Origin of the sequence: Pelosinus propionicus DSM 13327, from assembly GCF_900114615.1 — a bacterium.
GTDB lineage: Bacteria > Bacillota > Negativicutes > DSM-13327 > DSM-13327 > Pelosinus > Pelosinus propionicus.
On the sequence record NZ_FOTS01000002.1, the window covers coordinates 57,672 to 115,342 of the forward strand.

The window sequence follows — 57,671 nt, forward strand, 5'->3', positions numbered from 1 at the left end:
CCTGCATCAGTTTTTTAAAAATAAGCTTTGCCTCAGGATGATTTGAATCTTCTTGCAGTCTTTTATAAAGTGCAACGCTCTCTTCTTCTTTTAGTAATGCAGCCCGGTAAACATCAGACTGTTCGTCTTTTAACTTTGCAATAAGGTCAGTTTCCAGAACAAATGTTTTCTCTTTGTTTCTAGAAAACACATTTGGCATATCATGTAAAGAAGAATCCGAAATAGGATTGAATATTTGACTTTGAGCTAACTGAATAATTTTATAATGGCGCTGCTCATCCTCTGCAAGACCTTCCAAGACTGTCTTAAGATCATTATCTCTTACTTTATCAGCCAAATCTCGATAATACTTTTCTCCATCTAATTCCATTTGCAATGCAAAATCAAAAATATCCATGCAGCTATACCCCTCTCCCATTTTCTGTTTATAATCATATTAGGTGATTTCACTTTCCAATGAATCCTGCTTTTAAATTTAGATGCCTTCCGTTTAAATCAAGCTATTATTACCTATATTTACCACAGAATATAAAATTCCTGCAAGCAATTTTTATGCTTTCTGCATAGGCTTATTTCTTCAATCCATTCTAGTTTCATAGATATGTTTACTCTTTATTCAAAAGCGATTATTTAAAATAAACTTATTAATAGCATTAGCTACTCCCTCGTTGTCATTGGAGCCGGTTATGTAATCCGCCCTTGCCTTTACAAGCTCCGAAGCATTTTCCATAGCAATCCCCAAACCGGCAAATTCAATCATGGATAGATCATTAGCGCTATCCCCTATGGTAATGATCTCTTCTCTCTTTAGTTGATAAAACTCTGCAAGTATTGCTACCGCTTTGCCTTTAGAAACTCCTTTACGAGTAATTTCAATATTATACCTTGAAGAATCGACGATTTCTAATTGCGGCACATTCATTAATTCATTCCTTAAGGCAGAAACTAACGCTGGATTTCTATAAATAACTTCACTTTTTACAATATTATCTTGCTCTTTATGTAATACTTTTTGCCACTGGTCCCAAGAAAATACATATTGCAGATCCAGTTTATTGTTTCTGACACCCCATAATTGACTTCCTAAATAAAAGATTTTAAACATAATATTACCATAATAAAATTTATGGGGTGTACAGAAATAAGGCTTTATTTGATGTTTGCGAAATATCTTCAGTATTTCGAGTGATACTTCTGAACCAAGAACATCCTTGTAAAGTACTTTATCATTATTTTTTTCTTTTATAAATGCTCCATTTGACGCTATTACCGGAGACTGTACACCAAGAAGATTGGAGTAGTATTCTGCATCCGTATACATTCTTCCAGTGCTAATGACAATATGAACACCTAGCTTATGTGCCTTCACTAGTATCTCTTTTGTTCTTTTGGTAAGCATATGCTTTTTATTGAGAAGTGTTCCATCAATATCAATACAGACTAATTTATATGCCACCTAACTCCCCTTCTTCTCTTATGTATTTTATTTTTACTTTTATCTATAGTATATACAAAAGGTACTCACATTACGATTTCATTCCCGCTTGCAGCTCAATTAAGAATCATTTGATTCGAGCCGCTAAGATTACAGGACGAAAAAGTGTCATTCTGACGTGTCAAAAGCATCTAGTCGATTACTTTTGGCTACATAATAATGGACCTTCTAAATCAACGTATGATGGTTCCCAATGGTGTGATATGACGCTCACATTCTAAAGGTCAACTGATATCATTTGAAGATAAGAAATAATGGGGAGCATAAAGCTCCCCATTATTTCTTATTCTTTGATAGAGAATATGTAACTTTTTCTATTACCATCGAACAGTTTTAGAATCACCATTCATTGTACGGAATGTTGCCTCAGCCTCTTCAATATAAAACAATTCAAAGATCGCATCATCAACACTATAGATTTGGCTGAGAAAAGGGGCAGAATTCAAAGCTGCCTGTTTGGATTGCTTATTAGTATTAAATACAGCTTTGCCTGACAGACGAAGCCATTCTCCGCTTTGAGACGTTGTAGATACTTCAAAATGTGGATTTGCTTTGAGCTGCTTGTACACATCTTTTTGGTTGCTGGTATCAAAATGCAGCTTACCTTCATAATTCATCACAAATCCAAAAGGCCTTACTTTGGGTATATTTCCATCAATAGACGCAAGATAGAACGTTGGGTTATCTTTCAGAAATTTTAGAACTTCATCCATCATAATTACTCCTTTTCATTTTGATATACTACTAACTATTATACAACTAAAAATTGACCTCTGTCATTTTTTATCCTTACATCGTCTTAATTAGTCTCTCCATCTTGTATGCCCATATGTATATACTAAATTAAAACAATGAAACCTGTCCGTTTTTTAAAGAGGTTACTACGCGATCCCTTATTTTGCAATCTGAATAGAGTTGATTAAGCAGCAAAGGCGACTGACGGTCATGCTGCCGCATATTCTGGTAAATCTTATTCTCATTCGATGTAGCATAACAATAAACACAGCCATGAGAACAACAATCGTAGGCACCAATATCGATACTTTCGATACAGCTGCAATGCGGTCTTTGATTCAAATCTCTTTTCCCATTAATAGTATACCCGATGATATTTTCAATTGTTTTTTGATTAATACAGGAAGAATGTCTAATACCATAGTTACTAAAATCTATTTTCTCCGAACAGGTTTCTAAAGAAAGTTTATGGTCCTTTGCAATTTCAGAGAAGGCACAAGCAATTTTATTCCGATTCTCAAAATCTACCTCTTGATCGATGATATCTTTTGTGCGCTTTTTTATTTTGGCATATAATTCTACAAAGCTGAAAATACACTTTGTTGTGTAGTCCTTAAGGGAACAGCACATGTTGTAAAATTGTTCAAGATGATAATCCACAGAAAAACTGTTACTTATAATAACAGGGTCATAGCGCCAGATTACCCTTTGCCTGCCAATTTTTTCACTCAATGCCTTAAATCCTTCCATAATTTTAGCTTTATCCGCCAAGTGATGTTCTATCCTATGATCATAGGGAGTGAGCGTAAATTGAAAATAATAAGAATACCCCATCGCATTGATGATATCCAGCTTATTTAACATTGGCTGGGCATTTTTTGTCCAAAAAACAATGCAATCTACAACATCAGCAGTCAGAGGGACTTTACTAACCTGCTTAGGATTCATGGGATTGACAGTATATACAAAGCCTTCTTTTAAGCGATTAACAATCCAATCAGAATAGAATGCCGGAATATCGGTGCGTCTGCTGGCACTTATAATCATTTTCTATCACCACCACCAATAGCAAAATTTTCGTATTTAATCTTTCTATATTTACGGTTAGCAACTTTCCCAAATGCGCTTGGGATAATTTCCTTATCTATAGTATTTACCAAATGCTAAGATTAACCTTCTGTTAACTATAAATTTTAACATATTAAAAAACCATCTAAACCTTAGTTCAGATGGTCTTTAAAAGTAATTAAGTATATCAATCACTTATTTTAAATATTGATATTTTTAAATGCTTCTGCCTGTTGTTTTATGCCGACTTCTGTGGCAAATCGTTCAATGCTGGATGCGCCAAAGAATCCTGCTACCCCTTTCGTTCTGGAAATTACATATTGAGCATCTTCTGGCTCAGCAATCGGACCTCCATGACAAATCACTAAAATATTAGGATTTATCGATTTTCCTGCGTCACATATGGCTTGAACTTTCTTTACACAATCATCCAATGTTAAGGCTGTTTTTGCTCCAATCGTTCCCTTGGTTGTTAGCCCCATATGAGCAACTAGAATATCGGCCCCAGCCTTTGCCATTTTGACGGCTTGCTCTTCATCAAAAACATAGGGTGTTGTAAGCAGGTCAAGCTCATGAGCCTGCTTAATCATATCTACTTCTAAGTCATATCCCATACCAGTTTCCTCTAGATTTGCTCTGAAAACGCCATCAATTAATCCGACTGTCGGGAAATTCTGAACTCCTACAAATCCTGAATTCTTTAGCTGCTTTAAGAACACATCCATTAAACGAAAAGGATCGGTTCCGCATACTCCTGCAAGCACAGGAGTATGTTTAACTACAGGCAATACTTCCGCCCCCATGTCCACAACAATTTGATTGGCATCCCCATAAGAAAGCAATCCGGCCAAAGAACCGCGACCAGCCATTCTGTATCGTCCGGAATTATAAATGATAATCAGATCCACTCCGCCTGCTTCACCGCTTTTTGCAGATATACCAGTTCCTGCGCCTGCTCCTAGAATAATTTTCCCTTTTGCTACTTCAGCTTTAAGTTTTGCTAATACTTCGCTGCGAGTTAATGCCATTTTCTTTTCCTCCTCGTTATGTCCGGTTATTTTTATCCGATGACCCAGTCGCTCTAAGACTCCATCTGAATCAAGCCTTCTTTATAAGCTCAATTAACTTCTTTGCTGCTGCAATGGCAAATTTCTGATCATTAATATCAGAATCTATTTCGATTAGCTCCACTACATCCCTATCAATCTTTTCTCTTAATGTGGAAAAGAGCATTTGATCTTCTTCGGGACCGTAAAAAGGCTGATCCTTGGCGTCAATCATGGAAACACCTTTAAGGGGCAGCATGAGTGCAGTAGGCGATTTTGCTTGATTGAGCTTCTCTGCTAAGATTACCCCTAATTGCCGATTTTCCTCTATCGTCGTTCGCATTAATGTTACTGTCGGATTATGTTTGTACAAATTTCTTCCCTGAAATTCTTTAGGAACAGTTTCGAATGGACCGAAATTAACCATGTCTAATGCTCCTGTTGAAACAACTTGAGGAATATTACAGCGTCCTGCAGCCTCCAGTCGATGTGGACCTGCATTTAAAACGCCCCCAACTAATTCATCACACCATTCCGTCGTTGTAAGATCCAGTACTCCATCAAAAAAACCGGACTCTATAAGATTTTCCATGCTTTTTCCTCCAATACCAGTTGCATGGAAGATAATGACTTCAAATCCCTCTTTTTCTAAGTATTCCCTAGCATAATTTATACATGGTGTCGTCACGCCAAACATCGTAGCAGCAATTAGCGGCTTTTTTTCAACCTCTTTACTTCCCTCAAAGGTAAGCATACCTGCTATAGCAAATGCTGCATTCGTAAAAATCTTCACTGAAATGGAGTTAATACCGGCTATATCTACAATAGAAGGATACATGATTACATCACTTGTTCCAACATATTGTGAAGTATTTCCAGAAGCTACAGTAGATACCATTATTTTTGGTATACCGACAGGTAATGCACGCATTGCCGGAGTGACAATTGCCGTACCGCTGCTTCCTCCAAAAGAAAGAATACCATCAAATTTGCCCTCAGCATACAATTGAGGGACTAGTTTTTCCATACCTTTAGCAAGTATTTCTGTTGCTAAAGACCGATCCTTCTTTGCTGCAATTTCATGAATCTCTGCCCCAGCAGCTTTTGCTACTTCTTCATTGGATACATCTGGGGCAAATGTGGGTTCAAAAACCCCGCTATGAATGGTAAAAGTCTTTAATCCTAATCCTTGGATAATGTCTCTCACATAAGCAAACTCCGTTCCTTTAGAATCAAAAGTACCTACGATGGCAACTGTTTTCATGTGATAACCTCCATTCCAGCTTTAAAAAAGAAAAATATTCAATATAAACAGTATTTCTTTTTCTCACTAAGAGAATACTGTTTATTTCGAATATTGTAAATGTATCTAAATATGGTGTTTATGTCCTTTTGTATCATTTAGATATTCTCGGGGAGAATAGTTTGTTTCTTTTTTAAATGCTTTGCTGAAATGGGCGTAGTCACTATAACCACAAGCGAAGGCAACTTCTGATAAGGGGATTTTTTTATTTGTAATAATTTCTATTGCCTTGTTAATTCTGTATCGGGTTATATATTCAGAAAAGGTACAACCTACTTCTTTTTTAAATAAGGCACTTAAATAGGTTCGAGATAAATGAGCTTCGATTGCCAAATCACTAAAGGATATTTTGTTCATATAATTTTGAGAAATATATTCTTTAACAAAGGCAATATAATCATGATGCTCTGTCATTCCCTCCAGTATTTTAGCAAGGGTATCATCTTGGATACCAGCTATTTTAAATTCACGCGTTATTTTTGTTATGGCGACTTCAGAAGGAATACGTTCGAAAGCAGATCCTCCCAGATACCCCATTACATTCGTATTGTCATACATATATTTTAGATCCAAAGGAGAATTAATTGGTCCGCCATAGATCATTTTGATAACTCCGGGCCGGATTTTATCACATACGTCAAAGATACTTTTTGCCACCTTGGCAGCTGCATCAAGAGAAAGGACTTTTTTAGCACCAAGGATACCTCCTTTGGTGATCCCTAGATGAGCGCAAATAACATCCGCACCAGCAGCAAGCATATCCTTTGCCTGTATTTCATCAAATACAAAAGCAATCGAAAATATATTTTTTTCATTCGCAATTTGAATGGCTTCTACTTCCTTACTATAGGATAGCCCATCTTCTTCTATTGCCTCTCTAAATTGGCCATCAATCATTCCAACAGATGGATAATTATTAATCCCTGAAAAACCTTTTTCATGTATATCTCCAATATAGTTTTCTAGATTGATAGTAGGATCAGTAGCACAAAGACCAAAAAAAACCGGGATATTTTTTATTGCTGGAATAATCTCTCTGGAACCAAATTCCATAACAAGCTGATTGCAGTTCGCAAAGGGCAGCATGCCTGCGATAGAGCCCAGTCCCATCTGTCTGAATCTTCCAGAATTTAATGCCAGCAGAAGATCGGCTCCTCCTTTGGCAGCGTACTTGGCGGAAAGCCCTGCACCAGTCGCAACACCAATAACATGACCTTTCGTTTTGATCTGAGCTTTCAATCTATCTACTATTTGTTTTCGTTCAAAAGCCATCTTAGGCACATCCTCTTGACCAAAGTAGGATCTATTTTTATATTTTTCTTAAGATATGATTTACATACAGTTCATCATTTTTTCTATTTCATCATACTGTAAAGGCAATAAAAGAGCAATATGAAGCGAAAAAGAGTACACAAGCAGCATTACGCTGTTGTATACTCCAGTACCTCATCTGCATTAAAAAACTCTGCTACTTTAGCAGTCTTTTTCCGTCCTGCTTCGTTGTCGTCTCCTTACAGATTCCCGATCTGCGCGGCTCCTCCGCCTTGCTGGTCGAAAAAATCCTCACTAAATGATCTATAGTTTTAACGCAGACGAGGTACTAATTGATTTCTATTCCAGTTCAATCGTTACCTGTACAGTTGCTCCCACAGTTACTTTTCCGGCTGGGATATTTGGTGCTGCTCCATCGCTGGAGGCTTTTAACATCCTGCTTTCCATCATAATAGGGTGATAAAATACACCTGATTCATTGACTAGTGTTACATTCGCAACTCTTTTATTCAATGCAGCTGCAATTACGTCTGCCTTTTTCAAAGCATCTCCAATTGCATCTTTTAAAGCTTCATTTTTACTGTCTGCTTCGTTTGCTGTTTCAAATCGGATGGAATTTATTTCGTTGGCACCTGCATTTGTAATTTCATTCACCAAAACTCCCACTTTATCAATTGAAGTACGAATTTCAAGAGTATTGGTTACACGATATCCTTCTAACTTGGGCAATTTTTCTTTTTCATAGTTATAAACGGGATCCACTTGGTATGTATTGGTTTTGATTTGCTCTTGGGTAACTCCCTGCTCTTTTAAATTAGCAAATACTTGACTTGCTATTTGAGTATTATCATTCTTTGCTTTCTCCAATTTAGCGTTTACGGAATTGATGGAAAAAGTAATCCGTGCAACGTCAGGAGTAACTTCTTTTTGGCTGTTTCCAGTTAGCTGTATCACTGTTTTGGGAGCTTCATTTGCGAAGACTGGGACGGCGATTAATACACTCATAGCAATTAATAAAATAAGCTTTTTTAACATTTTCATATACCTCCAATAAATTACTGTCTTTCTATAATGTAAAACGTCTAATTCTGAAATAAGTAACGGCTTTTTTCATTACTATTATTCTTTTTTTATTTTTAGCTTATCTTTTCCTATAATCGTACCATTCTGATCAACAAAAGTGATCTTCATCGTACCCTGCCCTTCAATAAGGCTGCGATCAATCGCAACGTAATCATCTGGATAGATGATATTCATCGTAATAAACTGGTCAGGATGCGGGCTTTTTGTATGAACATATACAGTCATATTCTTGCCGCTTATTGTTACTTTCTCAATGCCAATATCCGATTGTGCTGAAGACGCTCCCATATTTGCAAATAAAATAAGCTTGTTTGTAAACTTTGATCCTTTAAACTGGCTTATTAACTCCTTTGAAATATGATCGTTATAAGTCAACCGTCCATTATGATTGTCAATGGCAGTAACGAACATATCTTGCGGATACTCAGACCGATAGAATTTCCAATCCTTATACTTGCTCGTTTTAAACAATATCTTTGTTTTTACCGACTTATCAGAATAAACCAAGGTGCCGTCGACCTTATACGTTGTCCAAATTGTATCTCGCTGAGCAAATGGTTTTACCAAGGTCATGGTATGTATTTTGCCTTGGCGTATGATCTCTACTTCAATTTGCCCATAGCGGGAAATTGAGCTGCTGCGCAGGATCTTCACTATTGAAAATCCATCCTGCTCCGTAAATCCATATTTTTTACCTTCTACTCTTGCAACCTGCATAGGATCAATACGCCAAAGCTCTCTGCCTTCATCCACATTTTGCTGCCACTTGATCATTTTGTCATAGTCAAGACCTTCCACTCCCGCTCCTATATACGCTTTCCGATTGGTATGAAATTCTGGAGAGCTAGCTAATTCTATCTTGCTGGAATTACGATTTATGGATTCTGCACTGATAGAAACAGTAGGTTCCAAATCAGCTGCTCTCACAGCAGCATCAACATATCCGGGCATTAACACCTGAATTCCAATAGAAGTCGCGATAGCTGCCCCTGCAGCAAATTGCTTCAAGTTCCTATTCATCTTTCTTTCCTCCTTATGACCAATTAGTCATTCATAGATATAAACGCAATACAATCCAAAAGGTAACGGATCGTATTACGTTTATTTACATTATGGTTTTATTTCTTTTACCGTTAAAGAATCGGCAATCTTTTGCAGTTCTTCTGCTGATTTTTTACCTTCAATTGTAATATCATATTTGTCAACTTTCACTGTGATACTGTTCGTACTCTCGCTTGCCTTTTTCACAATAGGTTCCATTGCTGCACTTTGGGCAGTCTCCTGCGCTGCGGTTTGTTTCATCTTCGCTTTACTCTTTACCTGACTCTCATCTGGTATTTTTTGCGTAATGATAATTTCATCATTGCTACCCATATTATAAACTTGCTGCACGACTCTGTGGACATTATCTATTTTTATGGACTGCGCTTCCAGGTTCGGTATAACCACCATTGCGGCAATTTCAGACTGATTCTGATCTTCTGCTTTCGTAGAGCCAACTATCTTCTCATCCATGAATGTCCTTCTTTGCATGGCTATCTCTTTCGGTGCATCTTGCTGAAGAGCAGCAACTTGATTTGATTTGTTCTCTTTTGACGGCGATTCTGTCCCTTGGATAATTTCTGCAATTACCATCGGTAAAGAATCAGCAGCCTTTTTGTCCGCTGTGTTAGAATTGGAGGATTCCTCCTGCTGATCCGGTTTCACCGGTTTGGAAGTACTTTCCTTGCTCGGTTCTGCAATGCCCAAATTCGCAGATTGATCAGTAATCGCTGCAAGTTGCTGCTTTTCTATGCCATCGTCGGTTGTCTGCGCAATATTAGAATTAGGTGTCTGCGGCAGCAAGAATGGTACAAATGCGGCTATGACTACTGCGGCTATGGTACCGATAAAACCACCATATAGCCAATTTTTGCGGCGTTTTACCTTTTCTTCTCCTAACTCTGCCGCCAGCGTATCAGCCATTTCACCAATTAATCCTCTTGGCAGCTCCTCTTGCTGATAAGACTGTTTAACAGCGGCGGCTAGCTTTATCAATTCCTTCACTTCCTCATCCTGTAGAGCAGGCTGTTTACCGTCATGTAACTGATCTAAACCTTGTGAAAGTTCCTCTGTCTGATCATATTCTTTATCTTTTAGCATCCGCTCCACCTCCTCATTGTAGTATGCCGATACCTAAACACATTTTACGTAAATTTTTCAAAGCTCGCTGTTGAAGCATCTTAATTGCTGACTCTGTCTTATTCATTTGCATAGCAGCATCATGAATGGATAACCCTAAAATAATTCGTAATTTTATCGCCTGACGCTGCTCCTCTGGTAAACTTTCAACCAAATTGGCAATCTGCTCTTGTCCTTCCATACGCAAAATATATTCTTCGGGATTTTCTCTGGCATCTAAAATTGATTCCTGATATTCAGCAAGGTTGACAATCTGAGGTGTTCGCCCATTCTTACGCCAAAAATCAGTCACTGCATTTATGGCAATTCTCGCTAAATAGCTTTTAAACGATACATCAAGGATTTTATATCCAGGTAATGAGCGAAATGCCTTCATAAACGTTTCCTGGGTCAATTCCTTTGCATCATCCTCATTACCGAGTTTACTATATATGAGCCTATAGATCGGCTGCCAATAATGTAAAATCAATGTATTTAATGCTTCCCGATCTCCATCTTTTGCTTTTGTAATCAACATGTTTTCATCAGTCACGTAACAATCACCACCTCCTAGTAAAAAGCATTCCTTATCTCTTTTAACGTTATAAATGCTAAAAAGTAACGCCGTCTTATAAATACATTTCCCAAATCGTGTTTATCGTATAAAAAAACAGCTACATTTTAAGAAAGGACATTGCTCTACTACATATACTCCAATCTCTATCCAAATCCTGCACAACGGTTTTGCATTGCAAACGGAGTGAACAATCTCTTAAAAGCAGGGGATTGCTTCGCTATGCTCGCAATAAGAGATAAGAAAGACGACTGATACGCGAAGGCGCAAAGACGCTTACGCGTACACGAAGGAACCAAAGGGAAGAAATAGACACTCCTCTGTCCCCTCTGCGTTTAACGTTCACCTAGAGAGATTTAAATCATTAAGAAAGGTGCCTCCAGTGTTGAACTGAAGGCACCTTTACATACAATTCGGAAATGAGCTGCACAAAAGGCTCATTTAAAATCGATATTCTGAATTTTATATTTTGCTATGATTTTTTTTATGTGTTCAACCTGTTCTGCATCAGGTGTATTGAAGATTTCCAGTCCCTCACGGTCTAACGCATCCATTTTACTATGCCCAAGCGAATGATAAGGAAGAAGTTCCACACCAAGAATCCTGGTATTTTCTTGAAGAAATTGGCACATTTGTTCAATATTATTTCGATCATCGTTAACCCCACGAATTAAAGGTACACGAATAATAACATCATGATGATTCTGGGAGATTCTAAGAACATTCTCTAGGATTTTTCGATTACTAACGCCAGTCAACCTTTTATGAATCCTCTCATCCATATGTTTAATGTCTATAAATACGGTATCTAGTTCTTTAATAATATCTTCTGCCTCTTCCCACTCAAAATATCCGCTGGTTTCAATCGCAGTATCAATGGCAAAATTTTTACAAGCTAGAACCAGTTCTCTTAAAAACTCAGTTTGAGCAAATGGCTCTCCCCCAGAAAAGGTAACGCCCCCATTTGATTCCCGATAGAAGATGCTGTCTCGCTTAAGGATCTTGATAACTTCTTCTACTCTCATTAACGATCCGATTTTCTTTTTTGCACCATTGGGACAGGCTTCACAGCAATCACCACAACAGCAGCATTTTTCTCTATCAAAATAATGAGGAACTCCCTCATCCTTTGAAATTGCCTGATGATTGCAAACCAAAGAACATTGCGCACAGTCTGTACATCGATCACGAAAGTAGAAGATTTCAGGATGAGGCTTCCATGACTCAGGATTAGCACACCATTTGCATCGTAAAGGACATCCTTTTAGAAAAACCGTACTCCGAACCCCATCACCATCATGAACTGACCATCGCTGAATCTGAAATACATTGCCAACAATCCCATTACTGTCCTTCATAAGACATCACTATAAACTTTCATAGGTTGTTCTTTCGATAATAGCATCTTGTGCTTCCTTAGAAAGGTTAACAAATTGTGTGCTATAACCTGCCACCCTAACCAGCAAGTCTTTATAATCATTTGGCTGTTCTTGTGCTTTTCGCAGTATTTCCGTGGAAATAACGTTAAATTGGACATGAAATGCACCAAGTGAAAAGTAAGCGCGAATGATCGAAGCAAGGTTCTTTTTGTTCCTCTGTGTCTTTAAAAGATCTGGCGAAAATTTAACATTCAGCAAAGTGCCTCCGGAATGCACATCATGATTGATTTTAGCAGCAGACCGCATCGCAGCCGTTGGACTAGTGAGATCTGTGCCAGCATGAGGTGATACTCCTTCCGTTAAAGGAGTCATGGATTTCCTGCCGTCAGGAGTTGCACCAATAATGCTGCCTGCTGGAATATAATTGGAAATCCCCATGAATGCAGAATTAAATGACGAACCAAAATAATCTTTATAGGATTTAATTTCTTTATTATAAAAATCTGTAATTTCTACGGCAATACGATCAACTTCATCTTCATCATTACCATACTTAGGGCAAGCCAGCGCGTCTTTTCTCATGCCTTCATATCCCTTCCAGTTAACAGCTAGTGCTTTGCCCAACTCTTCCAAGATATATTTCTTTTCTTCAAAAATCAACTTTTTGATAACTACTAGAGAATTAGCAACATCAGCCACTCCAATTCCAGTAATGACAGGACCAACATTATATTTGGCTCCCCCTTTACTCAAATCAACGCCTTTATCCATACAACCATCTACGAGCATGGAGAGATAAGGACGAGGTACCATTTCCGCATGTATTTGCTGGGCAGTTACTGTTCCAATGACAGAATGCTTAATCAAATGAGAGAGCTGTCGCAAAAAAGCCTCTTTAACCTCATCATAACTCTTAAACGCAGTAATTTTTTTTTCCACAAGTCCCATCACTTTGCCGGAGATCCGGCTTTTTCCGCTGTTTAGGGCATATTCAAGAGCGGCAGCTAAATTCAGATTGACTGCGGAAGTCCATTCACCAACTTTTCTAAAATGGGGTACTACGCATCCGCAATTACTCCAGTCTCGTGCATCCTCCGGTGATAAACCTGCCGCTAATAGCATCTGAGAACCGACCCGATCATTATGAACTGCCGGGAATCCGGTTCCAACACTAATAAGATCACATACCGCCAGCAAAAATTCATCAGGACTGTCCGGATGAATGCGCACGCTAAGTCCAGGCTGATGTGTTTTCACATTCTCCGTTGCTTTTAAGCACATATAGGAAAGCTCATTGGTTGCATCTTTACCATCTCTCGTTCTTCCGCCAATGGTTAGATTCTGAAAAGAGTTATAACCTGCAAAAAATTGAGCCGTATTGCTTGAAATCGCCCAGACCCATTCCGAAAGCTTTAACCAAAGGGATTCGATTAGTTCTTGCGCCTGCGCTTCATTAATAATCCCTGCTTTTACGTCATGGGTAAAAAAAGGATACATGTATTGATCAAATCTGCCTAAATTGAGAGCTAATGAATTTTCTGACAGTATGGAACCTAGCTGCGTAAACCAAACCATTTGAATTGCTTCATGAAAGGTCTCAGGAGGATATTGCGGAACTTTTCTACAGATCCGTGCCACTTCCAAAAGTTCATTTTTCCGTTTAGAATCTCTCTCCTCTTTTGCCAATTCTAATGCCTTATCGGAATAGCGGTGAGCAAAAGTAATAATACCGTCACAAACTAAAACAGCTGCCTTGTAAAAATCAATTTTTTCCAGCGCCTCTTTTGTAGTAGGTTCTAACTCTTGTATACGGATCACTGCATGACTCTTTAGTTCTTCAAAACCTTTTTTGAAAATAATATCTTGATAGTCCGCAGTGATTTCACCGACTGCACTCCTCCATTTAGAGTCATTATCAATAATACCTGTGTCAATTAAAAGTTTGGCAGTTTCATCATTAATTCGTAATAAAAATGTTTCTTCCAATGATTTGCCCCGCCAGTAAGGAAAAACTTCGCTTCGAAGGATCTCTTTGTCTTCTTCATCAATCTGATATTGATCTTGGCTCCGAGTACTAAAAGAATCCATTTCCTGCTCAACCCATTTCCAAGAATACTCCGGACAGACAATACCTGATCTTAGAAATTCCCCAATCGATCCAATAATGAGTTCATCCTCAAAAATAGTAATTGGAATACGATTACATACAGCATGAAATGCTTTTGCTCTGCGAATAATCACCGATTCACCCTCTGTTTCTTGGTGGGATTGAGTAAAAGCAACTGCTCTGTGAATGCTTATCGAGGGCTTAGAATGAATATAGGATTCTTTAAACTTTTCAATTCTGTTACTAGACATTTTACTGCCTCCTATCAAAAGTAGTTAGGATAGAAACTCTGACAAACGATCACTGGCATCAGCCATGTGCTTCTTTAATATTTTCTTAGCTAATTTAGCATCCTTGTTCTTACAAGCATTGAGTAAATCCCAATGCTGTTTTTGAGATATAAGCTGATAGTTCATTGACACAAGGTACAATCGCATATAGCGTTCAACATTGTTATGCATGACTTGGATTAGTTTCAGTAACCGTGGTCGTCTTGCCTGCCGATATAAGATTTCATGAAACTGCTTATTCAACTCGCCCCATTGACTGCTATTGTTCTCACTCTCCAGCTGGTTTAAAACTGTCTCTGCTTCTTCTAAGTCACTTTTGGTCAATTGAGGAACCGACAACTCTAACGCACCAATTTCAAGGAATTGACGAATATCAAATATTTCTCTTGCTTCCTCTATACTCAGTTCACTCACAATAGCCCCTTTGTTAGGATAAAATTTTACTAAATCCTCCGCTTCCAAATTTTTCAATGCTTCTCGCAAGGCACTCATGCTTACATTAAACTGCAACGCTAATTCTTCTTGTTTTAACTGCATCCCTCCCTGAAGATCACCATTCAAAATCCTTTCACGAAGAGTATCTGTAATAGCAGTGGGTATAGTACGATGTGAAATTGTATTGGTTTTATAATTATTATTTTTCATAGTATCATTATATCATGCATCAAATTTAATTTCGATTTTCGAAAATCTTTTCTATATTATACGTTCCCTTATCGCTAACGTAAATAATATTATCGAATGTATACCGTATACATTCGATAATATTATGATTTATCATTGCGAGCATAGCAAGCGCAATCCTTTCTCTGCTAAAAAATTCCCCCACTATGCTGACAAAAAAGAGATATTCAGATTCTTTTCGATTCTGAATATCCCTCAATATTCTATTTTTTTATAAGTAATTTCTCTTATATAGAGAACTTCCTGACTTCTTGCTGCAGCTCTGCTGCCATATCGGCTAATGCATGACTGGAGGAAGCGATTTCCTGCATAGATGCTGACTGCTCTTCAGTTGCTGCAGAAATAGTTTGTGTTTCGCCAGAAGTATTTTTCATAATACACTCAATATCCTGTACTGCAGTTACAATTTTCTGACTGCCAGTCTTCATTTGTCCAATAGAATTCGTTATCTGCTGCACTTGATTAACTACCTGACCAATCAGTAATTCGATCTGTTTAAAGGCTGCGCCTGCAGCGCTGACTACTTCATTGCCGATTTCAACTTCTCTTGTACCATCATTCATTGCTGCTACAGCTTCTTTTGTATCTGCTTGAATTTCATTAATCATATCTGCTATTTGTTTAGCCGCCTGCTGGGATTGTTCTGCTAACTTTCGTACTTCTTCTGCTACAACAGCAAACCCGCGCCCCTGCTCACCAGCACGTGCCGCTTCAATAGCCGCATTTAAGGCCAATAAATTGGTCTGTCCTGCAATTCCTGAAATAGTATCTACAATTTGTCCAATTTCTTTTGATCGTTCACCTAATTTCGACACGACTCCCGCAGACCCTAAAATTGTCTTCTCAATAATATTCATTTGGCTTACAGCATTAAAAACAGCCTTATTTCCCTGTTCGGCAGCCACTGCTGCCTCTTGCGAGGTTACATTAACAGTTGCGGCATTTGTGACAACACACTGTATACTTTCTGACATATCCTCTACAGCTGCAGAAGTTTCATCGATTGCTTGCAGCTGCTGTTCTGCTCCTTGCGCTACCTCCGTAATCGAGGTAGCAACTTGAGTAGATACATGGGCAGATTGTTCTGCACTGGCTGTAAGTTCTTCTGAGGAAGCAGCTACATGTTCTGCCGTTTGAGCGATCGCCTTAATTAGATTACGTAGATTTCCTGTCATAGTAGAGAAGTCTTCAGCAAGTTTGCCAATCTCATCACTTGTATGAATCCTAAGGTCCCGTTCCATAAGATCTCCCTCTGCTAGGCGCTGTGCAGATTGCGATAAGATTGCAATATTCTTAGCTATTCCACTAGATAATTTCCAAGACGCAACAATTGATAATAAGATGCCAAGTAAAGCAGTAATCCCAAATTGATACCCTAGAGATGTGACTTGACCATACACATCTTTTGCGTCAACGGTGATTGCCATTATCCAGCCAGTAGCGGGAATCTTAGTATAAATCATTAATTTTTCTATTCCATTTACCTCATAGCTTTGCATCCCTTTATCCTGTGCCAGCATTTCTTTTGTAAATTTCTGCAATACAGGATCTTCATTAATGTTTTTTGAAACTTGCGCAGCATCCGGATGCGCTAAAACAATCCCCTGCTGATCGATAATGGTGCCGTAGCCTTTTCCATTTACTTTGACGTCTTTGATCTTTTCACTTAGTATATCTAAGGATATGTCAATGCCAACAACACCTCTAAAATTTCCTGCTTCGTTTTTTAGCGGTACTCCTGCAGACACAATATATTTCTTAGTAAATGCATCCACATACGCATCCGTAAAGCCTAGTTTGTTTTTTTCTTTTGTTTTCTGATACCATCCACGCTTACGTGGATCATACCCATCAGGCAAGGTAGCCCCTGACCCATCAATCATTCTACCATCTTCTAGACCAGCATATAAATCTAGTAAACTAGAGTCTGCTTTGTAGTTTTGTACAAATGAGACCGGGATTTCCTTATCACCTAGTACAGCTCTAATGTTCTCGCTTGTTGTCACTGCTGTTTGCGCCTTCGCTAATAACCAACCATCTAATTGATTGGAATAGGTATTGGCAACTGAGAACATTTCATTCTTAATATTTGCCTCTACCTGACTCTTCGCATAAAAATATCCCATCGCCGAAACTACTATTAAGACTAGACTCGTAATCGCCACCATCATTAAAAATTTCGCTTTTAATTTCATATCTCTGCGTTCTCTCCTCTCCTAATTTTTCAATGAATAAAGTTCTTGAGTAACTGAATAAATATAATAATTGCCAGATTACATCATAATTAATAAACGATGCAACCTGGCAATCATAGATGTAACATCCTTAGACCCATAGCTTTGCGTCCCTACCTTTAGGTTGGTTTGCCCATTATGGTATTTTCTTCTATATTTTTCGACATTTTTTTCAATTCTCCTTTCGCTAAAAAAAATAATATAAAAGATTGGCTTACTATGTACCATATTTTGAGCCCTTTCATACTATAAAGAACCTAGAATGCTTAAATATGAGGAAGTGTTATCTTGGTTTTAAAATCTGATTTTCAAGATACGTTAGAGTTTTTCATATTCTCAAATCTTCCCATCCTTATGAACCCAGGTAATGCTATAAATGTAGTCGTTTCCAACGAAATCATTTCTACAATTCCCACTACTCCTCTTACTCCCACCTCTGCAGTTCCAACAGTCTCTACAGCCCCTGTACTTGTTATCACACCAGAGACGTTACAGGCATTGCAATCGTATACGATAAACAATTTTCCCGATATAGGGCTGCCACAGGATATTGCCGAGATTGCCAAAGATTTTATTGCGAATCTTCCTCCACTCATTCCAATAAATCAAAATACAGCTGTCACCGCAACTGTGACTATATAATATATCATATATTAAACAAGCCTTGCAGCTCCAATTCCAATCCACGTAGCTACAAATCCAAGTACAAGATTAAGCCCTATATTATATAACGCCATTAACATACCAGAATCCTCCAGCACACGAAACGTTTCATAGCTAAACGATGAAAACGTAGTTAAACCACCAACGAAACCAGCAGTTATCAGCAGCCTCCAATAGGGACTTACAATGAAACGCTCTGTGGTCAATGTCATAAATATACCTATAATAAAGCACCCCACCACATTCACAATGAGTGTACCATAGGGAAAATCAGCTCCAAATCTTTCGGCAGCCCAGACAGAAACGATGTACCGAGCTGTCGATCCAATACTTCCTCCAATAGCTACTGCTAGTAATTTTAACATCCTTATCACCACCTCATCCTTTACACATTATACTCTTATCTGCGACCTCCAGCAAAACTACAAAAATATTGACTAGGTCTTTTTCACCACGAAGGTTCTTTCGCTTGTTATTTACAAAAAAATAGACTCCTACCAATATATTGGTAGGAGTCATTACTGCATCTGCAGATTTAATGGCGAACCCCATCGCCCTTAGTTTTATAGATTTTGCTTTTTTCATTATAGCAACACTTTTAAACCGACGTCAATAGGACTCTTTCATTATCCTTTGACATTGTTTAAATTAATGTCTTGTTTTGCTGCTTTATCCAAAGCTGGAATGGCAACATCAACATCAACTTTTACTCTTCTTTTCATGAAGTCATCCAATAGTGTATATACAACTGGTACAACCACTAATGTCAAAATAGTGGAAGTAACCAGACCTCCAATAATCGCATGAGCCATAGGAGCGCGTGCTTCAGCTCCCGGTCCAATTCCTAGTGCTAGTGGAAGCATCCCAAAGATCATAGCTGCTGTTGTCATTAGAATCGGGCGCATCCGAACTACAGCTGCTTCTACTAACGCCTGATTTCGTTCAATACCTTCACCCATTCGCTGCTTAGCAAAGTCAATGAGTAAAATCGCATTTTTAGTTACGAGCCCCATCAGCATAATAATCCCGATGAGAGACATCATACTGAGCATACTGCGAGCAATTAGAAGTCCTAATATTGCACCGATAATCGCCAGCGGCAATGCCAGCATAATTGCAAAAGGCTCAATATAGCTTTCAAATTGGGCAGCCAGCACAAAGAAGATAAATAGCACCGCAGCAGCGAGCGCCATCAAAATACCACTAAAGGCATCTGCCATCTGCTGTGATTGTCCGGTAGTCACAAACTTGTAGCCTTCCGGCAATTTAACTTCTGCTAATTTTTTGTTTAATGCGGTATTAAAATCCCCAAGAGAAACCCCGCTTAAGTTTGAAGATATAGTAATTTGTCCCTGACGGTCATATCTCTTAATTTGAGTTGGACTTGTGGCATATACCATCTTCGTTACTTGTGATAATGGAACCATAACAGTCTGCCCGCTTTTATCCCGATTCGAACTTGCTACATATAAATTATTTACATCGGCTAAGCTTCTACGGTCATCAGGTGATAAGATCAATCTCACGTCATAAGAATCATCTTCATCTCGATACTGCGTTACTACAGTTCCGTTAAACATAGTTTGAAGTGTCGTGGCGATATTGGAAGTTGACACGCCAAGATCGGAAGCCTTATCACGATCTATCACAATTTGAGCATCCGGTTTCCCCGCTTCATAACTTGACGAAACATCAATGGCACCAGGCGTACTTGCAACAATTTGCTCTACTTGTTCTGCAATCTCTGCAAGTGTATCCAAGGATGATCCTTGAATAACAAGAGAAACTGGTTTTCCGCTTGACATACCTGATTTTTTGGAAACACTTACTTGTACTCCAGCAATTCCACTTAATTTCTCACGAAGGTCTGTAACAATTTGATTGTCACTTACCTTACGTTCGCTTTTTGCCGTTAATTTTGTAAAAATATTAATATTGTTAATATCTGCAGAGCTGTAAGTCAACGTTACCTCGGGTACAGTGCGAATAATTTGCGACATATGATCCGCGATCTCGCCTACAGCCTGTGGACTCTTACCAGGGTCAACAGTTGCTGATACTGTAATTTCCCCAGCATCTGAGTCTGGCACAAATGTAGATCCAAGAAAAGGTAGCAGCATTAAACTTCCTAGAAATAATGCACCAGCCATGATCATTATTTTTTTCCGATGTCCTAATGCGTATTTTAGGAATTCACCATAACGCCCCGTCCAATACTCAAACGTTTCATTCCATTTGCTCCACATTTTTCTCAATTTACTCGTAGATTCCTTATGCTCTCCTGATAAATGTTTAGCCGCTAACATTGGAGTTAGTGTAAAAGCAACAAACAATGAAACTAAAACACTCACTGCTACTGTAATGCCAAACTGTTTGAAGAACTGTCCTACGATACCAGTCATCATACCTACTGGCAAGAATACGGCAACTAAAGTAAGGGTTGTTGCAGTAACAGCCAAACCAATCTCTGCCGTTCCTTCTGCAGCAGCTTTAAACTTGTCTTTGCCCATTTCAAGATGACGAACGATATTTTCAATAACAACAATCGCATCATCAATCAACAACCCGACTGCCAAAGATAAGGCTAACAAGGACATCGTATTTAACGTAAAGTTTAATATTTTCATCGCTAAAAAAGAGGTGATAATAGAAGTTGGAATGGCAATGGCTGCAATCATGGTACTGCGCCAATTACCTAAGAACAAGAATACAATGGCAACTGCCAGTAAGCTCCCCACAACCAAATTAAATAATACGTCGTGTATAGATTCATTAATATTCTTGGAATTATCCCGTACTAATACCATTTCAACACCTGGCGGTAAATCTTTTTTGATATTCTCCAGCTCTTTCTTAGCACTTTCAACAACTTGAACGGTATTGCTTCCAGACTGTTTCATAATATCTAAGCCAATAGAAGTTTTATCGTTCAGTTTTGTTACTGCAGTTGCATCTTTTGTTGAATCTTCTACTGTTGCTATATTTTTTACAAACAATTGTACCCCATTTCTCTGGGCAATCGGAAGATTTAATAACTGATTGGGAGAAGTCAGATTTCCTACAGATCGCAGGCTGGTTTCCCGTTTTCCGTCAGTCACTTTCCCCCCTGGAGTGTCCATGTTTTCACTGCGTATACTATTCATTATTTCGGAAACTGTCAAATTATAGGCAGCAATTTTATTACTGTCCATATTTATTTTTATTTCCCGTTCGATACCGCCCTGCACATTTACCGCTGCAACTCCATTGATAGCTTCTAATCGTTTTACAACAGTATCATCAGCAACAACCGTCAGCTCTCTTGGACTCAGGTTACCCGTAATTGCAATGGAAGCAACCGCTGTGTCAGAGGGGTCAAATCTTGTTACAATCGGAGTCTCTGCTTCATCTGGCAGTACCCCCTGCATTCTGCCAACTTTATCACGAACATCTTGGGCAGCAGTTGCTGCCGAAGTTTCGATAGTAAATTGAATAACAGTAGTGGATACCCCTTCTTTTACTGTCGATGTTATATGTTCAATCCCAGGCACAACACTGACTGTTTCTTCAACCTTTTGGGTAATCTTTGATTCAACCTGTTCTGGCGATGCACCAGGATAAGTGACAGTAACAGCTACAACAGGAATTTCAACATTTGGATATTCATCCACATTTAAAGAAATGTAGCTGAATAATCCTAAAACGACAAGCGCCAGAATGGTAACCGTTGCAAAAACTGGCCGTTTTAAGCTTATATCAGTCAGTATCATGGCAATCTCCTCTATTCTACTATTTGAACTACATCGCCGTCTTTAAGTTGGCTTACATTGCTTACAGCTAACTTATCTCCAGCCTGCAATCCAGATTTAATCTCAATACGTTCACCAGTTACATTGCCAACTTCGACTTGATGGCGAGTAGCTTTATCATTTTCTATGGTAAATACATAGTAGATACCTTGCTTTTGAATGATTGCGCCTTGGGGTACTGTTAAAATTTGTACAGCATCTCCGGTAGCAAGCTGCACTTTGCTAAACATACCGCCTTTTAAAGCGCCATCTGTATTATCAATCCTTACTTTCGTGCGAAACATTCGATTGGTTGAACCAGCTTCAGGATTAATCATATCAACGGTACCAGCAAATACTTTATCACTGTAGGTATCAACAATTACTTCTGCCGGCTGTCCTTGTTTTACCACGCCTAAATCTTTTTGTTCTACATTGACAACTGCATATACTTGATCAATATCTTCAACAACCATAAGCGCAGCACCAGGAGAAACAACCTGCCCTACAGTGGCGGTAACATTGGCAACCACCCCATCTACAGGTGCTGTAATCACACCATAAGCATGTTGCTGTTCAGCACTGCTTTGATTACTAATGGCGCTTGACAAGTCTGCTTGGGCAATTCTCTTTTTAGCCTCAGCAGCATCCAGCGTCTGTTGAGATACAGCTCCTTGTCCATGCAGTGTTTGATATCGATTGTAATCAGTCACTGCCAAATCATAGTTAATTTTTGCTTTGGTTACGGCGTCTTGTGCGGTACGCACAGAGTTTGCTAATTCAACAGTTTCTAATTTCGCTAAAGCATCTCCAGCATTAACATGCTGACCTTCTTGTACTATAACCTCTTCAATACGTCCTGCCAATTTAGCACTGATCGTCGCGGATGTTTTCCCTTCAATTGATCCATTTAACATTAATTTAGGTATCGATTCTATATATTGTGCTTCTGCAACTTTTACATTTACTCCAGCCGTATTGGTTTGCAATTGGGTCTTGCCGCTAGAAAGTGCGCCGCTGCGAAATACAGCAACTAATCCAATAAATATCACAATGGGTACTATCCAATATTTTAGTTTGAAGCCCTTCATCAAACAATCCTCCTAAGTCAATATCATTTTAAGTTTAAGTATCTGTTCTTACATTACACATACCGACTAGTCGGTATGTGTAATGTAAAGGAATTTATTCATTCCTTTACATTATTCGACCCAATAAGCTGCCAAAGACTGTCTATTATCTGCTGGTTCATATTTAGGCTAATTATGTTCTTGCCTAAAACATTCAGCCCGCTGGAAACAGAAAGCACAATGGTCGCTACAACCTTAGCATCTAAGTCCCTTCTGGTTTCGCCTGTTTCTTGAGACGCCTGCAATTTTTCTTTTATTATATTACGCAATCTCAGTTGCCCCTGATCGATTTGTTCTTGGATCTCAGGAAAATTGTGCATGATCTCTAATGCAAGACTTGCATTATTAGCACGATAATCTCCTGGTTTAATATTAAGCAATCCTTCCATGTAAGCTTCTTGTTTTCCGCTTAGCAAAATGCTCAAGATCCCTCGGAAAGTTGTTTCTTTGCTTAAAAATTCAGTATATCGTTCTCCGAAATATTCAAATAGATAGCCAATACTCGCGCGGAATAATTCTTCTTTACTTCCAAAGTAATGATAGATTCCACCTTTGGTAATGCCAATTTCATTTGCTACATCGATGAGAGACACATTCCTGTAACCACGTAATAAAAATAATCGTAAAGCAGCTAATATTATATTGTCCTTCGTCAAAATTTCTCCCCCTCAAAACGTACCTACCAGTCGGTATGTTTTTATTATCTATCAATCACGCCTTGCTGTCAATATATTTTTATCCCTGTGACTCACTTTGCAATATCTTCACAGGGATTATAGAAATTTTTAAAAAGCTAATCAATTGCTATTGATCTACAATTATTTCGACTGCCCATCTAGAATCGCAGTTAATCAATACACCGATTCATTCCATAGCTGATATGAGAAACACCTATAGGAAATTGACAATATCTGAGAAAAGAGTTATAATGAATGACAGTCAGTCATATAATGTAAGGAGAGTCGTGAAAGAATTGGATGATAAGAAAAGTCGTTTATTAGCTGCTGCTAAAGAAGTGCTTGCTGAAAAAGGTTTAGAGAAAGCCACTATATCTGATATTGTTAAACGGGCTGGCATGGCACAAGGAACATTTTATTTATATTTTTCCTCAAAGAATGCATTAATTCCAGCAATCGCCAATGATCTGCTGCAAACTATGCTGCATAAAATAGAACAAGAACAAGTACCTTCAGATGATATTTGGAATCTTTTTCATAAGATAATTTCAGTAACATTTCAGGTAACGAAGTCATATAAGGAAGTATTGTCACTTTGTTACTCAGGCTTAGCAATTGAAAATACGCTTAGTGAGTGGGATCGCATCTATAGTCCTTACTATTCCTGGTTGTCTGAGATGATTTCCAAGGGGATTCAACAAAAAGCACTTCGCCAGGATATTGATCCAACGGTCGCTGCTAGAATGGTTATTGGTTTAATTGAAAGTTCTGCTGAGCAGATCTATTTATTTAATAAGCTAGATAAGCCTCTCCAAGAACATCAGCAAGATTTATTTACTTTCATTCATCATGCTTTAGAGCATAGGTGATTTTTAGAGAAAAATGACTGACGGTCATTCATTCAATAAAGTTTGATTCAGTTGGTTGACCGCATTGATTGAATTACTTTTAGACTAAAACGATTAAGGATGTGTTACTATGGGCTGAATTCTTGTCTTCACGGCAGCAATATTGGAAATCCTCTGGGCATCAATGTTGAAAGATGCGAATTCTGTAATGATGTGGATACTGATTTTTATTTTAATCGTTGCAAGTTTTTTGCTGCTTATTAAAGCTTACAAATTGATTCCTGTTGGTATTGCTTATGCGGTTTTCGTTGGTATTGGCACTGTAGGAACCTATATCGTTAGCATTACATTTCTTGGAGAGACGACTTCCAAACAGCAAGTTGTATTCTTAATTCTCTTACTTATTGGAATCATTGGCTTAAAGTTGACCACTAAGGAGGAACGAGAATAATGGCTTGGATCTTTATTTTATTAGCTGGATTGGAAGAAGTCATCAGTGTCATTGCCATGAAATATGTTGATGGATTTAAGCATAAAAAACCGATTGCCGTGATGGGTGTTGGATTTATGGCAAGTTTTTATTTCTTGTCGCAAGCGATGCAGGAAATTGCAATTGGTATCGCATATGCCGCATGGGCTGGAATTGGCACTATCGGGATTGCAATTGTTGGTGTCATGCAATTTAAAGAAAAGATGACGATCCAACAGTTTCTATTCTTAAGTTTGATTCTAGTTGGCGTAGTTGGATTACAGCTTGCCTCATAGTCCAAATGCAATATACAATTTATGAAGTTACAAGCGGTAAGTTTACATTCCAGTGTTTATTCCGTATCTTCACAAAAACCATTTGTTTTTTCTTTCTTTTGGTACTATACTAGTTGTATTGAGACATAATAATATTATTACCTCAATGCAGAGGCTTCCCTGGGGGATGCCTCTATTTTTTTATAAGGAGGAATAAAAGATGAAAACCTTAAAAATAATCCTAACGTTACTTCCCTTCGTTTGGTCAATTGGTATGATCCCTTTTGCAAACAAGGTTCACCCTATCGTACTAGGATTACCTTTTTTAGCTTTTTGGTTTGTTGCTGGGATATTCCTTGCTTTTCTCTGCCTACAGGCAATTTACTTCATTGATTCAAAACATAGACAAAACTCTTAATTCTCACAAAAAGGATGGTGCATCATGAGTAATGAGACAGTTTCACTTTTAATTATATTTTTATTTATTATTGGCGCAACAATTGTAGGTCTAATTCCTGGCTTGAATAAGAAGATGAATCTTGAGGAATGGGCCGTTGGGGGCCGTAATTTTGGCAGATGGCTGAATTGGTTTATCTTAGCTGGTGAAATCTATACGGCTTTTGCTTTTCTAGGAGCCAGCGGATGGGCTTATTCTCGTGGAGGTCCAACCTTTTACATATTAGGCTATGGTGCTTTAGCATATGTAGTCGGTTACTATCTATTACCTACCATTTCCCCCATTGGACGCAAACACGGTCTAATGACTCAACCTGACTTGATTGAGCATTTATATGACAGTAAAATTTTAAGCTTATTGACCGCAATCATTGGCGTTGCTTTTTTGCTCCCCTACTTACAATTACAACTGACCGGTCTTGGACTCATCATCGAAGCTTGCTCATATGGGCAGCTCACTCGTGTTCCAGCTATGTTAATTGCTTTTATTTTAGTTGCCTCTTTTGTTTATTTAAGCGGTCTAAAAGGTGTTGCATCTACAGCTGTACTAAAAGATATACTGTTAATGATTGCTGTTGTCTTTTTTGGTCTTTATCTCCCTATCCATTACTTTGGTAGCCTAGGCGGCATGTTTGAAGCATTAGAAACGGCAAAGCCTGGATTTCTCGCTTTACCAGGAGGTACCAAAAACTTTGATGTGAGCTGGGTAATGTCCACTTTAGTAGTAACAAGTCTAGGATTTTATATGTGGCCGCATTTCACTACCAACAGCTTTAGCGCCCGTAATCCTGACGTACTTCGACATAACGCAGTTTACTTACCCTTATACCAGATTTGTTTACTCTTCCCAATGCTAGTGGGCTTTGCAGCACTTCTACTACTTGAAACACCTTTAAAAACACCTGATATGGCCTTTATGACCATAGTACAAAAACTTTTTCCAGGTTGGACTTTAGGGCTGGTTGGCGGCGCAGGTGCCTTGGCTTGTATGATTCCTGCTGCCGATTTACTTTTATCTACCTCAATGCTCTTTACACGTAATATTTATAGTAAAACCATTGGAAAGCGGGTTGATCCAAATAGCTTGATCAATGTTGCAAGGATTGCTGTGCTAGGACTTACTACGATTGCGCTTTGTCTAGCTATTTTTCTCCCCAATATGCTCGTTAACTTATTGCTAACTGGCTACTCAGGTGTTACACAATTCTTTCCTATGATCGTACTCGGACTTTATTGGAAAAAATCTACAAAATTAGGAGCATACGCAGGTTTGATCATTGGGGAGGTTCTAGTATTCACCTTAATTCTAGGAAAAATGGACCCTTTGCCCCTCGCTGGCATGAATTTAAACGCAGGTTTTGTGGCTTTGCTTACTAATTTAATTGTTTTTGTCCTTATAAGTTTATTTACCTATACTCCTGTAAAAGCAAAGAAAGAGGTATCTTTATAATACTATTTATCCTTAAATAATTTTTCCACTTAACGAAAGTCAGGTATCCTTACTAAAATTAGTAAGGATACCTGACTTGAGGTTTCTTAATTTCTTCTTGCCTTTAATCGACCCAATCCATAGCACGTTTAACGGCCTTTTGCCACCCCTTATATAATGCTGTACGCTGTGCAGTATCCATCTTAGGCTCAAAGCGAGTATCAAGCTGCCAAGTTTGTATAAGTTCTTCCTTTGTTTTCCATATTCCAACAGCCAAACCAGCAAGGTATGCTGCTCCAAGGGCTGTAGTCTCTGTTATTTTGGGGCGATCAACACAAACCCCCAAAACATCAGCTTGAAATTGCATTAACAAGTTATTCAGAGCAGCGCTGCCATCCACTTTCAGTGTATGCAGACGGATACCTGAATCAGCTTCCATAGCACTCAACACATCTTTGGTTTGATAAGAAATCGAATTTAATGTTGCGCGAACAACGTGGGATTTACTCGTTCCACGAGTCAATCCTAAAATTGCGCCGCGTGCTTTCATGTCCCAATATGGTGCACCAAGACCGACAAAAGCAGGTACTACATATACGCCAGCTGTATCTTTTACTTTTTGAGCGTAGTACTCAGAATCAGGAGCAGCTTCTAATATTTTCAAATCATCACGCAGCCATTCAATGGCAGACCCAGCAACAAAAACACTGCCTTCGAGAGCATAGCTTATTGTATCGTCAAGTCCCCAGGCAATGGTCGTCAATAAACCATTTTTAGATTCAACTAATTTTGTGCCTGTGTTCATCAATAAAAAGCAGCCTGTGCTATAGGTATTCTTCGCCATCCCAGGGTTAAAGCAAGTTTGACCAAATAACGCCGCCTGTTTATCTCCTGCAGCACCTGCAATCGGTACAGCATTTCCAAAGATGTTGGGATCTGTTTTTCCGTATACTTCGCTGGAAGATTTGACCTTGGGAAGCATACATACTGGTATGGTTAGGTATTCTAGCAGCTTTTCATCCCATTTTAATTCGCGAATATTATACATTAAGGTACGAGAAGCATTGGAGAAATCGGTAACATGCACCTTGCCATCCGTTAATTTCCAGATAAGCCAGGTATCAATCGTTCCAAATAATAATTCACCTTTTTCTGCTTTAGTACGAGCACCTTCCACATGATCTAGAATCCATTTTACCTTCGTTCCCGAAAAGTAAGCATCAATCACTAGGCCTGTCTTTTGTTGAAATTCGGGTTCTAGCCCTTTTGCTTTTAACTCATTACAAATGCCTACTGTTTGACGAGATTGCCAAACAATTGCATTATAGATCGGTCTGCCAGTATTTTTATCCCAAACGATTGCAGTTTCTCGCTGATTCGTAATACCAATCGCGGAAAGATCAGAAGCATTAAGACCTGCCCTTTCTAAGACTTGTTTTATTGCATCCATTTGAGTACTCCAAATTTCATCTCCATCATGCTCAACCCAGCCTATTTGAGGGAAAATCTGTGAAAACTCTTTTTGTGCCACAGCAACTATATTCGAACTTTGATCAAAAATAATAGCCCTGCTGCTGGTTGTCCCGGCATCAAGTGCCATTATGTATTTATCCGCCATAAAACCACTCCTTATCATTTAGGCATATTATCAGCCTCTAAAAGTACGCTTATTTCCTTTTCGACATACCGCTTTACATTATATGCTCTTTTGCCTAAAAACAAAAATAGCTACAAAGAGAGCCTAAAGGCTTATTTTAGAAGTATCCCGCTATTTTAGTTATATTGCTTCTATTCTTGCTCAAGTCCACTCTTCTTCTATAAGTACTTTCACCATGATTCCTTTTTCTTATTCTTGAATTGATATTTTCTCGTAAAAAATATATGATGGCAATAGAAAATTAAACAGCGCAATTAAAGTATGGAGGGATTTTGTGGATATTAAACAAGCAATCTTAGATAGAAGAAGTATTCGCTCGTATCAGGATCAATCAATTCCACGAGAAATCATCGAAGAATTACTAGAGCTAGCTGTAAAAGCTCCTTCAGGGAAAAATCGTCAACCGTGGAGGTTTGTTGTCTTAGAGAGCCAAAAGAAAGATAGGTTAGCCACGATTATGGCTGATAAAAGTCAGTCCCGAAAACAGCAAAACTTGGATATTGGCAGTTGTGAGACAAGTATAGCTGCGATTCAACAAGCGTCAATCGTGATTTTAGTCTTTAACGCTTTCTCTACTATTGAAAAGGATTACAATCATTATCGTTTATTAACAGATACCCAATCCATTGGAGCCGCCATTCAAACCATGATCTTAGCTGCACAGGATTTTGGGCTAGGAACGCTTTGGATCTGTGATATTTTTTATTCCGAACGTGAGATATGCTCATGGCTCGAACGAAATGATGAACTTGTAGGAGCGGTAGCCATCGGGTATCCTAATCAATCTCCCTATGCGCGCCCTCGAAAATCATGGTCAGAAGTCACCGAATGGCTGCGCTAAGACGAAGAACCGTGAAGAAACGCCAAGACTAGGTCTTGCATTCCTTCACGGTTCTTCTTTTTTCATAACGCTATACTACTACAAACTTTCACAAGTTTCGATTAGTCCTTACTTAGCTACTCCAATTTTGATTTCATGACGCACTTGATCATTAGGTAATTCCCAGTTACTAAGAAGTTTATATTTTTTAGTATAAGGCTGAAATAGCTCTAAGACCTTTGCTTTTCCCTCATCATTATGATTATAAATGTCGGGTAAAATTGTAAGATAAATGGACTTATTGCGTTCTTTTAGAAGGAAGGTTTGATACGTAATCGTTACTGGTGCTCCCACACCTACCAATTCATATAATTCTTCAACGTCAGTATTGTGCATGCGAATACATCCACCGGAAACAGGATACTGGATATCCCAATCTTTATTGGTACCATGAATTCCGTAACCAGGGCTAAATTCCATCCATCGGCTGCCTAGAGGATTATCTGGGCCTGGAGACACTGGGGTCTTATCGGAAAAACCAGAACCTGGAATCCATGTGGGGTTTTGTTCTTTGGAGGATATCTTATAATTACCCACAGGAGTCTTTTCATAAGAAGTCCCCAGGGCAACAGGATATTCTTTGACCAACTTACCATTATCGTATACCCTTAACACCAACTCAGGAATGTTAATGCGAATTTCAGGCGAAGCCCAAACAGCGGATTGGAAGTAACCAAGTAACAGCGCAACCATCATCAAGATTCTCATTTAATGTCTCCTTTCGGGCAGCACCGATACTATGTAATACCAACCAGATCTGATTTGGCATTACATTCTTACTGCAAGTGATAACGTCCAGTGTAAAAGACTATATAATACACTAGACTTAACATATTTATTCGTCATAAATAAATTCCTTTCCTTGTAGAAATGTTTAACAATTGCATTATTCCCATATATAACCAAACAATTAAAATTCTTTACTATACGATTCTTATTCTTAAAAATAAGAATCGTATAGTAATAACGACTCTTATTTTCTAACAAGATCATCTGAAATTAGTCATAAGACTTACTTTCTATCATCCTTGCCGCTTAAGCAACAATAATCACAGTGGTTCCATACTGAACCATTTTATACAGTTCCGTTAAATCATCATCCTGCAAGGCTACGCAACCTTCAGTCCAATTGATCTTCCTTTCTGTTAAATCATCTCGTCCCCCATGAATTCCAATCCATCCTCCAAGCGCAGTATCTTGAGGTGGCTGTACCTTTTGCTCATTCGCCAAAATAATCTCCTGATACTGGCTTACGCTAATCAACTTCTGCTCTATTCCTTTTTGAGCATGGACTGGGTCGGGATAGCTTAAACCGATCCATTTACGCCCCAGGTAAGGATCATCATGCAACAGTTCTTTATCGATAATAAAAAAGATTCCTTCCGGTGTGCGATTATCTCCCTGCCTCTGTTTATCACCTTGCGAATTTACACCAGAAACACATAAAAACCTTTTCACAGCCTTTCCTTGATAAAACACGGTCATTGTATTAATAGATTTCTCTACTACTACTACCATATCTTGCTGCTTTACAATTTCTTGCCATTGTGACATAGGAGCTGCCTCAGCAGCCGAATCCATCAGCAAGAAGCCACCAAATAGTATTATTGCACTAAAGACAAGTAATACTTGTTTATTCACTGTTCAATACACCAACTTTGCTATTATCGATTTTCTATTACAATCTTTCCTTCTGTATACTGAGGTACAATAGTAAACAAATCGGCACTAAGGCAATATTCTACATCATCCATACGACGCAAGTCGTATAATCGCCTGCCATTTCGACTTTGGACAGCAGTCTCAACTAACATATTCTTGGCTTGAGCATATAACAGAAAGGCTCCAAGAGCTGAATCAGTCAATGTAACTTCGCAGTCTGTTTTAAGCAATTGAACTAACAATCCTGCACAAAGGGTGTCTTCTAATGAAAAAAGCCCATCTGTTCCCGCACATACAATTACAAGATCTTTGCCATATTGTTTTGCCTGCATACAAACAGCCTTCGCATTAATAAATGATCCGATGAAAGTGCGATATGCTTTCTCTGCTGCTTTTATGGCAATCGTACCATTCGTCGTTGTCATGACAATTGCTTTACCTGCTACTTTTTCCTTGCTAAATTCAAAAGGCGAATTACCAAAATCGTAACCATCAATCTTTATTGATTGCCGCTCACCTGCAAATAATACAGATCCCATCTGACTAGCCAAAGTTTCTGCATCCTCAGTGGATAAGGCTGGAGTAATCGTTTTGCATCCATTCGCAAGGGCAGTAACAATAGTACTCGTTGCACGAAATATATCTAAGACGATACAAACGCTATGGGAAAGATCCAGAGCAGCAGTTTCTTTTGGCAAAAGTATAACGTCAATTTTCATTAATTTGTTCCTCTCCTTTAGCTAAAATCCTACAGATGCATAGCAAAACATAATATCTGTAAATCCTATTTTATCCTTTGTATCGTTATTTATCAACTTAACTTTGTATTCACATTATGTATCCAATGTATTCAGAATTAGAATAAAGGAATTACTGCAAAAATAAAAAATTCTTGCGAACGTTTTAATTACTTAACCCCATAGTGCTTTTTAGCAAATAGTATAAACTCACGAGCAGCAAAGGATAGATATCTTCCCTTTTTCCAAACTAAAGCCAATCGCAGCCACGGTTTAGGATCTAAAAATGGCCGACATGCAACCATTTTAGTATCAAGGCTTCTGCATATTTTACTCGGCAGTAATGCGATACCAAGATTGTCCATTACCATTTGTATCATCCACTCACGTTGTGAAGTTTCCAAAATAATCTTAGGCTGAAATCCCGCATGGTTGCATGCATTGATGATCATATCATGTAAATGATATTCGTTATTATACAAAATAAAGTGTTCATCAATTAATTTACGATAATCCATGACTTCATATTGGGTAAGCCGATTTGCCGGATGCATTACGACTTCAAGAGGATCTTCCTCAAACCAGATCTTTTCATAGATTTTATTATCTTCGGCTGGCGTAAATATACCTATATCTAAAAGGCCGTCCTGAATCGACGCCTCCACCTTCTTAGGGCCAAACTCGTACAACTGAATATAAATATTAGGATACTCTTTTCTAAAGGAATTGATCATATTCGAAAATGTTGTTATAGCAGTAATTTGAGGTAATCCAACATAGATTTTCCCTGATTGCATGCTCTTTAATTCTCCGAGCTGAGAAGTGATATTTTGAAAAGAGGATACAATCTGCTGTGCTTGCTGCAAAATGATTTCTCCTGCATCCGTCAGCTCTACAGACTTGGTATCACGATAGAATAAAGTAACTCCCAACTGGCTTTCCAATTCTTTTATCGCCCTGCTAATGGATGGCTGAGAAATATACATTATCTCTGCCGCTTTACTAAAACTTTTATGTCGGGCAACTTCCATAAAACATTCTAAAATTTTTATATCCAAAAGACTTCCTCCTATATACTTTTCAGCCACCTACTAAAAAAACTTTTTGATCAAACTATTTATATTTTTTATGTTTCGTTATCTGTAAAATAATACCTTCTATGTAGCATTATATTGCGCCCCAAATATGAAAAAGCTCTAATTATAAAACCTAAAAAATGTCAAGAAAGAAGGAAGTTTTATCTTTTTGTAGAAGACATCTTGTGTATGTCTTAAATAATATGATCATAGGAGTTATTATGGATTTTGCTCATTTATCGGCAATTGGTTCCTTAATTGGAACAATTTCCATTGTTTTTGTATACTTCTACTTATATGCATTGTATCGAGAACGTTATATAGGAGTTTGGGCAACTAGCTGGATTATCCTTCTCTCCCGATATGTATTATTTGATTCAGGTATACTCTTGTGGAAACAAACGTTCTTTGGTTTACTCATATACCAAATGCTAATTATAATCAGTACATTACTGTATGTTTCAGGCATTTACAATTTTATGAACAAGCCTATGAATAAATGGTGGTTATATGGAACTGCAGGCATTTCAATTTTAATTATCTTTTTTAATCTTCTATTTTCTTCCTTAGCTTATAAATTGCTCCTTCCTCTTTTTTATGGCAGTTTTACAGGAATTTGGATCGGTGTGATTTTTATACGTTATTTCAAGCATCAGGGCCTTGGTGGATTAATTACAGGCTATGCTTTCATATTATGGAGTTTACTTTCTCTAACTATGCCTTTTACTATTACCATTCCTTGGTTCGCTCCTTGGGGTTATGTTTTTGGTGGGATTTTGCGTTTAGCCATTGCAATTGGCACCTTAATGGTTTACTTCGTAAAAACCCGAACGGATTTAATCACTAAAGAAACTCAATATCGCTTATTAGCAGAAAATGCAATTGATATTATTTATTCTTATCAACTCTTTCCCGAAAGAAAAGTCGAATACATAAGTCCTTCTGTTTTAAGAGTCACTGGCTATAGCGCGGAAGATTATTATGAAAATGATGCATTAATACTAAAGTTGATACACCCTGATGACTTAACTTTACTTACCGATTTTGTCAAGAACCTTCCTTTCTCTATTGAGGTACCATTGACGTTACGCTTAATTCTAAAGAATAAAACAATTTTATGGGTCGAACAAAAATGTGTTCCTATCTATGAAGAGAATGGACGCCTCACTGCATTACAAGGTATTGTTCGAGATATCACTGTACGGAAAAAATTAGAACATATGTCTTCATTATTTGATCGTATGAATCTGGTCGGCAGCATGGCTGCAGCTGTAGCGCACGAGATTCGAAATCCTATGACTACGGTACGCGGTTATTTACAGGTAATGGCAAGAAAACACGAATATCAAGAAGATAACGATAAATTCAAATTAATGATTGAAGAAATTGATAGGGCTAATTCTATTATAAGAGAATATCTTTCTCTATCCCGCGAAAAACTGGTTGTTTTAAAACAATGTTCTTTAAACGGTATTATTGAAGCATTATTCCCTTTACTTCAAGCCGATGCTAATTCATCAAAGGTATCCATAAAGCTTAACCTTAATACAATTACAGAGTTGATGCTGGATGAAAATGAAATTCGTCAACTACTATTAAACCTGGTACGTAATAGCATTGAAGCTATGCCGTTAGGCGGCGCTCTAACAATTTCCACATCCCTAGAAAACAGTAAAGTTATTTTAGCAATTAGTGATCAGGGAGAAGGTATTCCTTCTCATGTACTCGATAAATTAGGCACTCCTTTTATTACGACGAAAGATACAGGTACAGGTCTGGGTCTTCCTATTTGTTATCAAATAGCTCATCGCCACAAAGCCACTATCAGAATCAGTACAAGCCAAGAAGGAACTACTTTTTTTATATATTTCACTCCTCAAATATCATAAGGCTAAAATTTATTATATATGTCCTTTTTTAGTGAGTAAATTTTACTCCTGAAAAAGGACTTTTTATTTCAAAAAGATATATAAATCTTTTTTTTACTTTCTATTTCTACATATATCTACAAGGATTAAAATCATTTCTCTCCGTATCCCCTAGTAAAAGGGGGTGATAGTTATGAGCCTATAATTTTTTATAGTCAAAATACTTACTAACTATTATGGAGGAGAGAAAAAATGACAACTACAATTTTAAAATCAATGACAACTACACCTGAAACTTCTGAAAGCACAATCAAACTTGGTATCGCCGTTACCCCAGAAGAAAAAAGGCAGATCTATCATTTTCGTTACCAAACCTACATAGAGGAAATGTCCAAAAATATAACTGGAGCCGACCATGTCAATGAACTATTGCATGATGAGCTAGATGAATGGGCCCTTCTATTATATGTAAAAAAAAATGAGGAAGTAATTGCCACGGCACGAGTTAACATCGGAGCTCTTACAGATTTTCCGGCAAAGCTAGTTGATATTCTATCTCTTAATTTATTTCAAAGATGCTATATTCAAAATGACAATCCTAAATTCTCTTATTGTGCAAAATTAATGGTCGCTCCCCCTCATAGAAGTTCTCCAGCACTGTATCTACTGATCGCAAAATGTTATGAACTTTCAGTAGATCATCAAGTTGAATTTGGTTATACTGCATGCAATTTTCATTTGTTGCGCTTATATGAACAAATGGGCTTCCACCGATATAAAGAGAACTTCTATGATTCTGGATATGGTTTGTTATCTCCAATTGTTTTAGCTGTAAATGACATTCAACATTTACGAACAGTGCATTCTCCACTTTTTCGTGCAGCGCGTAAAAGAAAAGAAGTTAATACGCAAGTTGTAGAAGCTTTTCATGAAAAGATTACGAAAGACTCTCCAATTGTAAATAGTCAGATTGTCACTGAAGAGGAACTATGGTTTATTGTCTGCAACTTTCTGCAGCATCCGCCAACGGAAGTAATTACCATACTTCATGGTTTATCAGAAACAGAAGCAAAAAAATTCATTCATTCATGCGGCAGTATAGTGCAGTGCAATACAGGGGATATCATCACCAATCAAGGCGAAATTAGCTATTCCTATGATATATTACTGACTGGAAAGTTAAAATCACTTACTTTTCATCACCCTATTAAAGAATATACTATATCTGGACAACACTTCGGCGCAAACGGTTTAACGGAACATAATAAACATACCGAAGATATTAAGGCAGTTGACGCTGTTGAAATATTAGTATTATCAGGTATGGCTTTTCCTCGCTTCTTTCACTCTCACCCTGATATCGCCCATAAAATCGTCCGAACCCTCTCTAACCTACGTTAGACGGAAGAGTAAAGCGACCTATATTTAAACATTGAAGACAATGGCTGTTAGTATTTTTCATACTAACAGCCATTGTTCCGCTAAAACAATATTTATCAAATCGAAAAATAATATAAAATCTATAGTAAAATCAACATAAATGGTAAAAAGATGCTATTATTGCTAAATTTAGTGAAAAAAAGTATTTGATTTCAAATACCAATCAAGGTATTATAGAGAAAGAGAGTTAGCACTCACTTAAAGAGAGTGCTAATAAAAGAAAATGTACATATAATTTTTCTAAAAGGAGACTTTTTATATGAGCCAAGAACCAACAAATAAGCAAACCAGGGAATTTCAAGCAGAAACCAAGCAATTATTAGACTTAATGATTCACTCTATTTATACAAATAAAGAAATATTTCTACGAGAACTGGTCTCTAACGCTTCCGATGCCATTGACAAGGTTCGTTTTGAATCCTTAACCAATCATGATCTATTGGAAGGACAATCCGACTTTGAAATTTTCATTGTCCCTGATGAATCAACTCATACCCTGACAATCTCAGATAACGGTATTGGTATGACTTATGACGAAGTAGTCGAAAACATTGGAACCATTGCTAAATCAGGTACTAAGTCTTTTCTTGAAAAATTAAAAGAAAAGGAAACAGCTACTGATAATGAATTAATTGGTCAGTTCGGTGTTGGCTTTTATTCTGCTTTCATGGTATCTGATAAAGTTACTCTGATCACACGTGCACCTGGACAAGCTAAAGGTGTTAAATGGCAGTCCAGCGGCGACGGAACCTACACCATTGAAGAAGTTGAAAAAGAAACACGCGGCACTACTATTATTATTACTCTCAATGATGAATTTACTGCTGCTGACGGCTCCAAAGAAAATTTCTTAGACCGCTACACTATTGAAAATCTGATCAAAAAATACTCTGACTATATCCGCTACCCTATTAAAATGAACTTCGTCAAGGAAGAAAAACCCAAAGATGAAGAAGGTAAAGTAATTGAAGATGCTCCTGCAACGCAGACCATAGAAGTTCGGACCTTAAACTCTATGACTCCATTATGGACTCGCAATAAAAATGAAATTTCAGAAGAAGAATATCATACTTTCTATAAGAACCTTTTCCACGACTGGGAAGATCCTTTAAAATTAATTCATTCTAAGGCAGAAGGTACCGTAGAATACACAAGCCTATTGTTCATTCCTTCCCGTGCTCCTTTTGATTTATATACTCAAAAATCTTCCTCTGGAATCCGACTTTACTCAAAACAGATTTTCATTATGGACAACTGCCAAGATCTTCTTCCTGAATATCTGCGATTTGTAAAGGGCTTAGTGGATTCTCCTGATTTTTCCCTCAATATATCCCGCGAGCTGTTGCAGCATAGCAAGCAATTAAAGTTGATTGGAAAAAACCTTGAAAAAAGTGTATTGAAAACATTAGAAACACTTCTTACTAATGAGCGATCTACCTATGAAAAATTTTGGAAGGAATTCGGCAAAGCACTTAAAGTGGGAGCCTACACAGATTTCCAAAGTCGTGATAAGTTAAAAGATTTATTATTGTTCTCTTCCTCCCACTCAACAGAAGAATTGACAACCTTGCATGACTACATTGAACGTATGTCAGAAAATCAAAAAGTCATCTATTATGCAACGGGTAAAGATCGTGCTTCCGTAGAGCGGTTACCGCAAATGGAGCTGCTGAAAGAGAAAGGTATTGAAGTTCTTTATCTGTATGATCAGGTTGATGAGTTTACCATTGATGCATTACAAGAATACAAAGAAAAGAAATTCCAATCCATCAGTCGCGGTGAACTCAATTTAGACGATATCGACTCTCCCGAGGCGAAAAAAGACACCGAAGCCATTTTAAAAGAAAATGAGTCCTTAATCAAAGCAATCAAAGAGCATTTGAAAGGAAAAATAGCTGATGTCAAGATTAGCAATCGTCTAAAATCCAGTGCCGTATGTCTTGTTAGTGATGATAATGGCATCAGTCTTTCTATGGAGCAGATTTTATCTGAAATGAACAACACCATGTACAAGGCTAGTCGAATTCTAGAATTAAATCCAAATCACGATGTCTTTACTGTTTTGAAGGATCTGCACGAAACAACGCCTGATTCTGAGGCCTTCAAAGATTATTGTGACTTATTATACGTACAAGCAATGCTTATTGAAGGTCTGCTCCCAGAAGATCCAATCAGCTTTGCTAATAAGGTATCCAACTTAATGGCACGTAAGAGCTAAGTGCAGCACTGCTGATAAAAAAGCTTGAACCACATGTAAAACGGTTCAAGCTTTTTTTCTTTCGTAGAAACGCGAAATATAGCCAGTACAATATCCAAATTCCTCTTTTTACTACCCAAATCTTCAAATAAGGGATTGCAATGCTGCGCTGGAAATAACCGTGCAATATTCCTTATCTAAATTTGCCAATGACATCGCATGTACTTCCTCAGCTGTTCGAACCTGTCCATTATAATCAGGTCTTGCAAAAGTAAAGGTTGCATCTTCTACTAAAAAAACAGTAAACCCTAGATTCCCTGCCATTCTTACAGTCGCTTCCACTGAGTTATTTGTTATCACACCGAAAATGACCAAATACGAAGTATTGGTTTGTCTAAGTATCTTCTCCAAATTGGTGCCAATAAAAGCACTATTTACATGTTTTGTGATGATTAACTCACCTTCGGTAGGCATAGCACACACTTTGAAATCAAAACCAGGCGCTCCAGAACGATAAGTAGAATTGGCTTCTCTTGACTCATGCCTAACATGGATCACTCTTCGGATTGACTGCCGCCATGCTGTGAGTAGGACTGACATATTTTCTTCGGCTGCGGCATTATTGCGTCTACCGTATTTGCACCACTGTGGGTCATCAATAGCATTTTGTACATCAATGATGAGCAGCACTGCTTCTTTAGGCAGTTTTTCATTCATAGTATCTATCTCCTTCTAGCTAGAATAGGCATGAGTTCAATGAACCAAACTATTCGTTGTAATCCAAAAAAATAATATTGGATACACCACCACTAAAAAGACTACCGTAGTTAATACAAAGGCCGCACCAGAGACATGTAAATTCAAACCATACAACCTAGCAGTCACAATTGCATTAATTCCTGTAGGTACGCTCGCTAAAATTAGAATCGTACCAAGCAAGGCTTGATCATTAAAGATCTCTCGGGCTAATAAGTATCCAATGATCGGCGTAATAACAAGCTTTATCGGTACTAAATCAAAGGTTGATCCATAATATTCTTTCATTCCTGAAAAATTAATACTGTACCCTGCTGGAATCAAAGCTGTCCACGCAGCGATGTGTACCAATGGATCAAAAACTGCACCAAAAAAAGCAGGACGAGGCACACCAATGGCGCAGAGGATTATCCCAATGATAAGTCCTACAACTGGTAACTGATTGCGATTCAAAAACATTGAGGCAAAGGTAAGCTTTGGTTTTTCCATTTCACAGCAACTTTGTTGTTGATAATACTGTGCCATAGGAAAACAAAATAAAAACAACACCAAATTTTGAGCTAAGCCAACGATTTGCGTGTAGGCAAATGCCGCTTCGCCAAATATAATATAGGCACAAAGTCCGCCTAATGTTCCGGAATTGGATAGTATCGCTGATGCTAAGTAGCTACCTTTCTCCAGACAATTCGTATACTTGTGTTTTGATGCAAAATAGGCCGCAGCTCCAGGAATGATACTTAGCAGGATTCCAAAAAAAGGAAGCCAAATTAACTCCCATTTCAACGGTAAAGCCCAAAAACTAAGAATGGATAAAGCCGTTGAGATTACCAGGATATTAACTACAATTAATTTATCACAATTTGTTTCGCTCAAGTATTTCCTGCGTCGAAAAAAGTACCCCAACATGAGAGGAAGCAAAAGATCCATAAAAACATATATCAATTTTAACTTTATATCCACAATAAACCTCTTCTTTATCACTTATTAGCCATTATTAATCATTTATGTTCTATTCTGCTATAAATTGTATATTCCTTCCACTCATTTTTCTGAATCTTTTATTCTCAAAAAAGCACCAGCTATTTGTCACTGCAGACACTGCGGAACAATGACAAATAGCTGGTGCGTTAAGCTTTGATACTACAAGGATCTGAATAGTTCTCTTCTGGGTTTACCCTCTGATTCATTATGACACCCCATTTCTGGCATTCTCCATAATAGGCTGATATATATCAAGTTCACAATAATTGTCTTTTGATATAGCGGTATCAATATATTCAAAGCGAAAGGTATCGGCGAATTTAAAACCAGATTTAAAAATCCATTTCGAATACATATGAACTAGTAATCGACCAACTTGCCTGCCATTAATATCATTGGGATGAAAAAAGCCAACAAAACGAAAGGCTACATATTTATGAGCCGGAATTGTAATCCCCTTCATACCTTCCGGTATATGAGATAAATCTTGTACTTGAAGAGAGGGGATATAATAAATATATCCCTCGTCATTCCTGCTCCAATCTGTATATCCAAAGTATACTTGAGGATTAACTGGATTTACAATTTTATGTTTATAATTATAATAAAAATCATTCCCATAGCTATTGGCAGTCTTATCTCCCGATTTGCTTACAATCTTATGTTGATTGCCAACCAAATAAATCTTTGGCTTATAAACGAAAAATGGTTTATAGATAATCGAATTATTAACGGACAAAATATCATGTATATTCAGTTTCTCCTTAATGATAAGTGATAAATTATCCGAACGCACTTTCAAGGGGGTATGCCCAAACTTTTTACGGAAAGCCCTGATATAGGACTGCTCATAATCAAAACCATATTCTAAAGCAATGTCAATCATTCTCATATTGGTATGAAGCAGTTCGTTAACACTTGCTGATAGCTTCCGCGACTGAACATATTCCATTAAGGATTCACCTGTTAAGGATTTAAACATTCGATGCAAGTGATATTTTGAAATCCCTGCATGTTGGACAATATCATCTAAGGTAATCTTCTCATTTAGATTGTTATCAATATAATTTACACATGCAGCTACAGTCTCTTTCATATCAATCATCTGTTTGACCAGCCCCCAAACATTAAAAAGCTTTTAGAACCAGTGTTGCATTGTGCCCGCCAAAACCAAAAGAATTTGTCAAAGCATAGGATAGCACTGCTTTTCTTCCTTCATTTGGAACATAATCAAGATCACATCCCTGATCAGGCGTTTTGTAATTAATCGTTGGCGGTAAAAATCCCTCTTTCAGAGCAGATGCCGTAATAATGGCTTCAATGCCTCCCGCCGCTCCTAATAAGTGACCCGTCATGGATTTTGTTGAACTAACTGCAAGCTCATATGCATGCTTCCCAAAAACGGTTTTTATAGCACTGGTTTCATTTTTATCCCCTAATGGCGTTGATGTGCCATGGGCATTGATATAGCCAATATCCTGAGGCTGCACATTTGCATCTTCGATTGCCAGCTTCATACATTCAGCAGCTCCTTCGCCACCTTCAGCAGGAGCAGTAATATGGTATGCATCATTGGTGCAGCTATAGCCTACAATCTCTGCAATAATTGCTGCACCTCGCTCTAAAGCATGATTTAATTCTTCAACTATTAAGATGCCTGCACCTTCACCCAGTACAAATCCGTCGCGATCTAAATCAAAAGGTCTAGAAGCAGAGGCAGCATCCTGATTTGTAGTCATTGCTTTCATGGCACAAAAGCCAGCCATTGCTAGTCTTGTAATGGATGCTTCCGTACCACCGGCAATCATCACATCAGCAGCGTTTCTTTGAATGATTTTATAAGCGTCACCAATAGCATTGGTAGAAGAGGCACAGGCTGAAACGGTACATTCAGCAAATCCCTTAAGACCGTAGCGAATCGCAACCAGTCCAGCAGCCATATTAGGCAGCATCATCGGCACCAAAAAAGGACTAATTCTGCTAGTTCCTTTTTCTAGAAGCAAATTGTGCTGGCTTTCAATGGTTTCGATACCACCAATCCCCGTTCCAATCATGACACCAATACGCTTTTTGTTTTCATTAGCAAAATCAATCTTTGCGTCTTCAACTGCCATTTGCGTAGCAGCTATAGCATATTGGGTAAACCGGTCCATCCGTTTCAATTCTTTCTTTTCCAGAAACGGAGTGGGGTCAAAATCTCTTATCTCAGCTCCTACCTGGGTAGGCAAATCAGATACATCAATTCTCTCAATTCTGCTAATACCGGATTTCCCTTCTTTAATGGACTGCCAGAAAGCATCTGCACCGCATCCTAAAGAAGTTACCGCTCCCATCCCTGTAATTACTACACGTCTATTCATTGTATATCCTCCTATACTCACTTTATACGTTTTTCACGTCACAAAATAACATCAGATATTCTTGTATTATACCTTACTAACTGTAGCATACTCATTTTAAAATAATGAACAATTCTTGCTACTATCCATAGACATGATCATGCAGGATTCTAAGTATAAATTCGAGAAGATAGGGAATCGATTCACTAATAACAAAGCTAAAATAGGAGAATATATACATGGCTACAATTAATGATTTTATGGAATTGGATATTCGCGTGGGGGAAATTATACAAGTAAAGACATTTATAAAAGGCAAGGATCGTGCTTCCCCTTCCGATACGAAAATCTCCTTTATCATAAATGATCTGAAATATTTGGACTATATAGTCCAAATATTTTTCTTTGTCATACTTTTGTCACACTTCCATGTTATTCTAAGTACATCAACTGATCGGCACAGCATCGGTTGATTTTAGAAATCATAATACCTCCCTTGCCCAATAATCCGATGCAAAGCCGATCATTTACATATATCAAATTAATTTTAGTCTTCTTAGTTAAGAAAGACATTACTTACGAATTTTTAGGGGGATTACTCATGAAAAAGAAAATATTTGCTCTTATGGCAGGTACTATGCTGGCTAGCAGCATTGGGTATGCTGCACCACTTACGGAGCTTGCTCCAGGAGAAACTGCAGTTGGATACAATCATTATAATCTGGATCAAAACGGACGCAGCATAGACGATGATAGTTTCTATATAGAAAATGCTCTTTCAGATAAATTTACTGCTGGCATTGAAAGAAATGGTTATTCATCCTACTATGGCGGCTCCCATACTACCGATATTTATGTCCATTACAAATTAGACAATAATGTACGCTTAATTGCCGGTGACAGAAATTATAGTGGAGAATCAGATAAATTCTTCTACGGTGTCGGCGTGAGTGCCGATTTAGCTCCTAGATTAGATGGATATGCCTCTGTAACAACAAACAATGTAGAAACTGAATGGCAAACAGGTTTGAACTATAAAATGGATGGTAAAACTTCTCTTAATCTTGGTTATAAATCTGACAAGCACGATAATTCTTCAACACGAGATGGTGTAGGCTTTGGTATTAACCACAAATTTTAAAACAGTATCCGATCAGACTGACAACACTCCTGTTGCCAGTCTAATCTTTTTATTTCGCCAAAACTACTTCTAAAAAAGCTTTCATATACTGCGGTAAATCAGGAGGGCGACGACTGGAAACCAAATTACCATCTACCACCGCAGCTTCATCCAGCCAAATTCCGCCTGCGTTCTCCATATCATCCCGAATACCAGGAGTACTTGTAACCTTTTTCCCTTTTAGAATGTTCGCCGAAATGAGTACCCATCCCGCGTGGCAAATTTGTCCGATTGGCTTTTGACTCTTGTCAAAAGCTTTTACTAATTGCAGTACTTCGCCAAATCGCCGTAATTTATCAGGAGCCCAACCTCCCGGCACCAATAAGGCATCATAATCATCTGCATGCACTTGTGTAAAACTATAATCCGATTCGATGGGAACGCCATATTTTCCTATATATTTTTCTTTTGCTTTTTCACCAACAATATCCACTTGTATTCCCGCTTCCCGTAAACGCAAGACGGGATACCACAATTCTAAATCTTCAAAATCATGATCTACGAGTTGAAGGGCTTTTAAAACTTTTTTCGTCATAGCTAGTCCCCCTTTTTTTCTTTTACACCATAGTTTCTGGAATTTCATGATAATTCCTGCTTTCTTTCTGTGTTTTGTTGAATAACAATTCTTCTACTCTGCATAGCTCTGCTCAATCTTGACGATAATAAGAAAAAGCATTATACTTAGTTTATCAAAGGGGAGTAATTAATATAGGTGCTGTCAACATAATGGTGTAACAACCTGGTAGTACCCGCTATTTGCGTAATGAGACTTTTGGTGCTTTTTAAGAGCACCAGGAGTCTTTTTTTATTTTCCCTTATACATAAAATTGGAGGTAGTAATATGCTTAGTCTTTATGTAACATTATTAGTAGCTATTATCGTAATCTATTACAGCTGTGAATTGTTTGTCAACGCCATCGAATGGGTTGGCAGAAAGTTTAACGTTGCACAATGTGCCGTTGGAACAATTTTGGCAGCCTTTGGAACGGCATTGCCGGAAAGTGTGGTCACCTTGATGGCAGTAGCCTTCAATTCCAGTGCTGAGCAAAAAGATATCGGGATTGGAGCTGCTTTGGGCGGTCCTCTTGTACTTGGAACCATCTCTTATGCTGTGGTGGGACTCTGTATTATCTTTTTCCGCAAAAAACGGGATTTAGGAGTCGAGATTGATATCGACAGCAAAAAATTGAGCCGCGATCAGCTATGGTTTGTATCCATTTTTATTTTTAAAGTATTAATGGGTTTGTTCATCTTTAGTCTCAAACCCTTGGCAGGCATTTTATTTTTAGCCGCCTACGCATTGTATTTCTATAAGGAGATGGGAGCAGAATGTGTAATCTCAGAAGAGGTTATGGAGCCTTTAACCTTCCAGCCCCAAAAGAAAAATCCAACTGTATTTTGGGTATTATCCCAGACATTCATTTCATTAATGCTTATTTTTATTAGCTCTCATCTTTTTGTTAAGAATTTAGAAGCTCTTAGTATCTCTTGGAACATGTCCCCATTGATTGTTTCGCTATTGATCAGTCCTATTGCTACGGAATTGCCTGAAATATTAAATGCGGTAATATGGGTAAGGCAAGGGAAGGAGACTCTTGCTTTAGGTAACATTAGTGGTGCAATGATGATACAGGCGACCATTCCAACTGCCTTAGGCTTATTTTTTACTCCTTGGTTATTCGATTTTCACCTTATCTGGGCGGGCTGTATGACGCTGCTCTCTATTTTTTACTTATTACTAACATTAAAACAGGACAAACTATCCCCCCGGCGGCTAGTTTATGCAGGCGGTTTTTATCTCCTATTTTCCTGTATTTTCTTTATAAAATAAGGTATGATATTTATAATTCATCAACGCTTATCAAGATTACATAGAATTTTAAGTAAATAGCTTTATATTCTAAGTAGAATTAAGACTTTTGATACAACTTCTTCCTATCCTATTAAAATAAATAAAAAGGGGTAATGGCAATTGCAAACTAAAACAATTCATGATTCCGCAGTGGATATATCCATGGTTATGCTTCCGCATCAAGCAAATGTTGCTGGAAATGTCCATGGGGGAGAAATAATGAAATTGATGGATAACGCAGCTTATGTAGTTGCTCACAGGCATGCCCGTTCCAATGTTGTAACAGCACGAGTCGATGAACTAACCTTCCATCAACCCATATACGTAGGAAACTTAGTAAATTGCCATGCATATTTAACTTTTGTCGGAAAATCTTCCATGGAAGTTTCCGTAATCGTTGAGGTGGAGGATCTCTTTAAAGATTCTCCGCGCAAATGTGCATTAACGGCACTTTTTACCATGGTAGCTTTAAATGCCGGAGGTCATACCTGTGCAGTTCCTCCTCTTGAACTTACCACAGATGCACAGCGAGCCAGATTCGAAGAAGGCGAGCAGCGCTATAAAGTAAATCGCGCCAAAGCAAAGACATGTCCTATACCAGAAAGATTATAACTGAAAGAGTACATAACAATCCGATTAAACTAACGTTTTAAATCTAGTATATAACGAAGAGGATAGCCGATTTTAATTAAAATCGCCTATCCTCTTTAACATCTAACCACTATATAAACTGTACTACTTTTAGAATTGAGTACCAAAGCTGAAATGGCACTTTCCGCCTTCTTTCCCATACCCATAATCAACACGAATTGGTCCTATAGGCGTGTTTACGCGTATCCCTGCTCCGATACTATACTTCAAATCATTTAAGTTATAACTGCCACTCCAGGCATTACCAGCATCGGCAAAAACAACACCTTGCAGCTTGTTTGCTATTGGATAGCGATATTCGGCCGTAGCAGTAAACATTTTATCGCCCTTGAATTCATTATCTTCATAACCACGCAGCGTATCGATACCACCTACAGAAAATTTGCTGGCATCTGGCAGATCTCCCGAACTAGTACCAGCTGTTACCTGTAATGCTAAAACTTGCTGACCACCAACTTTAAAATACTTACGTGCATCAAGGATATATTTGTTGAAATCAAATTCACCGCCAAGAGCTTTTCCCGCAAACTCACTGGTTAAGGAAATACGATGTCCTTCTGTTGGGCTAAAAACATTATCACGAGTATCATATACCCTTGCCAAGGTTACGCTATGTACCTCACCAAAATTCTTTTGGATATAGTCCGCGTAATTAGAATCGTAGCCATCCTCTCCGTACGCAGCTGAATAGTCTACAGTTCCCGACTCATGCTCAAGATAAATATCTTTTCGTTTGGTAAGAGTAATGTAATTTTTTACATACTCACCCTCAGGCCGTCCTAATGTAATGTTAAAGCCTCGGGATCTGCGATAATAGGTAGAGCGAAGTTTTGTATTGTCGCCATTCAGACCATAGTCACTCACTTCATTGACTGAATTAAATAAATCTACACTTAATGACGTTTCTTTCTTATCGATATAAGGATTCGTAAAATTGAGATTCCAGCCTGTACCGGCAATACTGGAGTAGCCATGTTGAAAGTTTACATTTACTTTATTGCCAGATCCGTTAAAATTACTATCACCCACTCCAATCGCCGCTGTCACACCATCGCTTTCACTATAGCCTCCGCCAATCGTAAAGGTTCCGGTTTTCTGTTCCTTAACATCTACCTGCGCGACTACTGCATTAGGCTCTCGGCCAGGATTTAATTTCATATTTACATCTTCAAAGAATCCAAGATTGTTCAGTCGTTGTAAGCTCCGCTTTGCATCTTTTGCATTAAAAGGCTCTTGTTCTTTCAATTTTATTTCACGAGTAATGACGTGTGTTTTGGTTTTCTCATTGCCTTTCACAACAATGCCTTCCACTATACCTTCATTGATGAAAATGGTAAATATTCCTTCTTGATCCATCGTAATATTACTTACCTTAGCTAATATATACCCTTGATCATGATAATACTGTTCAATGGCTTGCACTTTTTCATCGATAATTTTATTGTCGCTAAGATTGCCGATCATTCCCTTGGAAAGATTTTGCAAGGTTTCACTTGAAACTGCTTTATTTCCTACAAAATTAATATTTTTTACCATCATCTTCTCAGTAACAACATATACCACTTTAATGCCTTCTGGTACTTCAACAAAATTAGCTTGTACATCATAAAAGCTGCCAAGATCATAAATGGTTTTTAGATCCTGTTGAATAACTTCGGCATTGAATGTATCCCCTGGTTTTAGTTTTACTATAGAAAGATCGTGCAAGGTTTTGTTATCACTAATACTTACATCAACAATTTGCTTACCAGTAAAATCCGCAGCATAAGCCAAAGCACCAGGCAAACCTGTCATAATGGATATTGCTGCTATTACTACATACCGACTATACCATCTTTTTTTCATTTCTTTCTCCTCAATTACATTTAGACAAGCCGTCAACACTTTACCACCGTCTATCCCTTGGCCCCGGTCCATGCCGCCAAGGACTATAAGGAGGCTCCCATCCCCACCAAAACCCTCCATCAACAATTATAATTTGATTATCTTTATTTTCTTTTTTTCCATCCTGCTGAAGAGTAAATTTAGATTTGCCAGGATGCCATCCCTCGCTTCCAATATATATATTCTCAGGGTCAACCGTTTCTCCATCCATGAATAATTCAAATGTAATATCCGTTCCACCCTTAACATATAAATCAATTCCTGCTTCTCCTGACAAATTGGTGAGGTTAAAATCTATTTTGTCCCGATCGTTATTCATATCCGAAGAATCATCAGTTCCTGACATTTTTGCAAAGATATCACCAAATTTACCATTTGTACGAATGCTTCCAGAAAATTTGTGTTTTGTTCCTGCTGCACTAGTTCGCAAGTGAAAGCCATCTCTATCTTGCCATAAAAAATACCCGACGCTGTTACTTGGTTGAAACTCGCTCGGTTTACCTTCAATCTTTGGTGAATACGATGCAAAAGCATAACTATTGATACTGAATAGAACGATCAATATAAGGATGAATCCACCTTTTTTATTCATATCAGATCCCACCTTCTGTTTTTCACAAAAACATGTTCACTATACTAGTTCTTACTGCCGTACTGCAACGAATTGTCTACATTTTCTTCCTCCTATTCTTTTCCTACAGTAAAAGCTTACCAAGTAATAACTTTCCTTATTTTTCATATTATAAAAGAAATTTGTTACTGTTTTGTTACAATCTATCGACAATTATATATTGATTCTATTGGAATATTCTTTTTTATTTCGATTGTCACGTCAAAAAGGATGTACTAAATCGTACATCCTTTTTGTGTCTTTATTCTATTCAATATTTGTAATCTGTTCTTTCTTCACAATTAAGATTGATTCTTAAGCCAATCTAAAATAAACTCACTCAATTCTTTTTTCCATATCGCCGAACAGTAGCAATGATCTGCCCCTTTTATAATCTTCAACTCACTATGACCTTCGGTTCTCTGCTCTAATCTTTTTTGATATTGATATGCATTTTCTAAGGGTGTCTCCATATCTTCACTTCCATGGATCACTAATACATTTCCATGAAATTTATTAATTTCGGCTAGAGGTCTTTGTTCGGCTAATGACATAAATAACGTTTTTCCCAATTCAAAACCTTCAAAATTAACACTGCCTTTTTCTAAGCTTTCCAGGTAACGATGTTGTCCTATAATCTTCACAATATCGTCAAACGGATTTGCCACAGGTGATAATAAAATAAGTTGATGAACTTTTCTACTTGATGCTGCTACACTAGTAGCAATTGCTCCGCCTAAACTATGGCCGATTAATGTAATGCTGCTAAACTCAATCTCAGAGTGCTTTTCCAATGAGTCAATGGCTCTAGCAGCTTCCTCGATTTGTTGGGTAGTCGTAATATCCTGATACTCTCCTGAACTTTCTCCACAGCCACTAAAATCAAATCGCAAAACTGCATAACCAGCTTGGCAAAGGTTACGGGCCAGTGTTACGAAGAGTCTATGCTGTCCAACTTTACTGCTGACAAAGCCATGGCAAATGACTATGGCAGGTATTTTTTCATTTTTATTACAATCAGGTATATGCAGCACACCGCTTAATTGCTGAGAATCTGTATGAATACTAATTTGTTTTTCCATAGACAATCTCTTCTCCTTACAAAATCATCCCCTCTAAATTATCTAGTGCCTCATCTGCATTAAAAACGCTGCACTTTAGCAGTCTGCTTCCGTCCTGCAGTTCGGAAAAATCCTCACAAAATTATCTATAGTTTTAACACAGATGAGGTACTAGCGGGTCTTTTTTATAATAATTAATTTTGTACAATAAATAGTATACCTTGTTTTTCCCATTAAGGAAAAGGGCTAAGATCATATTTTTGCAATATGTCTTAGCCTTTGGTATTCCAATCAGCAATTCGTCATCTCTATATTTGGTATTCAATTTCTAGCGATTTGGTCGCAGTCAAATATCGAATTTGTCTAAATTTCATAAAATCAAGCCATTGATTGGCAAAAGCTGCCGTCCTGCTGCTCTCCGCCTGTTGCAGTTTTTCAAGATCTGCCGCAAACTTGTTAAAATCCTCTTCTGAATGAATTTTTACAAAGGCACCTTGTGAATCAATAAAAGGACTCTGTTCATAGGTTAAATGCTTCAGTAAGATGATATCCTGCAATTTCGATTTTCTTATGATCGCCGTAAGACCTGTTTTTATATCTACTACATTGAACTCTGCTGGATATTCATAGGTTACACCCGTGGAAGGGATAACATCCCCTATGTTAAAAGAATGAGGTACTCCTTCAATCTTTTTAATCCCGCCCTCCGTAACTACATAGTAATATTCATCAAAGCACTTAACTATAATTTCATCATCCTGCTTTACGAATTTGCTGACCGATTGTCTTTCTTGTGCTAAACCAGTAACAATTCCGCCGCCACAGACATCGTAACCATCCACAATGACAAATCTTCCTGTATTTTGATTATTTCTAAATTCATCAAAGCAGACTTCCCTTTTGGTCTTGATCGTTACCTCCGCAACATCATTGGTCTTTGCCTGGCTGGCATTTTCCAAATTTTCTAACGTAGTCGCATCAATTACTTTATTTATTGCATAAATTTCACACTCTACTTCTTGTGTGGCTAATTTGAGCTTGTATTCCTTATTTTTTACTAAATCATTTTTTCCCATCCAGAAAAGAGAAACTTTAAAGGTATCAGAAGTAATTGGGGCATCATAGGTATGAGAGATAAATTCACCCCGCTGGTTAAAAAACTCATCCTCTACGGTAATCCCCACAGACATTCCCGCAGAGATCTGATCTACTTTATCTTTTTCCACCCAATACTCTATACTTTTCACTTTCGTTACCTTATTACTCGGAGAGATTAAAATTTCATCTCCTGTTCGTAAGGTACCCGCTTCAATTCTTCCTGCAATAATTCTCCGGCTATCAAACTTATATACATCTTGTATGGGGAAACGCAAAGGTTTACCTTCCAGTCCCTTATCCTTTTCAAATAAATCAATGGCTTCTAAAACTGGCTCTCCCTTATACCATGGCATTTTATCCGATGAAGCGGTTATATTTTCTCCATGAAAAGCAGAAACGGGTATATATTTTAATGGATAGACATGGAGACTCGTTAAAAACTCATTCATTTCCTGCTTAATCGCATTAAACTTTTCTTCGGAATACTGTATTAAATCCATCTTATTCACTAATACATAGGCTTTTTGAATCCCTAACAGTGATAAGATATAACCATGCCGTTTGGATTGTTCCTGAATGCCTTCGTTCGCATCAATAATTAAGAGTGCAGCTTCGGCACTGGCAGCTCCAGATATCATATTTTTCAAGAATTCTTTATGACCAGGCGCATCAATGATCACATAGTCTCGTTTATCCGTACGAAATTGAAGCTGTGTCGTATCAATTGTAATCCCCTGTTTTTGTTCCTCTTCAAAAGCGTCCAATAAATATGCATACTCAAAAGGCTTTCCTTTTTCTTTTGCAATTCTCTTGACCCGATCAATAGCACCTTCTGGAAGGGATTTTGTATCATATAGTAAACGACCAATTACTGTGGATTTCCCATGGTCTACATGTCCGACAACAACAATATTTAACACTTCTCTAGCAATATCCATTGACTTTCCTCCTACACAATTCTTTCATTACTCCACAGGCTGCGTCTTACATGTATCCATCTTTACGGAGTTTTTGCATGGCATATGAATCTTCTTGATCTTGGGCCCTGCCTGCTCTTTCACCCACTTTCGTATTTTTCAATTCTTCAATAATCTGAGCAACGGTAACTGCATTGGAATCAATTTGCCCTGTACATGGAGCACATCCCAAGCTTCTGTATCGTTTGCCATTTTTAGCGAAATATAAATCTACTAATTCGATTTTTTCCCTTTCAATGTAAGCCCAAATGTCCATTTCATTCCAATGAAGAATGGGATGTACCCTAATATGGTTTCCTTTAGGAAAATCGGTCTTAAATTGATCCCATAATTCGGGTGCCTGATTTGTATAGTCCCATTCCGAATCTTTGTTTCGTTCACTAAAGACTCGCTCTTTGGAGCGTGATCCTTCTTCGTCCCGGCGAATCCCTAAAATTAGACCTTCAAATTCATACTTGGTAACAACCTGCTGCAGACCATCTGTTTTCAGTGCCTTACAACAGACTAATCGGCCTTTGTCCGGCCCCATGCCTGCATCTAAAGCCTCTTGATTGGTATGAACAATCAATTCAATATTATATTCTTTCGCCATTCGATCACGAAAGGCGATCATTTCAGGTATCTTATGAGTCGTATCCACATGAATAAAAGGAAACGGACAATGACCAAAGAACGCCTTTTTCGCCAGCCACAGCATTACCGTTGAATCCTTGCCGATTGACCATAACATTCCCAGCTTACCAAATTTCTTATAGGCTTCCCGCAATATAAAAATACTCTGCGCCTCGAGTCTATCTAAATGATCCATACTTTTCCTCCTAATAGGCATTAGCCTGTCTCTTATCGATGGTGAGTATTTGCCTACTGCCATCTGGTGCAACGATGATCCAATGTAAAAGTTGACCTTCTTGCTTTGTGTACAGAAAACTCCCCTTACCGCCCATATCCGCTCCCAGATAATACTGGATTGCATTAAAGTTGCATTCCTTTACACAGGAAGTACAGCCCCAACATTCTTTAGGATATTTGATCTGGGTCTTTCCTGCAGAATCTTCTGCTAGCAAACTGCCAGGGCAAACCTCCCGACATTTTCCACAGCCGGTGCATTTATGAATATCAATCTTTATGCTCATAGATGTCATCCTTCTTTACTAAGTCTCGCAGTATGATTTTGACTTCGCCCTCAGAAAAACGTGAATTTACATATTTCAGCCAATTGGCATCATCTCGTTCAGGATAATCAGCATTTTCTTGAAAGGTATGCCATCGCGTCTCTTTTCTTGCGCTTAAATGCTGAATTAATGTATCACAAACATACAATCGGTCAATCACTTCGTAAATCAGCATTAGTTCGTGTAAATCATGGGCTTTAAGTTTATAACTAAGTTCTAATAAGTCTTTAATCTGTCTTTTTGCCACTTGCAGTTTACTAAGGTTAAACACATAGCTGGACGAAATGCCACCTGCATATTCATCCATTACTTTCTGCATAGCCTCTTCGATTTCTTCTACAGTATAAAGACCTTGTTTATTCCTAAAAAAATCATTAACAGTTCTTGCCTTTATTTCAACAGCCTGTGGATCGGGCGATGTGATTACTTTACCTTGTATATACGCTACAGCAGCAACCGCTGCAATTTCACCTTCTGCAAAGCATCCTGTTACATATTTTTGAGGACTGCCTCCAGCCACATCACCAGCAGCATAAAGTCCCTGAATCGTTGTAGCTCTATTCGTATCTATCCAATAGCCACTTGCCGTATGACCACCAACAATATAAGGTTCCGTTCCTTCAATTTCAACATTTTCATTAGCAGGTCCATTGCCATTTTCCAGCCAAGACAAGGTTTGGGCTGGAGCCATGTTTAAATAGGCTTTATATAGGTCCAGCTCTTGTTCTTGGCTGATCCCTATGGTTTTTAAATAACAAGGACCATTGCCTTTTTGATTTTCCATTACGGTAGAGTACATCCGAATCGAAGTCTTTGGAATACCATATTTCTTCTCGTATTCTTCTCCCTTACTATTCGTCTGCTGCGCTCCAATACCTTGAGCAATGGTTCCAGTAGGGGCAATGGTATCTTTACAACGAAGCGCAATAAACCGCATTTCAAACGTTGTCATTTCAGCGCCTGCCCGAATACCCATGGCATATCCAGCCCCTGTATTAAAGGGAGAGTACCACATCTTGTGCTTTGAAAAACCAGGATTGTTGGGTTTATAAAGCCCTGCAGCCCCTCCCGTAGTACAGACAACAGCTTTTGCCGAAATTACGTATAAAACAGCGGTATCAAGAGAAAATCCATATGCCCCTATGATTTTTCCATCTTGCAGGATATAATCAATGATATTCATACGATTGATCACTGTAACATTAGAAAGCTTACTCACTGCATCCGCCAAAATGGGTTTTATATTTTCACCATTTATTTTGATATTGCGATTGCCGCGAGAAACATACTCCCCAGCATCATCTTTCAAAATAACAAGACCTAAATCTTCAACTTTTTGGGTCACTTGATTCAGCTTCTGAGCAATCGTATAAACAAGATCTTCTCTTACCACGCCTTCTGCATCGTTTTTGGCATAAGCAAGATAGTTCTCAGGAGTCTGCCCCTTTACAATGTAGGCATTTAATGCATTAACCCCTGCTGCTAAGCAGCCGCTGCGTTTTATATTTGCTTTTTCTGCGATCATTACTTTCGCATCTGAATTCTCAGCTATGGTGATTGCAGCAAAACAGCCTGCTGTTCCGCCCCCAACGATTAGAATATCAGTCTCAAGATTCTTGGTTTTCAAATTCATAGCTATGCCACCTACTTTCTCTTGACAGTACTTGCTTTTACACAGTTCTTCTTATTCCTAGACTTTATCTAAGCCCCATTTTTGTCTAATATTAATTTCCATTTTGCCAAAGATCAGCTTATCTACCGCTACTCCCAGAATAACAATCACAATCATAATCGCCATAACCTGACTAATATCAGCTAAATCCCGCCCGACCATAAGAACCTGCCCTAGACCTTTTGTCGCAGAAATCATTTCTCCTGCCATTAAAGCTCTCCAGGCAAAAGACCAGCCTTGCTTTAGACCTGAAATAATACTAGGAAGACTCGCTGGAATAATTACATTCCAATAAAGACTAAAACCCTTGGCTCCCATGGTTCTTGCAGCCCTCACAAACAAAGGATTTATATTCTTCATACCTGATTCAATGGCGATGGATACCGCAAAGGTTGACCCAATAGTGATAACAAAGATAATAGCGCTTTCATTTAACCCATACCAAAGGATCGAAAAAGGCAGCCAGCAAATACTCGGCAAAGTTTGTAATCCTAGTATTAAGGGACTTACATTTTCATCTAAATATTTAAACCGAACAATCGCCAGACCAACAAAAATCCCTATGATAATGGATAACATATAGCCTAGAAAAATTCGTTTTGCACTTGCCAATACGGCAATACTCATCGTTCCATCTATGATTAAGCTCCATAAGGTGGTAAAGACAGCGATGGGAGAAGGAAATATATACGGCTTCCATAGCCTGAGCCAATCTACTCCAATCTTATATGCCAGTTCCCATATCGCTATCAGAATCAGGTAAAACAAGATCTTTTTTACTAGTCCAATTAGTGTCGAATTCAGCTTTGGCAACCTTCTCCACCTCCTCTTTTAATTCTTTCATAATATCTGCTGCAAGATAAGCTAAATCAATATTGTCTGGCTGCCTTGGACGAGCAAGCTGAATATGGAACTCTTTTTTTATCGCTCCTGGATTGGCTGACATGACAATCACCCGATCGGCTAAGAGAACCGCCTCTTCCACATTATGAGTAACAAAGATAATGTTTTTTTTGGTTTCTAGCCAAATCTGCTGCAGTTCTAGCTGTAGGATATTCTTCGTCTGACTATCCAGTGCTGCAAAGGGTTCATCCATCAGCAGAATTTCTGAATCAAGGGTTAGTGCTCTAGCCAAGGCTACCCGCTGTCTCATACCGCCTGATAATTCGTGTATATAACAGTTTTGAAAGCGAGTAAGATGCACCATCTTTAAGTACTTCATAGCTTTTTCTCTTCTTTCATCCTTGGGAATGCCAGCTAGTTTCATGCCAAATTCAACATTATCAATTACTTTTAACCAAGGAAATAGGGCCGGTTCCTGAAACATAACGACTCGATCAGGGCCGGCTCCTTTGACTTCTTTCCCATTGCAAACCACTCTGCCTGAAGTCTCCTTTTCTAATCCAGCGATAATATTGAGCAAAGTTGACTTTCCACATCCGGAGGGACCGAGAATACAAACAAATTCTCCTTTATGAAACTCAACATTAATGTTACTAAGAGTATTTATTGTATCATTTTTAGTAATAAAGCTTTTACTGATATTTTCTACTACTACACTCATCAATAACACCTCAGTCCCCTATTTCTTGTAGTCCTTTTTCTTTTAAAACTTTATTTAAAAGTTTAAGATTAAACAAATCTTTTAAATCCGGTGCCGTCTTGATAAAACCTGCGTCTACCGACAATTTTACAAAATCAATCACGGACTCTTTTTCTGGATCATTTGTAACGGTCAATCTTGTAAAGGAAGCATCTAAAATCTCTTTCGCCAGCGGTTTACCAGTTAATTCTTTGATTTGGTTATTGATTGTGTCCTTAGCCTTATCGGGATTTTTATTAATGTAATCAGTCAATTCCACGTGAGTCCTCAGAAATTTTTCTACTAGATCCGGATGTTCTTTGATGAATTTTGAACTTGCTACTACAACGGCTGTAGTATAATTTCCATCTCTCCAAACTTGTTTATGATCTAGCAGGATATTCGCCTTTACTTCACTTACAAGGCGAGCACCCCATGGTTCCGGAACAAGAGCAGCATCAATTTCGCCTTTATCTAACAACGTTTTAATATCAGGATTATCAGCTTGTCGTACTTCTACAGTACCGCCTTTTGTAGTATCTTTTAGACCATTTTCTTGTAAAATATGCCGTAAAGATAAGTCCTGGGTATTGCCAAACTGAGGAATTGCAACCCTTTTACCGCTAAGTTCTCCTACGTTCTTTAACACTAAATCTTTTCTTGTTACTAAAATAGCTCCTGCATCAGTTGCTCCAGCAATAATTTGCAGATCACCTTTTGATTTTGTATAACCATTAATAGCAGGGCCTGGTCCAATATAGCCGATATCAACTTCTCCTGCAAATAAGGCCTCAATTTCAGCTGGACCTGCATTGAAAGTTTTCCATTCGATAGGATTTGCATCCCCCAACGCTTTTTGAAACTGACCATCAGCCTTACCAACAAGAGCCTGAGAATGAGTAATATTGGGGAAATGAGCAATTCTAACTTTTGTACCTTTGTTTTCTGCAGTATTCGTAGTACTAGAACATCCACTCAAACCCCCTGCAACTGCAAGAACTAACGCCATAACCACACCAAACTTTACTAACTTCATAGTGACCCTCCTTAAATTCTTATGCTGTATTATAAAATAAAAAAGACTAAGAATGCCTCTGCTAGAGAGGGACATTCTTAGCCTTTGGTTTTCCAATCGGCTGTTCATTTAATTTTTTCTAAGTATATCATTGGGATTTCTTCGTGTCAATAAGATTAT

The 57,671-nt window shown here is 38.1% G+C and carries 54 protein-coding genes and 2 riboswitches (2 of these 56 cut by a window edge); of the genes, 14 read left to right on the plus strand and 40 right to left on the minus strand.

Features of this window, described 5'->3' with window-relative positions; translation table 11 throughout:
• The 15 genes from BMZ99_RS01305 to BMZ99_RS01375 all read right to left on the minus strand — a co-directional run.
• Positions 1-397, minus strand: partial view of a ferritin-like domain-containing protein gene (locus BMZ99_RS01305; protein ID WP_090932177.1) — the 5' portion only. The gene continues 107 nt to the left of window position 1, outside the view; the window shows 397 of its 504 coding nt (coding positions 1-397); the start codon lies at positions 395-397; its stop codon lies beyond the left edge, outside the window.
• Between the two features lie 219 nt (positions 398-616).
• Complete coding sequence (locus BMZ99_RS01310) at positions 617-1,456, minus strand: Cof-type HAD-IIB family hydrolase (RefSeq protein ID WP_090932180.1); 840 nt, start codon at positions 1,454-1,456, stop codon at positions 617-619.
• A 356-nt stretch (positions 1,457-1,812) separates the two neighbouring features.
• Positions 1,813-2,211 carry a pyridoxamine 5'-phosphate oxidase family protein gene (locus tag BMZ99_RS01315; protein WP_245754759.1) on the minus strand — a complete coding sequence of 133 codons (399 nt, stop codon included), beginning with the start codon at positions 2,209-2,211 and terminating at the stop codon, positions 1,813-1,815.
• A 127-nt stretch (positions 2,212-2,338) separates the two neighbouring features.
• Positions 2,339-3,277 carry a DUF1848 domain-containing protein gene (locus BMZ99_RS01320; RefSeq protein ID WP_090932183.1) on the minus strand — a complete coding sequence of 313 codons (939 nt, stop codon included), beginning with the start codon at positions 3,275-3,277 and terminating at the stop codon, positions 2,339-2,341.
• Positions 3,278-3,498: 221 nt separating this feature from the next.
• Entirely contained in the window at positions 3,499-4,326 is an 828-nt protein-coding gene (locus BMZ99_RS01325; protein WP_090932185.1) for a phosphoenolpyruvate hydrolase family protein, read from the minus strand.
• A gap of 70 nt (positions 4,327-4,396) precedes the next feature.
• Positions 4,397-5,608, minus strand: coding sequence for a Tm-1-like ATP-binding domain-containing protein (locus BMZ99_RS01330; RefSeq protein ID WP_090932187.1), 1,212 nt, complete (start codon positions 5,606-5,608; stop codon positions 4,397-4,399).
• A 105-nt stretch (positions 5,609-5,713) separates the two neighbouring features.
• A complete protein-coding gene (locus BMZ99_RS01335; protein ID WP_090932189.1) occupies positions 5,714-6,919 on the minus strand; it encodes a phosphoenolpyruvate hydrolase family protein in 1,206 nt (401 codons plus the stop codon).
• A 339-nt stretch (positions 6,920-7,258) separates the two neighbouring features.
• The gene (locus BMZ99_RS01340) at positions 7,259-7,954 is read right to left on the minus strand and encodes an SIMPL domain-containing protein (RefSeq protein WP_090932191.1); all 696 of its coding nucleotides are present in this window, start codon (positions 7,952-7,954) and stop codon (positions 7,259-7,261) included.
• A gap of 84 nt (positions 7,955-8,038) precedes the next feature.
• A complete protein-coding gene (locus tag BMZ99_RS26860) occupies positions 8,039-9,022 on the minus strand; it encodes a hypothetical protein (RefSeq protein WP_245754760.1) in 984 nt (327 codons plus the stop codon).
• 90 nt (positions 9,023-9,112) lie between these two features.
• On the minus strand, positions 9,113-10,144 hold the full coding sequence (locus BMZ99_RS01350) for a hypothetical protein (protein WP_090932193.1): 1,032 nt from the start codon (positions 10,142-10,144) through the stop codon (positions 9,113-9,115).
• 13 nt (positions 10,145-10,157) lie between these two features.
• Positions 10,158-10,715 (minus strand): RNA polymerase sigma factor, encoded by a 558-nt coding sequence (locus tag BMZ99_RS01355; protein WP_090932195.1) that lies wholly within the window; start codon positions 10,713-10,715, stop codon positions 10,158-10,160.
• Between the two features lie 458 nt (positions 10,716-11,173).
• Positions 11,174-12,094: a glycyl-radical enzyme activating protein gene (locus BMZ99_RS01360; RefSeq protein ID WP_090932197.1), complete on the minus strand. Its 921-nt coding sequence runs from the start codon at positions 12,092-12,094 to the stop codon at positions 11,174-11,176.
• A gap of 9 nt (positions 12,095-12,103) precedes the next feature.
• Entirely contained in the window at positions 12,104-14,473 is a 2,370-nt protein-coding gene (locus BMZ99_RS01365) for a glycyl radical protein (protein WP_090932199.1), read from the minus strand.
• A gap of 24 nt (positions 14,474-14,497) precedes the next feature.
• Positions 14,498-15,157, minus strand: a complete 660-nt coding sequence (locus BMZ99_RS01370) for a GntR family transcriptional regulator (protein WP_090932201.1) — start codon at positions 15,155-15,157, stop codon at positions 14,498-14,500.
• A gap of 266 nt (positions 15,158-15,423) precedes the next feature.
• Positions 15,424-17,391: a methyl-accepting chemotaxis protein gene (locus tag BMZ99_RS01375; RefSeq protein ID WP_090932203.1), complete on the minus strand. Its 1,968-nt coding sequence runs from the start codon at positions 17,389-17,391 to the stop codon at positions 15,424-15,426.
• A 97-nt stretch (positions 17,392-17,488) separates the two neighbouring features.
• Positions 17,489-17,574, minus strand: a riboswitch (cyclic di-GMP riboswitch).
• 144 nt (positions 17,575-17,718) lie between these two features.
• Here BMZ99_RS01375 and BMZ99_RS01380 point away from each other — a divergent pair.
• Positions 17,719-18,072: a hypothetical protein gene (locus BMZ99_RS01380; protein ID WP_090932205.1), complete on the plus strand. Its 354-nt coding sequence runs from the start codon at positions 17,719-17,721 to the stop codon at positions 18,070-18,072.
• A gap of 11 nt (positions 18,073-18,083) precedes the next feature.
• On the opposite strand, the gene crcB is transcribed toward BMZ99_RS01380, so the two are convergent.
• From crcB to BMZ99_RS01405, 4 genes are all read right to left on the minus strand, one after another.
• Positions 18,084-18,458, minus strand: a complete 375-nt coding sequence (gene crcB, locus BMZ99_RS01385) for a fluoride efflux transporter CrcB (protein ID WP_090932207.1) — start codon at positions 18,456-18,458, stop codon at positions 18,084-18,086.
• A 137-nt stretch (positions 18,459-18,595) separates the two neighbouring features.
• Positions 18,596-18,658, minus strand: a riboswitch (Fluoride riboswitch).
• Positions 18,659-18,719: 61 nt separating this feature from the next.
• Positions 18,720-21,842 carry an efflux RND transporter permease subunit gene (locus tag BMZ99_RS01395; protein WP_090932211.1) on the minus strand — a complete coding sequence of 1,041 codons (3,123 nt, stop codon included), beginning with the start codon at positions 21,840-21,842 and terminating at the stop codon, positions 18,720-18,722.
• Positions 21,843-21,853: 11 nt separating this feature from the next.
• A complete protein-coding gene (locus BMZ99_RS01400; protein ID WP_090932213.1) occupies positions 21,854-22,951 on the minus strand; it encodes an efflux RND transporter periplasmic adaptor subunit in 1,098 nt (365 codons plus the stop codon).
• 98 nt (positions 22,952-23,049) lie between these two features.
• Positions 23,050-23,646 (minus strand): TetR/AcrR family transcriptional regulator, encoded by a 597-nt coding sequence (locus tag BMZ99_RS01405; RefSeq protein ID WP_090932215.1) that lies wholly within the window; start codon positions 23,644-23,646, stop codon positions 23,050-23,052.
• Positions 23,647-23,918: 272 nt separating this feature from the next.
• Here BMZ99_RS01405 and BMZ99_RS01410 point away from each other — a divergent pair, with 272 nt between their 5' ends.
• The 5 genes from BMZ99_RS01410 (at position 23,919) to BMZ99_RS01430 (ending at position 27,165) form a co-directional block, all read left to right on the plus strand.
• Complete coding sequence (locus BMZ99_RS01410) at positions 23,919-24,536, plus strand: TetR family transcriptional regulator (RefSeq protein ID WP_245754761.1); 618 nt, start codon at positions 23,919-23,921, stop codon at positions 24,534-24,536.
• Between the two features lie 118 nt (positions 24,537-24,654).
• Positions 24,655-24,966: a DMT family transporter gene (locus tag BMZ99_RS01415; RefSeq protein ID WP_090932218.1), complete on the plus strand. Its 312-nt coding sequence runs from the start codon at positions 24,655-24,657 to the stop codon at positions 24,964-24,966.
• Positions 24,966-25,280, plus strand: coding sequence for a DMT family transporter (locus BMZ99_RS01420; RefSeq protein WP_090932220.1), 315 nt, complete (start codon positions 24,966-24,968; stop codon positions 25,278-25,280). Before BMZ99_RS01415 ends, BMZ99_RS01420 begins: the two co-directional genes overlap by 1 nt.
• Positions 25,281-25,479: 199 nt before the next feature.
• Complete coding sequence (locus BMZ99_RS01425) at positions 25,480-25,677, plus strand: DUF3311 domain-containing protein (protein WP_090932222.1); 198 nt, start codon at positions 25,480-25,482, stop codon at positions 25,675-25,677.
• A 24-nt stretch (positions 25,678-25,701) separates the two neighbouring features.
• Positions 25,702-27,165, plus strand: a complete 1,464-nt coding sequence (locus tag BMZ99_RS01430) for a sodium:solute symporter family protein (protein WP_090932224.1) — start codon at positions 25,702-25,704, stop codon at positions 27,163-27,165.
• A gap of 103 nt (positions 27,166-27,268) precedes the next feature.
• Here the strand turns inward: BMZ99_RS01430 and glpK are convergent, their stop codons facing one another.
• Complete coding sequence (gene glpK, locus BMZ99_RS01435; protein WP_090932226.1) at positions 27,269-28,762, minus strand: glycerol kinase GlpK; 1,494 nt, start codon at positions 28,760-28,762, stop codon at positions 27,269-27,271.
• A 313-nt stretch (positions 28,763-29,075) separates the two neighbouring features.
• Between glpK and BMZ99_RS01440 the strand changes: the two genes are divergently transcribed.
• The gene (locus BMZ99_RS01440; RefSeq protein ID WP_090932228.1) at positions 29,076-29,642 is read left to right on the plus strand and encodes a nitroreductase family protein; all 567 of its coding nucleotides are present in this window, start codon (positions 29,076-29,078) and stop codon (positions 29,640-29,642) included.
• Between the two features lie 108 nt (positions 29,643-29,750).
• Here BMZ99_RS01440 and BMZ99_RS01445 read toward each other — a convergent pair whose 3' ends face one another.
• From BMZ99_RS01445 to BMZ99_RS01460, 4 genes are all read right to left on the minus strand, one after another.
• Positions 29,751-30,389, minus strand: a complete 639-nt coding sequence (locus tag BMZ99_RS01445; RefSeq protein WP_090932230.1) for a L,D-transpeptidase — start codon at positions 30,387-30,389, stop codon at positions 29,751-29,753.
• Between the two features lie 327 nt (positions 30,390-30,716).
• On the minus strand, positions 30,717-31,322 hold the full coding sequence (locus BMZ99_RS01450) for a L,D-transpeptidase family protein (protein ID WP_090932234.1): 606 nt from the start codon (positions 31,320-31,322) through the stop codon (positions 30,717-30,719).
• Positions 31,323-31,345: 23 nt separating this feature from the next.
• The gene (locus BMZ99_RS01455) at positions 31,346-32,062 is read right to left on the minus strand and encodes a 2-phosphosulfolactate phosphatase (RefSeq protein ID WP_090932236.1); all 717 of its coding nucleotides are present in this window, start codon (positions 32,060-32,062) and stop codon (positions 31,346-31,348) included.
• 188 nt (positions 32,063-32,250) lie between these two features.
• Positions 32,251-33,138 carry a LysR family transcriptional regulator gene (locus BMZ99_RS01460; RefSeq protein WP_090932238.1) on the minus strand — a complete coding sequence of 296 codons (888 nt, stop codon included), beginning with the start codon at positions 33,136-33,138 and terminating at the stop codon, positions 32,251-32,253.
• Positions 33,139-33,377: 239 nt separating this feature from the next.
• Between BMZ99_RS01460 and BMZ99_RS01465 the strand changes: the two genes are divergently transcribed.
• The 3 genes from BMZ99_RS01465 (at position 33,378) to htpG (ending at position 38,682) form a co-directional block, all read left to right on the plus strand.
• Entirely contained in the window at positions 33,378-35,045 is a 1,668-nt protein-coding gene (locus BMZ99_RS01465) for a PAS domain-containing sensor histidine kinase (protein ID WP_090932240.1), read from the plus strand.
• Between the two features lie 231 nt (positions 35,046-35,276).
• A complete protein-coding gene (locus BMZ99_RS01470) occupies positions 35,277-36,425 on the plus strand; it encodes a GNAT family N-acyltransferase (protein WP_090932242.1) in 1,149 nt (382 codons plus the stop codon).
• A 298-nt stretch (positions 36,426-36,723) separates the two neighbouring features.
• Positions 36,724-38,682, plus strand: coding sequence for a molecular chaperone HtpG (htpG, locus tag BMZ99_RS01475; RefSeq protein ID WP_090932244.1), 1,959 nt, complete (start codon positions 36,724-36,726; stop codon positions 38,680-38,682).
• A gap of 123 nt (positions 38,683-38,805) precedes the next feature.
• On the opposite strand, the gene BMZ99_RS01480 is transcribed toward htpG, so the two are convergent.
• From BMZ99_RS01480 to fabF, 4 genes are all read right to left on the minus strand, one after another.
• A complete protein-coding gene (locus BMZ99_RS01480; protein WP_090932246.1) occupies positions 38,806-39,378 on the minus strand; it encodes a cysteine hydrolase family protein in 573 nt (190 codons plus the stop codon).
• Positions 39,379-39,414: 36 nt separating this feature from the next.
• On the minus strand, positions 39,415-40,344 hold the full coding sequence (locus BMZ99_RS01485) for an AEC family transporter (RefSeq protein ID WP_456107082.1): 930 nt from the start codon (positions 40,342-40,344) through the stop codon (positions 39,415-39,417).
• A 259-nt stretch (positions 40,345-40,603) separates the two neighbouring features.
• On the minus strand, positions 40,604-41,503 hold the full coding sequence (locus BMZ99_RS01490; RefSeq protein WP_090932250.1) for a helix-turn-helix domain-containing protein: 900 nt from the start codon (positions 41,501-41,503) through the stop codon (positions 40,604-40,606).
• Positions 41,504-41,525: 22 nt separating this feature from the next.
• The gene (fabF, locus tag BMZ99_RS01495; RefSeq protein ID WP_090932252.1) at positions 41,526-42,758 is read right to left on the minus strand and encodes a beta-ketoacyl-ACP synthase II; all 1,233 of its coding nucleotides are present in this window, start codon (positions 42,756-42,758) and stop codon (positions 41,526-41,528) included.
• A 218-nt stretch (positions 42,759-42,976) separates the two neighbouring features.
• Between fabF and BMZ99_RS26865 the strand changes: the two genes are divergently transcribed.
• Both BMZ99_RS26865 and BMZ99_RS01505 read left to right on the plus strand, forming a co-directional pair.
• A complete protein-coding gene (locus BMZ99_RS26865; protein ID WP_090932253.1) occupies positions 42,977-43,210 on the plus strand; it encodes a hypothetical protein in 234 nt (77 codons plus the stop codon).
• 128 nt (positions 43,211-43,338) lie between these two features.
• Positions 43,339-43,878 (plus strand): hypothetical protein, encoded by a 540-nt coding sequence (locus BMZ99_RS01505; RefSeq protein WP_090932255.1) that lies wholly within the window; start codon positions 43,339-43,341, stop codon positions 43,876-43,878.
• Between the two features lie 49 nt (positions 43,879-43,927).
• Here the strand turns inward: BMZ99_RS01505 and BMZ99_RS01510 are convergent, their stop codons facing one another.
• Positions 43,928-44,452 (minus strand): type 1 glutamine amidotransferase domain-containing protein, encoded by a 525-nt coding sequence (locus BMZ99_RS01510; protein WP_090932257.1) that lies wholly within the window; start codon positions 44,450-44,452, stop codon positions 43,928-43,930.
• 306 nt (positions 44,453-44,758) lie between these two features.
• Here BMZ99_RS01510 and BMZ99_RS01515 point away from each other — a divergent pair, with 306 nt between their 5' ends.
• A complete protein-coding gene (locus BMZ99_RS01515) occupies positions 44,759-45,748 on the plus strand; it encodes a sodium:calcium antiporter (protein WP_090932259.1) in 990 nt (329 codons plus the stop codon).
• 183 nt (positions 45,749-45,931) lie between these two features.
• A complete protein-coding gene (locus BMZ99_RS01520) occupies positions 45,932-46,381 on the plus strand; it encodes an acyl-CoA thioesterase (protein WP_090932382.1) in 450 nt (149 codons plus the stop codon).
• Positions 46,382-46,510: 129 nt separating this feature from the next.
• Here BMZ99_RS01520 and BMZ99_RS01525 read toward each other — a convergent pair whose 3' ends face one another.
• The 11 genes from BMZ99_RS01525 to BMZ99_RS01575 form a co-directional block, all read right to left on the minus strand.
• Positions 46,511-48,265: a BamA/OMP85 family outer membrane protein gene (locus BMZ99_RS01525; protein ID WP_090932261.1), complete on the minus strand. Its 1,755-nt coding sequence runs from the start codon at positions 48,263-48,265 to the stop codon at positions 46,511-46,513.
• A 40-nt stretch (positions 48,266-48,305) separates the two neighbouring features.
• Positions 48,306-48,896, minus strand: a complete 591-nt coding sequence (locus BMZ99_RS01530) for a hypothetical protein (protein ID WP_090932263.1) — start codon at positions 48,894-48,896, stop codon at positions 48,306-48,308.
• A gap of 320 nt (positions 48,897-49,216) precedes the next feature.
• Positions 49,217-49,996 carry an alpha/beta hydrolase family protein gene (locus tag BMZ99_RS01535; RefSeq protein WP_090932265.1) on the minus strand — a complete coding sequence of 260 codons (780 nt, stop codon included), beginning with the start codon at positions 49,994-49,996 and terminating at the stop codon, positions 49,217-49,219.
• Between the two features lie 287 nt (positions 49,997-50,283).
• On the minus strand, positions 50,284-52,011 hold the full coding sequence (locus tag BMZ99_RS01540; protein WP_090932267.1) for a sulfate adenylyltransferase subunit 1: 1,728 nt from the start codon (positions 52,009-52,011) through the stop codon (positions 50,284-50,286).
• 46 nt (positions 52,012-52,057) lie between these two features.
• Positions 52,058-52,858, minus strand: coding sequence for a sulfate adenylyltransferase subunit CysD (cysD, locus tag BMZ99_RS01545; RefSeq protein ID WP_007933471.1), 801 nt, complete (start codon positions 52,856-52,858; stop codon positions 52,058-52,060).
• Between the two features lie 10 nt (positions 52,859-52,868).
• The gene (locus BMZ99_RS01550) at positions 52,869-53,183 is read right to left on the minus strand and encodes a 4Fe-4S dicluster domain-containing protein (protein ID WP_090932269.1); all 315 of its coding nucleotides are present in this window, start codon (positions 53,181-53,183) and stop codon (positions 52,869-52,871) included.
• Positions 53,167-54,855, minus strand: coding sequence for an adenylyl-sulfate reductase subunit alpha (locus tag BMZ99_RS01555; RefSeq protein WP_090932271.1), 1,689 nt, complete (start codon positions 54,853-54,855; stop codon positions 53,167-53,169). Before BMZ99_RS01555 ends, BMZ99_RS01550 begins: the two co-directional genes overlap by 17 nt.
• A 57-nt stretch (positions 54,856-54,912) precedes the next feature.
• Complete coding sequence (locus tag BMZ99_RS01560; RefSeq protein ID WP_245754763.1) at positions 54,913-55,707, minus strand: ABC transporter permease; 795 nt, start codon at positions 55,705-55,707, stop codon at positions 54,913-54,915.
• The gene (locus BMZ99_RS01565; RefSeq protein WP_090932384.1) at positions 55,619-56,458 is read right to left on the minus strand and encodes an ABC transporter ATP-binding protein; all 840 of its coding nucleotides are present in this window, start codon (positions 56,456-56,458) and stop codon (positions 55,619-55,621) included. Before BMZ99_RS01565 ends, BMZ99_RS01560 begins: the two co-directional genes overlap by 89 nt.
• Positions 56,459-56,468: 10 nt before the next feature.
• Complete coding sequence (locus BMZ99_RS01570) at positions 56,469-57,512, minus strand: aliphatic sulfonate ABC transporter substrate-binding protein (protein ID WP_090932275.1); 1,044 nt, start codon at positions 57,510-57,512, stop codon at positions 56,469-56,471.
• Between the two features lie 155 nt (positions 57,513-57,667).
• On the minus strand, positions 57,668-57,671 hold the final stretch of the coding sequence (locus BMZ99_RS01575; RefSeq protein ID WP_090932276.1) for a serine hydroxymethyltransferase. 1,256 nt of this gene lie beyond the right edge of the window; the window shows 4 of its 1,260 coding nt (coding positions 1,257-1,260); the start codon falls outside the window, past its right edge; the stop codon is at positions 57,668-57,670.

Coding starts and splice junctions, on each gene's coding strand:
- BMZ99_RS01465 (WP_090932240.1), top strand. CDS start 33,378: ATGGATTTTGCTCATTTATCGGCAATTGGTTCCTTAATTGGAACAATT.
- BMZ99_RS01325 (WP_090932185.1), bottom strand. CDS start 4,326: ATGGCATTAACTCGCAGCGAAGTATTAGCAAAACTTAAAGCTGAAGTA.
- BMZ99_RS01315 (WP_245754759.1), bottom strand. CDS start 2,211: ATGATGGATGAAGTTCTAAAATTTCTGAAAGATAACCCAACGTTCTAT.
- BMZ99_RS01565 (WP_090932384.1), bottom strand. CDS start 56,458: ATGAGTGTAGTAGTAGAAAATATCAGTAAAAGCTTTATTACTAAAAAT.
- BMZ99_RS01430 (WP_090932224.1), top strand. CDS start 25,702: ATGAGTAATGAGACAGTTTCACTTTTAATTATATTTTTATTTATTATT.
- BMZ99_RS01365 (WP_090932199.1), bottom strand. CDS start 14,473: ATGTCTAGTAACAGAATTGAAAAGTTTAAAGAATCCTATATTCATTCT.
- cysD (WP_007933471.1), bottom strand. CDS start 52,858: ATGGATCATTTAGATAGACTCGAGGCGCAGAGTATTTTTATATTGCGG.
- BMZ99_RS01375 (WP_090932203.1), bottom strand. CDS start 17,391: ATGAAATTAAAAGCGAAATTTTTAATGATGGTGGCGATTACGAGTCTA.
- BMZ99_RS01340 (WP_090932191.1), bottom strand. CDS start 7,954: ATGTTAAAAAAGCTTATTTTATTAATTGCTATGAGTGTATTAATCGCC.
- BMZ99_RS01360 (WP_090932197.1), bottom strand. CDS start 12,094: ATGAAGGACAGTAATGGGATTGTTGGCAATGTATTTCAGATTCAGCGA.
- BMZ99_RS01350 (WP_090932193.1), bottom strand. CDS start 10,144: ATGCTAAAAGATAAAGAATATGATCAGACAGAGGAACTTTCACAAGGT.
- BMZ99_RS01445 (WP_090932230.1), bottom strand. CDS start 30,389: ATGAGAATCTTGATGATGGTTGCGCTGTTACTTGGTTACTTCCAATCC.
- BMZ99_RS01510 (WP_090932257.1), bottom strand. CDS start 44,452: ATGACGAAAAAAGTTTTAAAAGCCCTTCAACTCGTAGATCATGATTTT.
- BMZ99_RS01320 (WP_090932183.1), bottom strand. CDS start 3,277: ATGATTATAAGTGCCAGCAGACGCACCGATATTCCGGCATTCTATTCT.
- crcB (WP_090932207.1), bottom strand. CDS start 18,458: ATGTTAAAATTACTAGCAGTAGCTATTGGAGGAAGTATTGGATCGACA.
- BMZ99_RS01505 (WP_090932255.1), top strand. CDS start 43,339: ATGAAAAAGAAAATATTTGCTCTTATGGCAGGTACTATGCTGGCTAGC.
- BMZ99_RS01490 (WP_090932250.1), bottom strand. CDS start 41,503: ATGATTGATATGAAAGAGACTGTAGCTGCATGTGTAAATTATATTGAT.
- BMZ99_RS01525 (WP_090932261.1), bottom strand. CDS start 48,265: ATGAAAAAAAGATGGTATAGTCGGTATGTAGTAATAGCAGCAATATCC.
- glpK (WP_090932226.1), bottom strand. CDS start 28,762: ATGGCGGATAAATACATAATGGCACTTGATGCCGGGACAACCAGCAGC.
- BMZ99_RS01420 (WP_090932220.1), top strand. CDS start 24,966: ATGGCTTGGATCTTTATTTTATTAGCTGGATTGGAAGAAGTCATCAGT.
- BMZ99_RS26860 (WP_245754760.1), bottom strand. CDS start 9,022: ATGAATAGGAACTTGAAGCAATTTGCTGCAGGGGCAGCTATCGCGACT.
- BMZ99_RS01330 (WP_090932187.1), bottom strand. CDS start 5,608: ATGAAAACAGTTGCCATCGTAGGTACTTTTGATTCTAAAGGAACGGAG.
- BMZ99_RS26865 (WP_090932253.1), top strand. CDS start 42,977: ATGGCTACAATTAATGATTTTATGGAATTGGATATTCGCGTGGGGGAA.
- BMZ99_RS01480 (WP_090932246.1), bottom strand. CDS start 39,378: ATGAATGAAAAACTGCCTAAAGAAGCAGTGCTGCTCATCATTGATGTA.
- htpG (WP_090932244.1), top strand. CDS start 36,724: ATGAGCCAAGAACCAACAAATAAGCAAACCAGGGAATTTCAAGCAGAA.
- BMZ99_RS01470 (WP_090932242.1), top strand. CDS start 35,277: ATGACAACTACAATTTTAAAATCAATGACAACTACACCTGAAACTTCT.
- fabF (WP_090932252.1), bottom strand. CDS start 42,758: ATGAATAGACGTGTAGTAATTACAGGGATGGGAGCGGTAACTTCTTTA.
- BMZ99_RS01520 (WP_090932382.1), top strand. CDS start 45,932: ATGGTTATGCTTCCGCATCAAGCAAATGTTGCTGGAAATGTCCATGGG.
- BMZ99_RS01395 (WP_090932211.1), bottom strand. CDS start 21,842: ATGATACTGACTGATATAAGCTTAAAACGGCCAGTTTTTGCAACGGTT.
- BMZ99_RS01370 (WP_090932201.1), bottom strand. CDS start 15,157: ATGAAAAATAATAATTATAAAACCAATACAATTTCACATCGTACTATA.
- BMZ99_RS01400 (WP_090932213.1), bottom strand. CDS start 22,951: ATGAAGGGCTTCAAACTAAAATATTGGATAGTACCCATTGTGATATTT.
- BMZ99_RS01410 (WP_245754761.1), top strand. CDS start 23,919: ATGAATGACAGTCAGTCATATAATGTAAGGAGAGTCGTGAAAGAATTG.
- BMZ99_RS01425 (WP_090932222.1), top strand. CDS start 25,480: ATGAAAACCTTAAAAATAATCCTAACGTTACTTCCCTTCGTTTGGTCA.
- BMZ99_RS01540 (WP_090932267.1), bottom strand. CDS start 52,011: ATGGATATTGCTAGAGAAGTGTTAAATATTGTTGTTGTCGGACATGTA.
- BMZ99_RS01335 (WP_090932189.1), bottom strand. CDS start 6,919: ATGGCTTTTGAACGAAAACAAATAGTAGATAGATTGAAAGCTCAGATC.
- BMZ99_RS01455 (WP_090932236.1), bottom strand. CDS start 32,062: ATGAAAATTGACGTTATACTTTTGCCAAAAGAAACTGCTGCTCTGGAT.
- BMZ99_RS01550 (WP_090932269.1), bottom strand. CDS start 53,183: ATGAGCATAAAGATTGATATTCATAAATGCACCGGCTGTGGAAAATGT.
- BMZ99_RS01485 (WP_456107082.1), bottom strand. CDS start 40,344: ATGGATCTTTTGCTTCCTCTCATGTTGGGGTACTTTTTTCGACGCAGG.
- BMZ99_RS01535 (WP_090932265.1), bottom strand. CDS start 49,996: ATGGAAAAACAAATTAGTATTCATACAGATTCTCAGCAATTAAGCGGT.
- BMZ99_RS01555 (WP_090932271.1), bottom strand. CDS start 54,855: ATGAATTTGAAAACCAAGAATCTTGAGACTGATATTCTAATCGTTGGG.
- BMZ99_RS01515 (WP_090932259.1), top strand. CDS start 44,759: ATGCTTAGTCTTTATGTAACATTATTAGTAGCTATTATCGTAATCTAT.
- BMZ99_RS01530 (WP_090932263.1), bottom strand. CDS start 48,896: ATGAATAAAAAAGGTGGATTCATCCTTATATTGATCGTTCTATTCAGT.
- BMZ99_RS01570 (WP_090932275.1), bottom strand. CDS start 57,512: ATGAAGTTAGTAAAGTTTGGTGTGGTTATGGCGTTAGTTCTTGCAGTT.